This is a genomic window from Paracoccus beibuensis, assembly GCF_026162625.1.
Taxonomy (GTDB): domain Bacteria; phylum Pseudomonadota; class Alphaproteobacteria; order Rhodobacterales; family Rhodobacteraceae; genus Paracoccus; species Paracoccus beibuensis.
In genome coordinates this window covers 1-56,749 of sequence record NZ_JAOTBD010000012.1, presented here as the reverse complement: position 1 = coordinate 56,749, position 56,749 = coordinate 1, and the positions used below count along the sequence as shown (strand labels likewise).

Genomic DNA, 56,749 nt, shown 5'->3' with positions numbered 1-56,749 from the left:
CGCGATCACGAAATGGGCGGCGGAATGCGGCTATCTGGGGGTGCAGGTTCCTTCGGGCGCGACGCCGCTGATGGATCTCGATCTGGCGGCGACCTCAAGCGGCTATTGCGACGAACTGAGGGGGCAGGCTGATGACAACGGCGTCCGCATCACCGAGCTTTCGGCCCATGTGCAGGGCCAACTGGTCGCGGTCCATCCGGCCTTCGACGCGGCCTTCGACGGATTTGCACCACAGGCCATGCGCGGCAATCCGGTCGCGCGGCAGGCTTGGGCGGTCGATCAGGTCAGAAAGACCATCGACGCCTCGGCCAATCTCGGCCTAGACCGGATGGCGGCGTTTTCGGGCGCGCTGGCCTGGCCCTACTTCTACCCCTGGCCGCAGCGCCCCGAAGGTCTGGTCGAGGCGGCCTTCGACGAGCTTGCCGCCCGCTGGCGCCCGATCCTGGATCATGCCGACAGCCGCGGCGTCGACATCTGCTTCGAGATCCACCCCGGAGAGGACCTGCACGACGGCATCAGCTTCGAGATGTTTTTGGACCGCGTGGACCAGCATCCCCGGGCGAAGATGCTCTACGATCCTTCGCACTACCTGTTGCAGCAGCTGGACTACCTGCAGAACATCGACATCTATGCCGACCGGATCGGCATGTTCCACGTCAAGGATGCCGAGTTCAACCCGACCGGCCGGCAAGGCGTCTATGGCGGCTATCAGCCGTGGGTCGATCGCGCGGGGCGGTTCCGCAGCCCTGGCGACGGGCAGGTTGACTTCAAGGCCATCTTCTCCAAGCTGACGACGATCGGGTTCGACGGGTGGGCCGTGGTGGAATGGGAATGTGCCTTGAAGCACCCCGAGGATGGCGCACGCGAAGGTGCGGCCTTCGTGCGAGACCATATCATTCGCGTCACCGACCGCGCCTTTGACGATTTTGCGAACGGAGGGGCCGACATGGCCGCAAATCGCCGGATGCTGGGGCTGGACAGATGACCCGGCACGTTCCCATTCGCCTTGGCATGGTCGGCGGCGGGGCCGGGGCCATGATCGGCAACGTGCACCGGATCGCGTCGCGGCTGGACGGGCAGTTCGACCTGGTGGCAGGGGCGCTGTCATCGGACCCCGCTCGCGCGGCCGCCAGCGCGGCCGAGGTGGGCATCGCCCGCAGCTATGCCGATTTCGAGGAAATGGCCCGCGGGGAAGCCGGCCGCGACGACGGCATCCAGGCCGTGTCAGTCTGCACCCCGAACCATCTGCATTTCCCGGTTGCGCGCGCCTTCCTGGCACAAGGCATCCATGTCATCTGCGACAAGCCGATGACCGCGACGATGGAGGAGGCGCAAGAGCTTGCCGCCATCGCACGTTCGTCCGATGCGATGTTCGTCCTGACCCACAACTATTCGGCCTATCCAATGATCAGGCAGGCGCGGGCGATGATCGCGCGCGGCGATCTGGGCACCTTGCGCCTGGTGCAGGTGGAATATGCCCAGGACTGGCTGACCGAGGACAGCGACAGCAAGCAGGCATCGTGGCGTGGCGATCCGTCGAAGGCCGGAGCAGGCGGGGCGATTGGTGACATCGGCACCCACGCATTCCAACTGGCGCGCTTCGCGACCGGGATGCGGCCCGAACGGCTGGCGGCCGATCTGTCGAGCTTTGTTGTGGGCCGCCGGCTGGACGACAACGCGCATATCCTGATGCGTTATGCAGATGGCGCCAAGGGGATGCTCTGGGCCTCGCAGGTCGCACCGGGAACCGAGAACGGTATGAAGCTGCGCGTCTATGGCGACAAGGGCGGGCTGGAGTGGCAGCACGAGGCGCCCGAGACACTATGGTTCACCCCGTTCGGTCAGCCGACGCAGAAGCTGCGCCGCGGCGGCCCCGGCACGGTGGCCGGCAACAGCCGAGTGCCGCCGGGCCATCCCGAAGGTTATCTGGAAGGGTTCGCGAACCTTTATTCCGAAGCGGCCGAGGCAATCCGCACGGGGCGCATCCCAGACACCCTGCCGGGCATTGATGACGGCCTGGAAGGCCTGCACTTCATCGATGCCTGCATCCGCTCGAACGCCGCCGACGCCGGCTGGGTCGAGGTAATGGCATGACAAGCCCTGTCCTGGCGCTGGAAGGCGTCACGAAGTCCTTCGGTCCCATCGAAATCCTGCACGGCGTCGATTTCGCGCTGCATCCCGGAGAGGTGCATGCGCTGATCGGCGAGAACGGCGCAGGCAAGTCCACGACGATGAAGATCCTGGCGGGCTATCTGGATCCCACCGGCGGCCAGGTGACCTTTGACGGCAAGCCCATCCGATTTGCCGGCTCGGACGAGGCCGAGGATCGGGGGATCATCATGATCCACCAGGAATTCAACCTGGCCGAGCACCTGTCGGTCGACCAGAACGTCTTTTTGGGGCGCGAACTGAGACGCGGGCCGTTCCTGGACCACAAGTCGATGCGCGCCCGGACGGCGGAGCTTCTGTCGCAGCTGGAATGCCGTGTCGATCCTGCAACGCCCGTGAACCAGTTGTCGGTCCCCGACAAGCAGATGGTCGAGATCGCCAAGGCCCTGTCGCGCAAGGCGCGCGTCCTGATCATGGACGAGCCGACCGCGGTGCTGACCGGCCGGGAAACCGAGGTGCTGTTCCGCCAGATCGAGCGGCTGCGCGCCGAAGGCGTGGCGATCCTCTATACGTCGCACAAGCTGGGCGAGGTGAAGCGCATCGCCGACCGGGTGACGGTCCTGCGCGACGGCACGATGATCCGCTCCGACAGGACAACGGACGTGACCGAGGACGACATGGCCGCCGCCATGGTCGGGCGCGAGCTGTCCGACCTGTTCCCGGCGAAGGTCGGCGGGGGCGCCGACGCGATCCTTGAAGTCGGCGGCGTCTCGGTTCCCGGCGTCGTCGAGGGTGCCAGTCTGAGCCTGCGCAAAGGAGAGGTGCTGGGCATCGGCGGGCTGGTGGGGTCCGGCCGCACCGAACTGGCCGAGGCCATCGCGGGATTGCGCCCGCGCAGCGGCACGGTGCGCCTGAAGGGGCAGGAACTGCCGCCGAACCAGGTGGCCCATGCGATGCGCGCTGGCCTTGCCTACCTGACCGAGGACCGCAAGGGCGCAGGCCTGCTTCTGGACAAGACCCTGCGCGAGAACCTGACGCTGCCGCTGCTGGAGACATTCGGCCGCCCGCTGATCGACCGCGGGCGCGAGGAAGCGGCGCTGGACCGCGCCATCGACGACTTCGCCATCCGGGCACCGGAACGCGGCATGGCGGTGGGCGATCTGTCGGGGGGCAACCAGCAGAAGCTGCTTCTCGCAAAGACGCTTCTGTCGGACCCCGAGGTCGTCATCATCGACGAGCCGACGCGCGGCATCGACATCGGCACCAAGCAACAGATCTATACCCTCATCGCCAAGCTGGCCGCCGAAGGCCGCAGCATCATCGTGATCTCGTCCGAGATGCCGGAGCTTATCGGCCTCGCGGGGCGCGTCATCGTCATGCATGCCGGCCGCATCGCCGGAGAGCTGGCGGGTGACGCGGTCACCGAAGGCAATATCGTGCGACTGGCGATGGGGATGGACGACAACAAAGAGGACAGTGCGGCATGAGCACGGCAACCCTTCAACAGACGCGCCGGCCCAAGATAAACCTGGCCGTCATCGCGCCAATCGTGGCGCTGGTCGTGCTGGTGCTGATCGGCATCGCGATGAACCCGAACTTCCTCAGCTTTGCCAACATCACCAACGTGCTGGCGCGGTCCGCGTTCATCGGCATCATCGCCATCGGCATGACCTTCGTCATCACCGCGGGGGGGCTGGACCTCTCCGTGGGCTCGATGGCGGCCTTTGTCGCGGGTCTGATGATTCTGGTGATGAACCTGTTGACCGAGAACATGGGGGGCGGGCTGCCCGTCATCCTGATCGGCGTGGCGCTTGCGCTGTTCGCGGGGCTGGCGGCGGGGTTCATCAACGGCATCCTGATTACCCGCGCGGGCATCGAGGCGTTCATCCTGACCCTTGGCACCATGGGCATCTATCGCAGCCTGGTCACCTGGCTGGCCGACGGCGGCACGCTGTCGCTGGGTTACGAGATGCGGGAACTGTACCGCCCCGTCTATTACGGCGGCATCATGGGCATCAGCTGGCCGATCATCGTCTTCGCGGCCTTGGCCATCCTGGGCGAGATCGTGATGCGCCACACGGCCTTCGGCCGGCACTGCGCCGCCATCGGGTCCAATGAGAAGGTGGCCCGCTATTCGTCCGTGGCGGTACTGCGGGTGCGGCTGATGACCTATGTCATGCTGGGCCTTCTGGTCGGCATCGCGGTGGTCATGTACGTCCCGCGCCTCGGTTCGGCCTCGGCCACCACCGGCCTTCTGTGGGAGCTTGAGGCTATCGCGGCCGTCATCATCGGCGGCACGCTTTTGAAGGGCGGCTTCGGCCGGGTCTGGGGCACGGTCGTGGGGGTGCTGATCCTGTCGCTGATCGGCAACCTGCTGAACCTGACCGACTTCGTCAGCCCGTATCTGAACGGTGCCATCCAGGGCGTCGTCATCATCCTGGCCGTCGTGCTGCAACGGAATACCGGCACCGCGCGCTGATTTTCACCTGTGGGAGGAGTAACTACCATGAGAAAGACCCTGATCGCCACGACCGCGCTGCTTGGCCTGACGGCCGTACCGGCGCTGTCGGAAACCATCGGCATCTCGATCCCGGCCGCGACGCATGGCTGGGCGGGGGCGCTGAACTTTCACGCCGAACGCACTGTCGAACGGCTGTCCGAGGCAAATCCCGATCTGGAATTCGTGCTGACCACGACCTCGGACCCGGGCCAGCAGGTGTCCGACCTCGAGGACATGGTCGCCACGCGCGGCATCGACGCGCTGGTCGTTCTGCCCTTCGAATCCGAGCCGCTGACCGGTCCGATCCAGCGCATCGCCGACAGCGGTGTCTGGGTAACGGTCGTCGACCGCGGCCTGACGCAGGAAGGGATCGAGAACCTCTATGTCGCCGGCGACAACGACAGCTTCGGCCGCACGGCGGGGCAGTATTTTGCCGACACGCTGGACGAGGGCGCGAAGGTCGTGGTGATGCGCGGCATCGCCTCCACCGTCGACAATGAGCGCGTGGCGGGCTTCGAGTCGGCCATCGAAGGGGCGGGCATCGAAGTCCTGGCGATGGACCACGGCAATTGGAACCGCGACACGGCCTTCAACCTGATGCAGGACTGGCTGTCGCGCTTCCCCGAGATCGACGCGGTCTGGGCGGCCGACGACGACATGGCCGTGGGCGCCCTGGCAGCCATCGACCAAGCCGGCCGCACCGACGAAATGTTCGTCGTCGGCGGTGCCGGCATGAAGGAAATGGTCGACCGCATCAGAAACGACGACCCGACGGTTCCGGTGAACGTGACCTATCCGCCGGCGATGATCTCGACCGCGATAGAGATGACGGCCCTGGGCCTGACCTCGGGCGCGCCCATGTCGGGCGAGTTCATCATCGCGTCCGAGCTGATCACGCCGGAAAACGCCGACAACTTCTATTTCGAAGACAGCCCCTATTGATCTGATATCGCGGCGCGGGTCCATCCCGCGCCGCTTCGACCCGGAGGAGGGTCGTTCCGCCCCGCTGTGTAAACGGTTTCATTCTGGCGACCGGGGCCACCACACCAAGGGAGGAAGACCATGACCGATCTGTCGGACCGGATGCCTGTGGCCATGTCCCGCCGCGGCCTGTTCCAAGGGGCGGGTGCCCTCGCCCTAGGGGCGTCGTTGGGTGGCGCGGCCAGCGCCCAAGGCTCCGGGTTGCAGGGCAACATCAACCATTCGGTCGCGCGCTGGACATTCGGCGACATGTCCCTGCCGGACCTCTGCATCCTGGCGCGGCAGGTGGGGCTGGGGGCCATCGACCTCTGCGGGCGGGACGACTGGCCCACGCTGCGCGAGCACGGGCTGGAAAGCTCGATGTGCAACGGGGCCGAGATCAGCCTCGAGGATGGCTGGGCCGAACCGGACAATCATGCCGAGCTGGTCGAGCGGTACACCCGCCACATCGACCTTGTGGCCGAGGCGGGATACACGAACCTGATCCTCTTCAGCGGCAACCGCCGCGGCATGAGTGACCAGGAAGGGCTGGACAACTGCGTCCAGGGCTTGTCGCAGATCCTGCCGCGCGCCGAGGCTGCCGGGGTCGTGCTGCAGATGGAACTGCTGAACAGCCGGGTCAATCACCCCGACTACATGTGCGATCGCAGCGCCTGGGGGGTCGACCTCTGCCGGCGGCTGGACAGCGCGAATTTCAAGCTGCTCTACGACATCTATCACATGCAGATCATGGAAGGCGACGTGATCCGCACGATTGCCGACAACCATCAGTGGTTCGGTCACTACCACACCGCCGGCAACCCCGGCCGGAACGAGCCGGACGACAGCCAGGAACTGAACTACCCGGCGATCTGCCGGGCGATCCGGGACACGGGGTTCCAAGGCTGGCTCGCGCAGGAGTTCATCCCCTCGGACAAGTCCCCAGATGCCGCCGCGGCGGCGCTGCGGGATGCTGTCCTGACCTGCGACGTCTGAAGAAGCCGCTAGCAAAGCTGAAAGGAAAGCCAGATGGCAGAGAACATGCATTACGACGCGATCGTCGTCGGATCGGGCATCAGCGGCGGTTGGGCCGCCAAGGAACTGACCGAAAGGGGCCTGAAGGTCCTGATGCTCGAGCGCGGCCGCAACATCGAGCACCTGACCGACTATGTGAACGCCGACAAGGAAGCCTGGGACTATCCCCATCGCGGCACCGCGACGATCGAGATGAAGGACAACTATCCGGTCCTGCGCCGCGACTACCCTCTGAACGAGCAGACCTTCGGCATGTGGGCCAACGAGCAGGAGAACCCCTATACCGAGGCCAAACGCTTCGACTGGTTCCGCGGCTATCATGTCGGTGGCCGGTCGCTGATGTGGGGGCGCCAGTCCTATCGCCTGTCCGACACCGACTTCACCGCCAACGAGCGGGAGGGGATCGCGACCGACTGGCCTATCCGCTATGCCGATATCGCGCCGTGGTACGACCACGTGGAACGCTTTGCCGGGATCTCGGGGTCGCAGGAGGGGCTGGACATCCTGCCCGATGGACAATTCCTGCCGCCGATCCCGCTGAACATCGTGGAAAAGGACGTCGCCGCGCGCCTGCGCAAGGCCTTCGGCGGCAAGCGCTACCTGATCAACGCACGGGTGGCCAATATCACCGAGGCCAAGCCAGAGCAGAACCGCATCGCCTGCCAGTACCGGAACAAATGCTGGCTGGGCTGCCCCTATGGCGCCTATTTCAGCACGCAGTCGGCAACCCTTCCGGTGGCCATGGCAACCGGCAACCTGACGCTGCGGCCGTTTTCCATCGTGAAGGAGGTCCTCTACGACAAGGACCGCAAGCGCGCCCGCGGGGTCGAGATCATCGACGCCGAAACCAACATGACTTACGAATACACCGCCGATGTGGTGTTCCTGAACGCCTCCAGCTTCAACTCCACCTGGGTGCTGATGAATTCTGCGACCGATGTCTGGGAAGGCGGGCTGGGATCGTCGTCCGGTGAATTGGGTCACAACGTCATGGACCACCATTTCCGCGTGGGCGCCGAAGGCCGGGTCGAGGGCTATGACGACAAGTACTATTTCGGCCGCCGTCCCGCCGGCTTCTACATCCCGCGCTTTCGCAACACCGAGGGCGAGGAGCGCCCCTATACCCGTGGCTTCGGCTATCAGGGATCGGCCAGCCGGCAGGGCTGGCGGCGCGAGGTCGCCGAGCTGAACATCGGCGCCGACATGAAGGAGGCGCTGTCCAAGCCCGGCGACTGGACCATCGGCATGACCGGCTTTGGCGAGATGCTGCCCTATCATGACAACTTCATTGCGCTGGACCGGTCGAAGACCGACAAGTGGGGCCTGCCGGTCCTGTCGATCAGCGTGGACCTGCGCGAGAACGAGATGCGCATGCGCCAGGACATGAAGCAGGACGCGGTTGATATCCTCGAGGCCGCCGGCGTCGTCGACGTGAAGCCCACCGAAAGCGACTATGCCCCCGGCATGGGCATCCACGAGATGGGCACGGCGCGGATGGGCCGCGACCCGGCATCCTCGGTCCTGAACGGCAACAACCAGGTCTGGGACGCGCCGAACGTCTATGTGACGGACGGGGCCTGCATGACCTCGGCCAGCTGCGTGAACCCGTCGCTGACCTACATGGCGCTGACCGCGCGGGCGGCGGAGCACGCCGTCAACGCCCTGAAGAACGGAGATCTGTGATGAACCGCCGCCAACTTCTGTCGATGATCGCCGCCGTCACCGGCACGGCCATGCTGGGCGGACAGCGAGCCTTTGCCTATCTGCCGACGCCGGTGGGCGAGAACATCTTCTCGGACGCGGACGCCGCCTTCCTGGACGAGGTGGCCGAGACCATCATTCCCGCCACCGATACGCCGGGCGCCAAGGAGGCCGGGGTCGGCGCCTTCATGACGCGCTTTGTCAGCGACTGCTATACGGCCGAGGAGCAGGCGGCCTTCCGCGACGGGATGGAGACACTGAAGGTCAAGGCGCAGGAGGAGTATGGCAGGACCTTCGAGGAGATGACGGCCGAGGAACGCCGCGAGATGCTGCAGGCCGCATCCGTGGCCGCACGCGAGGAGTCGGCCCGCGCCCTCGCCGAGCTGGAAGAGCGGAGGGAGCAGTCGATCGACCAGCAGAGCTCGGCCGATACCGCCGCCGACGAGCAGCCCGAGGAGGCGGCCGAGCCGCGGATGCACTGGTTCACCCCGATCCAGCAGTTGACGCTGTTTGGCTTTTTCACGTCCGAGGTCGGGGCCACGCAGGTCCTCCGCTATGAACCAGTGCCGGGCGAATACATCGGCGATCTGGACTATGACGGAGAGCCTGCCTGGGCGACCTGATCTTCCTCCGGGCCCCGGCACCACGCCGGGGCCCGCTTTCTTCGCGAAAGGATCACGACATGAAGAAACTGACCCTGATGGCCGCTGGCCTGGTGCTGGCCGGGCCGGCCTTGGCGCAGGACATGGACCGCCAGGCACAGTCCCGCGTCACCGAAGTCGAGGGACCGGTGCCGGCGACCGTGCAGACGCCCGAAGACCAGCCGCCCTCCGACGCGGTGGTGCTGTTCGACGGGACGAACCTCGATGGTTGGGAGAGTGTGGATGGCGGTCCTGCCGAATGGACGGTCGAGGACGGGATCCTGCGGGTGAACCGCGGATCGGGCGACATCCGCACGACGCAGAGCTTTTGCGATGCACAGCTGCATGTCGAATGGCGCTCTCCTCCGAACGACGAGGGGCATGACGGCCAGGACCGCGGCAACAGCGGCATCTTGCTGCAGGGACGCTACGAGGTGCAGGTGCTGGACAGCTTCGAGAACCCAGCCTATCCGAACGGCCAGGCAGGGTCGATCTACAAGCAGCACATCCCTCTCGTGAACGCGTCGCGGGAGCCCGGCGAATGGCAGAGCTATGACATCATCTTTCAGGCGCCGGTCTTCTCGGATGACGGCGCGCTGCGTCGGCCGGCCCATGTGACGGTGTTGCAGAACGGGGTGGTGGTTCAGAACCATGCTCAGATCCAGGGCGCGACCGAGTGGATCGGCTATCCGACCTACGAGGCGCATGACTGTGCGCCGATCTCGCTTCAGGACCATGATGCCGATGTCAGCTATCGCAACATCTGGATCCGACCGATGTAACAACGGCAACCTGCCGGTGTCTTGGCCCGTCCCTTGTGGGGGCGGGTCTTTCTCGTGGCGGTCCGGCACTCCCGAACGCATGAAAAAGGGGCCGCGAAGGATCGCGGCCCCAGTCACCTGTTCGGCAGGGAGGTCAGCGCGTCGCGCTCTCCGGCAGGTGTTCGGTCAGGAAGGTCGCGCCGGTCATGACCACTTCGGCCGCATCGATCGGCTGGTCGTGTTCGATGATGTACCACTGCGCGCCAGCTTCCTCGGCGGCGGGCAGGATGGCGGACCAGTCCAGCGTGCCTTCACCCAGGGCCTTGAAGCCACGTTCGTCGGCAGCCTCGCCCTCGGGAGCGTTGTCCTTGGCGTGGATCGCGAAGACGCGGTCGTCGAAACGGCCGAGATACTCGACCGGATCCAAGCCACCGCGCGCCACCCAGGCCAGGTCCAGCTCGGCCATGACATCCTCGCCGGCGGCTTCCATCATGATCTCGAGCGCGGTGCGGCCGTCATACTCGGCCATCTCGAAATCGTGGTTGTGATAGGCCAGCGTCATGTCCTCGGCTTCGAGGGTCTCGGACAGCGCGGCCAGTTCCTCTCCCAGGGCGGTCCAGCCCGCGGCATCGGTGGGACGATCCTCTTCCGCCAGATAGGGAACGGTGATCACGTCGTTGCCAATGGCCTTGTTGAAGTCGACCACCGCCTGCGGGTCCGAGCGCAGATCGGCCAGCTGCGCATGGGTCGAGATGGCTTCGATCCCATATTCGTCCAGAAGCGCCTTCAGATCCTCGGCGCTGCTGTCCTGCATGCCAACGGTCTCGACGGCGGTCACCCCTGCAGCCTGCACGGCAGCCAGCTGTTCCTGCAGCGCGCCGTGATCGCGCAGCGTATACATCTGCACGGCGATGGGCAGGTCGCCGGTGCGCGCATCCTGGGCCATGGCCCCCAACGACATCACGGAAAGCGTCATCAATGACGCACCGGCGAACAGCGCGGATTTCGCGAAATTCATCAAGTCCTCCTGGTTCCGACCCCGCTCCTCAGGGGCTCTCTGAAATGTAATGGGTTTCATGAGGAATGAAAAGGATTACATCGCCAGAAGGTTGAAGACCGACCCAAGGAATTGTGCGTGGTGGGGCAGAACGAACAGGTTGATCCCGGCATTGTTTGGCCCTAGGCACCCGATCCACGACCCAGAGGAAAAGATGGCCCAAAACGATCTGGAAACCCGCCACCTCGAGACGCTGGACCGCGATCTCGGCCGTTACTCGCAGCTTGAGCTGGCGGGCACGGCGCTGTCGCGGGGGCTTGTCGCGCCCGGCGTCGCGCTGGCTTTCGTGCTGCTGGCGGGGCTGGGCGCGATGCTCTCCTTCGGCCAGACAAGCAACATGCTGGTCGTGGTCATGGGGGCGGTCATCGGGGCCTACATGGCGCTGAACATCGGCGCGAACGACGTCGCCAACAACATGGGCCCGGCGGTGGGCGCGAATGCGCTGAGCATGGGAGGCGCCATCGCCATCGCCGCCATCTTCGAGACAGGCGGCGCGCTGATCGCGGGTGGCGACGTGGTCGGAACGATCTCTCGTGGGATCGTGGCACCAGAGAGCATCGGTACGCAGGCGGTCTTCGTGTGGGCCATGATGGCGGCGCTGCTGTCGTCGGCGCTTTGGGTGAACCTCGCGACGTGGATCGGCGCGCCTGTCTCGACCACGCATTCGGTGGTCGGTGGCGTGATGGGGGCGGGCATCGCCGCTGCGGGCTTCGGCGCAGTCAGCTGGCCGACCATGGCGACGATCGCGGCAAGCTGGGTCGTCTCGCCGCTGCTGGGCGGCGTGATCGCGGCAGGGTTCCTCTGGTTCATCAAGGCGCGCATCATCTACCGGACCGACAAGATCGCGGCGGCGCGGGTCTGGGTGCCGGTCCTGATCGGCATCATGGCGGGGGCGTTCGCCGCGTACCTGGCGCTCAAGGGGCTTGGGAAGGTGATCGACGTCTCTTTCGGCGGTGCACTTGTTCTGGGCGCGGCGATTGGCTTGGCGACCTGGCTTGTCTGCATCCCGGTGATCCGCCGCCAGTCGCGGGGGCTGGAAAACCGCAACAAGTCGCTGAAGGTGCTGTTCGGCATTCCGCTGGTCGTCTCGGCAGCGCTGCTCAGCTTCGCGCATGGCGCCAACGATGTCGCCAACGCGGTCGGACCGCTGGCCGCCATCGTGCAGGCTTCGACCTCTGGCAGCGTGACCGAGGCGGTGTCGATCCCCCTCTGGGTCATGCTGATCGGCGCGTTCGGGCTGTCATTCGGCCTCTTCCTCTTCGGGCCGAAGCTGATCCGCATGGTCGGCAGCCAGATCACCAAGCTGAACCCGATGCGCGCCTATTGCGTGTCGCTGTCCGCGGCCCTGACGGTGATCGTGGCCAGCTGGCTGGGCCTGCCCGTCAGCTCGACCCATATCGCCGTCGGCGCGATCTTCGGTGTCGGCTTCTTTCGCGAATGGGATGCCGAGCGTCGCCTGCGCACTGCCGCCGGCGCCGCGCCAGAGCGTCCTCGCCTTGCGCCCGAAGAGCGCCGGCGCCGCAAGCTGGTGCGCCGGTCGCACGTGCTGACCATCGCGGCGGCCTGGGTGGTCACGGTGCCGGCGGCTGCGGCGCTGTCGGCGGCCCTCTTCTGGGTGCTCAGCAGCATCGGCGGCTGAGCGGCGCCTCAGCCCTGCGGGCGTTCGCTGCAGGCCTCCAGCCAGCGGGCCAGAACCTCCAGCGAGGCGGGCTCGTCCAGCCACGGCACATGGGCGCGGCCGGGAACGTCGGCCCTGATCAGGTCGGGGCGCATCTGCTGCATCCGCTCGGCCACGGCCGCCGACAGAAGGTCCGAGTTGCCGCCACGGATCAGCGCCACGGGCAGGTCGCGCGTCGCCTGCCACAGCGGCCACAGGTCTGCGGGATCGCCCTGAAAGGCGGCCAGGAACGCCTCGCGCAGTGCCGGGTCATAGTTGATGCGCAGGCCGTCGGCCGTTTCGTGATAATGGCGCCGCGCATCCTCCAGCCAGCGGCCATCCGGAACGTCGTCGAAGCCCGTCATCACCGCCGGCAGCCGGGCCGCCAGCGCGTCGTGCGTGGCCGAGGCGGGATTGCGGCCGACATAGTCGAAGATCCGCTCCAGCCCCGCGCGTTCGATCTCGGGGCCGACATCGTTCAGGCACAGACCCAGCAGCCGGTCATGCGCCGTCGCCGCCAGAAAAAGGCCGTTCAGCCCGCCGCGCGACGTCCCCAGGATGGCGGCCTTCGCCACGCCCAGGTGGTCCAGCAGCTCGACCGCATCCCGCGCTTCCCGCGGCACGGTATAGCTGTCGGGGCCGGTCCATTCGGACCCGCCGCGCCCGCGATAATCCATGCGGATCAGCCGGACGTCCGGAAGATGAGGCGCGACATAGTCGAAATCGGCCAGCGTCCGCGTCAGCCCGGCAAGGCACAGCACAGGCAGCCCCGCACCCTCGTCAGAAAATGCGATCCGCGCTCCGTCGCTGGCCTCGAATTCACCCATGCGCAGCCCCTTTGCCGTTACGTCCGGAAACTCCGTCGCAAGCCGATGATGCAGACCTGCCGCTAGAGGTTCTCGCTCTGCGGCATGCCCAGCACGTGGTACCCGCCGTCGACGGTCACGATTTCGCCGGTGGTGCAGGCGCCCCAGTCGGACATCAGCCAGACAGCCGTGCCGCCAATCGCCTCGAGCGTGGCATTCGCACGGAGCGGCGCGTTAGCCTCGGTATGGCGGAAGGTGCGGCGCGCGCCGCCGATGGCCGCGCCGGCCAGCGTCTTCATCGGGCCGGGGCTGATCGCGTTGACGCGGATACCATCAGGGCCAAGATCGTTGGCCAGGTAGCGCACGCTGCTTTCCAGCGCCGCCTTGGCCACCCCCATGACGTTGTAGAACGGCGTGACCCGGTTCGAGCCGCCATAGGTCAGCGTGATGATCGACCCGCCTTCGGCCATCAGCGGATGGGCGCGGCGCGCAACCTCGATCAGCGAATAGCACGAGATTTCAAGGCTGCGCTTGAAGTTGGCGCGGCTGGTGTTCATGAATCGGCCGGTCAGCTCGTCCTTGTTCGAAAAGGCGACGGCATGGACCAGGAAGTCCAGCTTGCCCCAGCGCTGGCCGATGGCGCCGAAGGCCGCGTCCAGCGACGCGTCGTCGGTGACATCCACGTCGACAAGGAAATCCGACCCCACGCTTGCTGCCAGCGGTTCGACCCGCTTGCCGAACGCCTCGCCCTGATAGCTGAAGGCAAGCTCTGCCCCCTCGGTCGCGACCGCCTTCGCGATGCCCCACGCGATGGAGCGGTCATTGGCGACCCCCATCACAAGCCCACGCTTGCCCTTCAGAAGATCGCCCATGACTGCCCCTTTGGTTCTTATGTCATTCGTTGAAGCGGGACATCACCAGTGTCGCGTTGGTGCCGCCAAAACCGAAGCTGTTCGACAGCACCGAATCCAACCCCGCATTGTCCACGCGGCTAGTGGCAATTTCGCCCGATTGTATCTCGGGGTCCAGCGTCGTCACATTTGCGGATGCTGCAATGAAGTCATTTTGCAACATCAGCAGGCTGTAGATCGCCTCGTGCACGCCGGTCGCCCCCAGCGAATGTCCGGTCAACGACTTGGTCGAGCTGACGGGAGGCGTGCTGCCTTCCCCGAAGATACGGCGGATCGCCCTGATCTCGCCCATGTCGCCGACGGGGGTCGAGGTGCCATGTGCGTTGATATAGCTGACCTTGCGGCCCTCGGGCAGGGTCTCCAGCGCGACGCGCATGGCGCGTTCGCCGCCTTCGCCCGAAGGCGCGACCATGTCGTATCCGTCGCTGGTGGCGCCGTAGCCGGTGACCTCCGCATAGATCTTGGCGCCGCGGGCCTTTGCGTGCTCCAGCTCCTCCAGCACGACGACGCCGCCGCCGCCGGCGATCACGAACCCGTCACGGGTTGCGTCATAGGGGCGGGACGCGGTCTGGGGCGTGTCGTTGTATTTCGACGACATCGCACCCATCGCGTCGAACAGGCAGGACAGCGTCCAGTCCAGCTCTTCGCCACCGCCCGCGAAGACGATGTCCTGCTTGCCCATCTGGATCTGCTCGACCCCGTTGCCGATGCAATGCGCGGACGTTGCGCAGGCCGAGGTGATCGAGTAGTTCACGCCCTTGATCTTGAAGGGCGTGGCCAGGCAGGCGGAATTCGTGGAGGACATGCAGCGCGTCACCATGAACGGGCCCATCCGCTTGGGGCTGCCCTTTTCGATGACGGTCTGGTGCGCCTGAAAGAAGTTGCTGGTCGACGGCCCCCCCGATCCCATGATCAGGCCGGTGCGCGGGTTCGAGACGTCGTCCTCTTCCAGCCCGCTGTCCTTGATCGCCTGTTCCATGGCGATGAAGTTGTAGGCCGCGCCGGGTCCCATGAAGCGCAGGTTGCGCTTGTCGACATGGTCCTCCAGCACGATCTGCGGCATGCCGTGGACCTGGCTGCGAAAGCCGTGTTCGGCATATTCGGGCGCAAAGACAATGCCCGACCGGCTCGTGCGCAGGCTTTCCGTGACCTCGTCGGCGTTGTTGCCGATGGGCGATACGATCCCGAGCCCGGTGATGACGACGCGTCGCATTAGGGGGCCTCCTTGAAATTGATTGATGTCAGCTGGCCGACAGGGCCACCTTCATGTCCTTGACCTGATAGATCAGTTCGCCGTCCGCCTCGACCCGGCCGTCGGCGACGCCCATCGTCAGGCGGCGGGTCTGCACGGCCTTGGTGAAATCGACGGTATAGCGCAGCATCTTGCGGTCGGGCCGGACCATGCCGGTCAGCTTGACCTCTCCGACACCAAGCGCATAGCCGCGGCCTTCCCAGCCCCGCCAGCCCAGGTTGAAGCCGGTCAGCTGCCACAGACCGTCGAGGCCAAGGCAGCCGGGCATGATCGGGTTGCCGGGAAAGTGGCATTTGAAGAACCAGGCCTCGGGGTCGATGTCGAATTCGGCGACGACGTGGCCCTTGCCGTGTTCGCCGCGATCTTCCGAGATGTCGGTAATGCGGTCCATCATCAGCATGGGCGGTTCGGGCAGCTGCGCATTGCCGGGGCCGAACAGTTCTCCGCGCGCGCAGGCAAGCAGGTCGTCGCGGTCGAAGCTGGTCTGGGTCATCGCCATGCGGATCGTGCCTTCCGTGTTCGGCCGCAAGCGGCCGGTCCTGTTGTCAAGTTGCCGCACGGTCTATCATCTGGGGTCAGCGCGACGCAAGGGCAAGCCCCTCCGAGGTCGATCGCCTAGAACCACTGCCCCGGCTCCATCAGCCCCAGGTCCATCAGCTGCTGCCCGCTCCACTCGAAGCGGCAGGAATTGCGCCAGGCGAGGTCGCCGACCTCGTCGCGCGACCCCGGGTTGGTGACAAGCGCCTTGGCCACCCGGAACGATGCGACAACCGCCGTCAGGTTGTGGTGCCATGGACAGGAATAGGTGTTGTATTCCTCGACCGAGAAGCGGTGGTCGGGCGTCAGGCGAAGGTTCGGCGCGCTGCGGAAGATCGAGATGCGGTCGATGCGGCGGCGGTCCGACGCCAGGAATTCCTCGAACCGCCAGCGCAGGCCGCCATGGAAGTCCAGCTGCCGCTCGCAAGGCGAGCCGTCGGGCGCCCGGCGGCCAAGCGCGTAGTATCCCGTACGGTCGAACAGCGGCGCGTCTAGGTCGACGGCGTTCGCGTGTTGCCCAAGATCGCCTGCGTAGAGGTCGATGACATAGGTCAGCATCGCCGCGCGCCGTTCCTCGGTGTGGAAGGCCAGCATCTCGCCGACGGTGCGCGTCTCGCAGAAGGGATGGAACAGGAACTCGGCGTTGAAGCAGTAGAAGATCCACGTTCCAGCGGGGACTGCGGCGGCCACGGCATTGACGGCGTCAACATGCGCATCGGGACGCCGCGTGTCATAGTGAAGCTGGGTGACCCGGGGCGTCATCTCCTCGGGCAGGTGCTGGGGCCGGTCCGAGAGCAGCAGGATGTGGCGGAAGCCGCGCTGCAGGTGGTGCGCCACCGTCTGCGGAACGGCGACGTCGTCCTCGACCAGTATGATCGCCAGGGGACCCTTGGCCAAGGCGGTCGGCTGCTGGGCGAGGGTCTGGCGGAAGTCCAGGATCGGCAGCGCCGGCATCAGCGCATGACTGCCTTGACCTGCTCGAGCGCGGCGGACAGCAGTTCGGGATTGCCTTCGGCCGTAGCGACAAGACGCTTCAGCGTGGCCTTCTGGGGGTCTGTGATGGCCGCGTCGTCGATGATGCGGTCGACCTCTGCCCGGTCGAAGCCTTCGGGCGTCAGAAGCGCCTCGATCCGCGCGGCGACCGAAGTTGCGTCGGCGGTGGCGGTGGCCGCCTCGGCGGCATCCTGTGCGGCGGTGGCGGCTTCCTCGGCCGCGGCCGTGGGGGCCGTCGCACCAGCGGCCGCGGCGGCGGCTGCGCGGTCGGCGGCGTCCAGGGCGGCTTCGGCCGCGGCCTCGGCGGCTTCGGCGGCGGCGCTTGCGGGCGCAGCGCCGGTCTCCTCGGATGCGCGGGCAGCTTCGGCTGCGGCATCGGCGGCAATGGCTGCGGCATCCGCTGCGGCGTCGGCCGCGGCGTCTGCGGCCTCGGATTCGTCGGTCACGTCGGGGGTGGCGGCGACGTCCTCGGCCGTTTCGGCAGCTTCCTCGGCCAGTCGCGCGGCATCTCCGGCGGCCGTGTCGGGCGCGGTCAGCTCGGCGGTCTCCACCGCCGCCGGCGCGGCGTCCCCGTCGGGCTGGCGGTCCATCCAGATCCACCCGCCTGCAAGCGCCAGCACCAGAATCACGACGATCGGCAGAACTCTCGACATGCGGCACCCTTCGCGCTGACCTTATCTGCACCCTCTATGGCACAGGCCCCGTCGCTGGAAAAGGCGGCGAAGGCCGCCCGAAACGCGGAAATCCTGTCCGGGACGCGGCCTCGGGCATCAATTCCGGTTGAAAGACGCGGTCCGTGGCCTTATTTTCCCGTCACTTCCGAATTGGCTATCAAAGGAGCAACGCCATAGCCCGTCGACCGCATAATGCACCGCCCACCCGTGATACCGGACCCCGCGTCAACGAACGCATCCGCGTGGCCGAAATTCGCCTGATCGGCCCCGAGGGCGAAAATGTCGGCGTCGTGCCGCCGTCGGTCGGGCTTCAGATGGCGCAGGACGCCGGGCTGGACCTGGTCGAGATTTCGCCGAACGCGGCCCCGCCGGTCTGCAAGGTCATGGACCTCGGCAAGTTCAAGTACGAACAGCAGAAACGCGAGGCCGAGGCGCGCAAGAAGCAGAAGATCATCGAGGTCAAGGAAATCAAGTTCCGTCCCGGGACCGACAGCCACGACTATGACGTGAAGATGCGCAGCGTGCTGAAGTTCCTGGAAGGCGGCGACAAGGTCAAGGTGACCCTGCGCTTCCGCGGCCGCGAGATGGCCCACCAGGACCTGGGGCTGGAATTGCTGAACCGCGTTCGCGACGATGTCGGAGAGACGGGCAAGGTCGAATCCATGCCCAAGCTGGAAGGCCGGCAGATGGTCATGATGATCGCTCCGCGCTGATCGGTCGGGACTGCGACGACATGGGGCCGCGTGGGCATTGCCGCGCGGCCTTTTGCGCTGCAAGGATGCGCCATGACAGAAGCTTCCCTGATCCGCGTGATGCGCCTTCCCGATGCCGACCCGGCACTGCCGCTGCCCACCTATCGCACGGCAGGCGCGGCGGGGGCTGATCTTTGCGCCAACCTGCCGCCGGACCGGCGTGACGGTGGTATCACCCTGCCGCCGCTGGGTCGCGCGCTGATCCCGACGGGGCTGGCGCTGGCGATACCGCCGGGATGGGAGGTTCAGGTCCGCCCCCGGTCGGGCCTGGCGCTGAAGCATGGCGTGACGCTGTTGAACGCGCCCGGCACGATCGACAGCGACTATCGCGGGCCGGTGGGCGTGATCCTGGTCAACCTGGGATCGCAGCCCTTCGTCGTCGCCCATGGCGACCGCATCGCGCAGATGATCCTTGCGCCCGCACCCCAAGCCCGCTTCGCCGAGGTCGAGGCACTGGACGAGACCGTGCGGGGCAGTGGCGGCTTCGGCTCGACCGGGACGGATTCGGGCGGCTGGGGCGCGGCAGGTCGAAAGGAAGGATGATGCTGGGCCTGTGGCTGATCGTGATGCTGCTGATCCTGGGGCGCGTGCTGCGCATGCCGGGGCGGGTCACGCTGACGATGATCGCCGTGCTGTGGGCGGGGATGCTGATCCTGCAGCTGACCTTGCCGGGCAGCTCCGCCGCACGGGCCGTGGGCGGCAATGCGGCGGGCTGGCTGGTGCTGGGTGCGGTCGTCGCGCTGGTCGTCGCCTATCGCAGGCTGCTGGCGATGCTGCGCCGTCGCGCCGCGCCGCCGCCTGCGGACCCGGTCCAGGACGCGGGCCTATCGGACGCCGAGCTTGACCGCTACGCCCGCCACCTGGTGCTGCGCCAGATCGGCGGGTCGGGGCAGACGCGCCTCAAGTCGGCGCGGGTTCTGGTCGTGGGGGCAGGGGGGCTGGGCTCGCCCGTCTGCCTTTATCTTGCGGCGGCGGGCGTGGGGCATGTCACTCTGGCCGATGACGACACGGTCAGCCTGTCGAACCTGCAGCGGCAGGTGATCTTTCGCGACGAGCTGCGGGGGGAGCCCAAGACCTATGCCGCCGCCGAGGCGATGCTGAAGCTGAACCCGCACATCGACGTCACGCCCCTGGTCCGCCGCATCTCCGAGGATGATCGCGACCTGATCGCGGACTACGACCTTGTCATCGACGGCACCGACAGCTTCAAGGGGCGCGCGTCGATCAACCGCGCCTGCGTCGCGGCGGGCGTCCCGCTGATCTGGGGCTCGATCGCGCAGTGGGAAGGGCAGGTGACCCTGTTTCATCCGGCGCTCGGCGGACCCTGCATGGCCTGCCTGTTCCGCAATCCCCCGGTCCATGACGCCCCTTGCGCCGAGGCCGGAGTCGTTGGCGCATTGCCGGGCGTCATTGGCAGCATGATGGCGTTGGAGGCGATCAAGCACCTGACCGGCGCGGGCCAAGGGCTGCGCGGGCGAATGATGCTCTTCGACGGCCTTTACGGCGAAAGCCGGATGATCGAGGTGGCGCGGGACCCGGCCTGCCCGGTCTGCGGCACGCAGCCTCTGGCACCCGGCGCGGCGTGACCCTAGGCTGACCTCCGATGAAGGAGGTCCCGATGAACCGACAGCTGACCCGATGGACCGGCCCCGAGGGGCTGCCCCGCTTCGACCAGATCGCGGACAGGGATTTCGCCCCGGCTTTCGACCGCGAACTGGCCGCGGCCGAGGCTGCGCACGAGGCGATTGCCGCCAATCCCGACGCGCCGACGTTCGAGAACACGATCGCCGCAATGGAGGTGGCCGACGAAGGGCTGAACCGCGTCCTGTCGATCTTCTACACGTTGGCGGGCGTCGATTCGAACGAGGCGCGGCAGGCGCTGCAGCGCGACTTCGCGCCGCGGTTGGCCGAATACGGCAGTCGGATCAGCATGGACCCGCGGCTTTATGCGCGGGTGAAGGCCGTGGCCGAGGGGGCCGGGGCGCTGGCGCCAGAAGGCCGGCGGATCACGGAACTGGCGCTGCGGGACCTGACGCGGGCGGGCGCGGGGCTTGAGCCTGCGGGGCGCGAGCGGATGGCCGAAATCCGGGCGCGGCTGGCGGTCCTGACCACGCAGTTCACCCAGAATGTGCTGGCGGATGAGCGCGACTATGTCCTGCCCGTCGCGGACGGCAGGCTGACAGGGCTGCCCGGCTGGCTGGTCCGCGCCATGCGCGCCGCCGCCCGCGAACGGGGTCACGAGGGCCAGATCGTGACGCTGAACCGGTCGCTGATCGTGCCGTTCCTGGAACATGCGGAGGACCGGGCGCTGCGCGAGACGGCCTTCCGCGCCTGGACCGCGCGCGGGTCGGGGCAGGGCGCCGGCGGCGACGCGACCGACAACCTGCCGCTGGTCCACGAAATCCTGGCCCTGCGCCACGAACGGGCGCGGCTTCTGGGACATGCCGACTTCGCCAGCTGGAAGCTGGAGACGCAGATGGCCGCGACCCCCGACCGGGTTCAGGACCTGCTGTCGCAGGTCTGGGCCGCCGCCCGCGCCCGCGCGGCCGAGGACCAGGAGAAGCTGACGGCGATGCTGCATGCCGACGGCCTCAATGGCGCGCTGGAGGCCTGGGACTGGCGGCTTTATGCAGAGCGCCTGCGCCAGCGCGACCACCAGTTCGATGCGGACCAGATCGCGCCCTATCTGACGCTGGAGGCGATGCTGGGCGCGGTCTTCGACGTGGCGCACCGGCTGTTCGGGCTGGAGTTCCAGCCGCTGGACGCGCCGCTCTGGGCGCCGGACGTGCGGGCTTGGCGGGTCACGCGCGGCGGACGGCTGATGGCGATCTTCGTGGGCGACTTTTTCGCGCGGCCGTCCAAGCGGTCGGGGGCGTGGTGCTCGGCCCTGCAGATGCAGCACAAGATCGGCGACGAGCAGCGCGCCATCGTCGTGAACGTCTGCAACTTCACCCCGCCCGAGAAAGACGGGGAGCCCGCCTTCCTGTCGTGGGACGACGCACGGACGCTGTTCCACGAGTTCGGCCACGCGACGCATCACATTCTGTCCGACGTGACCTGGCCGTCGATCTCGGGAACCTCGGTCGCGCAGGATTTCGTGGAGCTGCCGAGCCAGCTTTATGAGCACTGGCTGGAGCAGCCTTCGGTTCTGGACGCTCATGCGCGACATCACGAGACGGGGGCGCCGCTGCCGGCGGACCTGCGCGACCGTCTGCTGGCGGCCGGAACGGCGGATGCCGGATTCTCGACCGTCGAATACCTGGAGAGCGCGCTGGTGGACCTGGCCTTCCACCGGGGCGCACCGCCGGCGGACGCGATGGCGCAGCAGGCCGAGGTCCTGGCGGGGCTGGGGGCACCGGATGCCATCCCGATGCGCCACGCGACGCCGCATTTCGCCCATGTCTTTGCGGGCGACGGCTATGCGGCTGGCTACTACAGCTACATGTGGTCCGAGGTGATGGACGCCGACGCCTTTGCGGCCTTCGAGGAGGCGGGCGACATCTTCGACCCGGCGACGGCGAAGCGGCTGGAGGAGACGATCCTGTCGCGTGGTGGATCGGCACCTGCGGACGCGCTGTGGATGGAGTTCCGCGGGCGCATGCCGGGCGTGGACGCGTTGCTGAAGGGGCGCGGCCTGAGCTGAAACCGGAGGAGCCGACCGTCGGTCGGCGCCCTGCCGGGCAGGCCGGGGGGCGCGCCGCTGTCGCAGCGCGCGGGCGGTATGGAACCTGCGCCCGTGGCTCTGGCCGATGCGGCCGAAGGTCAATCGCGGATCTCGTCCGGGTCGACCCCCCAGATCGCGGGCTTGGGCACCCAGCCGCGCTGGCCCCCGCCCGAAACGCGGCACCAGTCGGGCTCGCATTCGTTCAGGCGCAGGATCGCCCCGGCCTCGGCCCGGGCGACGATGTCGGCGTCCCGGTGCGGGCGCGAGCGCAGTTCCAGCATGTCCTGGGTCACCAGCGCCGTTCGGACGCCCGACAGCAGCGCATAATGCACCCAGCCGCCGGCGCCGTCCTTGTCCTCGACCCGGCGCCAGTGGCCGAACTCGGCCACGACGCGGAGCGGCATGCCGGCGTGGCGGAACACCCAGTCGATGCGATGCGAGAGGCTGGGGCCGCGCCGGGCATTGCCCTCGTTGCCCTTGAGGCTGACATAGCGGGGCAGGGGCAGGTTCGTCACCGGTCCGCGCTGTTCGGCCTGCGCCTCCGGCGCAGGCTGGGCCGTCACCGGTCCGGGCACCGCCACCATCAAGGCGGCGGCCAGCGCAAGGGCCCCCGATGCGCCGCGTGTCCTGCCTGTCGCTGATCTCATCCGCTGTCCGTTCCTGTCCTCTGCGTCGCGCCCGCCGCGCCCATGGGGGGCTGGCGGGTCGACCTTCTGGGGTCTTGTGCCGGCCCCTCAACGCGGGCAGTTTGCCAAAAGCGCCGGGCCATTGGAAGGGCACCGCGACACGAGACCGACACAGTGAGGTGACCATGCCAGCCGCCACCCCCTCGTCCCGCCAGAAGCTGCGCGTGGCAGTGACCCGCCGCCTGCCGGAAGCGGTCGAGACCCGCATGTCGGAGCTTTTCGACGTGGTCCTGCGCGACGACGACCGCAAGCTGAGCCAGGACGAGATCGTGGCGCTGATGCACGGGGTCGACGTGCTGGTGCCGACGGTGACGGATCAGATCAGCGCCAACATGCTGGCCCGCGCCGGAGAGCGGCTGAAGCTGATCGCCAACTTTGGGGCGGGGGTGGACCATATCGACGTGATGTCCGCGCGCCAGCGGGGGGTCCTGGTCAGCAACACGCCCGGCGTGGTGACCGAGGACACGGCCGACATGACGCTGGCGCTGATCCTGGCCGTGACGCGTCGCATCCCCGAAGGGCTGGCCGAGATGCAGGCCGGGCGCTGGCAGGGCTGGTCGCCCACGGCGCATCTGGGCGGCCGCGTCGGCGGGCGGCGGCTTGGCATCCTGGGCATGGGGCGCATCGGTCAGGCGGTCGCGCGCCGTGCCAACGCCTTCGGGATGCAGGTCCACTATCACAACCGCAAGCGCCTGCGCCCCGAGATCGAGGACGAATTGCAGGCCACCTGGTGGGAGAGCCTGGATCAGATGCTGGCGCGCATGGACATCGTCAGCGTGAATGCGCCGCACACGCCCTCGACCTTTCACCTGCTGAACGCGCGGCGGCTGAAGCTGATGAAGCCTACCGCGGTGATCGTGAACACGTCCCGCGGCGAGGTCATCGACGAGAACGCCCTGACGCGGATGCTGCGCGCCGGAGAGATCGCGGGCGCGGGTCTGGACGTCTTCGAGCACGGCCACGAGATCAACCCGCGCCTGCGCGAATTGCCCAACGTCGTGTTGCTGCCCCACATGGGTTCGGCGACCGTCGAAGGCCGTGCCGAGATGGGCGAAAAAGTCATCATCAACATCAAGACCTTCGCCGACGGGCACCGGCCGCCGGACCTCGTCGTGCCGTCGATGCTGTGACCGTGCCGGGCGTGACCGTCCGTTGGGCGGTATCGATGCTGTTCTTCGTGAACGGGCTGATCGTCGGCAGCTGGGCGCCGAAGCTGCCGGTGCTGATGTCGCGGCTGGACATCACCGAGGCAACGCTGGGGCTGATCGTCCTGGGGCTGGGGATCGGGTCGCTGTGCATGATGCCGGTCTTCGGTGCGATGGTCGCACGGGCTGGTTCCAGGCGCGCCGTCACGCTCAGCGCATGGCTGGCCGCGCCGTCGCTGATCTGGATCTCGGCCGCGCCGAACCTGTGGACGGTGGCGGCGGCGGTGTTCCTGTTCGGCGGCCTGATCGGCGGGATGGATGTCGCCATGAACGCCAACGCGGTAGCGGTCGAACGTGCGCGCGCGCGGGCGATCATGTCGTCCTGCCACGGGTTCTGGAGCCTCGGGGCTTTTACCGGCGCTGGCGTGGGCGGCGCGATCATTCAGGCAGGCGGCGACACCCTGCATGCGGTGGTCGTCAGCGCCGTGGCTTTTGCCGCACTGGCCTGGGCGCTGCCGCGCCTGCTGGCGGATGCCCCGGCACCCGGTGAAGCGAAGGCCCCCCTGCGCCTGCCGCGAACGGCGCTGCCCTATCTGCTGGGGCTGATGGCGCTGACCTCGATGATCCCCGAGGGCGCGATCCTCGATTGGGCCGCCGTCTATCTGGAGCGCGAGATGGGCGCATCGCTGACGGTCTCGGGCTGGGGGTTCGCTGCCTGCGCCGGGACGATGGCCATGATGCGCTTCCTGGGCGACGGGTTGCGGCTGCGCTTCGGCGCGGTCCGGACGCTGCAGGTCAGCGCTGGCATCGCGATGTCCGGCCTGGCGTTGGCGGGTCTGGCGGGCGGTCCGATGCTGGCCATCGCGGGCTTTGCGCTGGCGGGGATCGGCATCGCCAACATGATGCCCATCGCCCTGTCGGCGGCGGGCAACGTGCCGGGGCTGGCATCCGGCGTGGGCCTGTCGGTCGTCACGATCATGGGCTATTCCGGCATCCTTCTGGCGCCAAGCAGCATCGGCTGGCTGGCCGAAAGGCTGAGCCTCGGGACGATCTACCTGGGGCTGGCCGTCCTGCTGCTGATCCCGCTGGCGCTGTCGCGTCTGGCCGCCACCGCCGATTTCGAGAGCCGCTGACGGGCAGCGGTCGTAACAGTCTGCATGCGAATCAAGATCGCCGCAGTCGGTCTTGTAGAATGCGCCGACGCTTGTCCGGTCGCCCTGCGCATGACCGGTCTCCAAGGCGTCGCCGCCCCTTGGGCGCGCATCAGCTTCACAATTTTTCGTCGCTCGGACGTCCCTATGCTTCGGGTGCCGCCGACTTCATTGGTTTGATCCGAATGGCGACGGATTTCTGCTGCGCAGAGAGACCGAGCACGCTTAGCGCGGTGATCCGCAAGATGCAGAACGGCGGCCAGGCGCCGGGACGGGTGCGCAGTCAGGTTGGTCTGACATGTCCGGCTTGTCCAGCGGAACCGAACCGGCTGGAAAATTTCAGCCGTCAGGGTCTAGCGATAGACCTGCGCCTCGGCGGGAAAGCTGCGGTCGCGGACGGCGGCGGCGTAGTCGGCGATGGCCTCATCCGCGCGGCTGCCAAGGTCGCCGAACTTGCGAACGAAGCGCGGCACCCGGCCCGACAGGCCCAGCATGTCGTCCAGCACCAGGATCTGCCCGTCGCAGCGGGCCGAGGCGCCGATGCCGATGGTCGGGATCACCACTGTTTCGGTCATGCGGTCTGCCAAGGCTTCCATCACGCCCTCGACGACAACCGAGAACGCCCCGGCCTCGGCCACGGCCCGGGCGTCGGTCAGGTGGGCGGGCCAGCTGGACTGGTCGCGGCCTTGGGTCTTGAACCCGCCCATGACGTTCGTCGACTGCGGGGTCAGCCCGACATGCGCCATCACCGGGATGCCGCGATCCACCAGGAAGCGGATGGTGGGGGCCATGCGGCTGCCACCTTCCAGCTTGACCGCCCCGCAGCCGGTTTCGGCCATGACGCGGGCGGCGTTGCGGAAGGCCTGTTCCGGGCTTTCCTCGTAGCTGCCGAAGGGCATGTCGATGACGACCATCGCGCGCTGGCTGCCGCGCATCACGGCCTTGCCATGCAGGATCATCATTTCGAGCGTTACGCCGACCGTCGAGGTCATGCCATGGACCACCATCCCCAGCGAATCGCCCACCAGGATGATGTCGGCATGCGCATCGACCAGCGCCGCCATCGGCGCGGTATACGCTGTCAGCGCAACCAGGGGCGTCGCGCCCTTCGCCTGCATGATCTGCGGGACGGTGACGCGCTTTACGGGGGCTTGTGCGGACATGGGGCGAACCTTTCAGGGATGTGCGACGCGCTGGTCGATCAGCAGCACGTCGCCGAAGCGGACGGCCAGCAGGATGACCACCGAACCCGACGGAGCGGCGATGCGCGTCAGGGTGCGGGCGTCGCGGATGTCGACGGACTGCACCTCGGCCTGGGACTCGAGCCGCAGGATGTCGCGGATCTGGCGGCGGACCTGCGACAGGGGCTGGCCTTGGGCCACCATCGCCTGTGCATGGTCCAGGGCGCGGTTCAGGACTGGCGCGGCGGCGCGGTCGGCGGGCGCCAGGCGCGCGTTCCGCGACGACATGGCCAGCCCGTCGGCTTCGCGCACGGTCGGAACCGGCAGGATCTGCACCGGCACGTCAAGGTCGGCGACCATCTGCCGGATCAGGGTCAGCTGCTGGTAGTCCTTTTCGCCGAAGGCGGCGGCATCCGGCCCGACGATGTTGAAAAGCTTGGTCACCACCGTCGCCACGCCGCGAAAATGGCCCGGGCGCAGACGGCCGATCAGCATTCGGCCAAGGCCCGCGACCTCCACATGGGTCTGGGCGCCGGGACGATAGATGTCGGGTACGGTGGGCAGGAACACCCCGTCGCAGCCCGCCCGGCGCAGCAGCGCCAGATCGCCCGCCTCGTCGCGCGGATACTTGTCCAGGTCCTCGTTCGGGCCGAACTGCGTCGGGTTCACGAAGATCGAGGTGACGACGCGGCCGCCGCCTTCGGCTTCGACCCAATCCCGTGCGCGGGCCACCAGCGCCAGATGGCCGTCATGCAGCGCGCCCATCGTCGGCACCAGCGCCACGCGGGCACCGGCGGCGCGCCAGTCGCGCGTGCAGGCGCGCATGTCTTGCGTGCTGCGGCAAATCTGCATGATCGTCCCCCAAAGCGTGCGCCGCAACCTAGCCGCCAGACCTCCCCCGGGCAAGGGCGGCGACGCGGCGCATGGCTTTCCGCCACAGGGAATCACCACGTGAATGACGCGCTGCATCAGATCGGGATAAAGTTGCATGGGTGGCGGCGCGGGGGGCTGTGGGACGGCCCGTCATTTGGCCGAGGCGGAACGGGAGCCGCTGCTGATCGAGAGGTACGAGTTGTCTGCCGGGTCGCCCTGTTACGCGGCGGGCTTGTTGCCGCTGTTCAACGGGCTACGCGATCTGCATAGCTCTCTGCCGGACTGGAGGCCGAGGAGCCGAAATCCGGCTTCACCCGATGCGTCAAACTGCGCATGGTGCAGACCGACGAGCGGATGGGCGAAGACATCCTCAACCGCCAAGACGGCTGATCAGGTGACCGGCTGCTGGTCGTCCTGGACCAGCAGCCGCAGCAGCGTTGCGAGTTCTACTTGGGGCAGCGGAGAATCAGGGGGTCGCGGCTGGCCGAGGCCCATCATCGCATAGCCATGAACCATGCTCAGGATGGCCACTTCCGAGGCTGGGGAACCCCTAGAGGGGTGCAGTTGCGCCCGCGCCTCGTGCAGAAGCTGATAGGCGCTTGCCGCGCTGCAGCGGAGCGACGCTTCGCCTTTCGAAAGTTCCTGGAACATCAGCCGGAACAGCGCCGAATGTGCATCGGCGAAGCGGATATAGGCGTGGCATAACGCCAGCAGCCGCTCAAAGGCGTCCTGGATGTCCCGAGTTGCCCCCGACAGATCCCGTCGAAGCCAAGTAAAGCCTTGGTTCGCCACGGCATTTCTAAGCCCCGGCAGGCCCCTGAAATGGTGCGCGGGCGCGGCATGGGACACCCCGGCTCGCGCAGCCACAGCCCTGAGGCTCAGGTCCGTGCCGGCTGCTTCATCAAGCATCTCGATCGTCGTATCGACAAGTTGCTTAGCCAGCTGCGACGAACTCTGATTCATCAATTTATGCTGCGATGCAGCGAACGCTTGACAGTGTCAAGCAGGCTGCGCAAGGTTCTGGTGCGCGGTCCTGTGCGGGCGGTCAACAATGGTCTGGAAACGGACGCAGTTGTCTCGCGTTGCGTGTCGGGTGACCCGCAGGCGGCCTTGGTTGGCTTGTGCATGGTTGAAATTTCGAGATTGACGCCGCCAGGGCCGTCTTCATCCCCTGTCGAACAAAGTTCCGTCCGGACGATTCAAGACTGCAAGCAAAAGGCCGGACCCTGAGGTCCGGCCTTTTTGTTTTGGAGCGGGCGATGAGATTCGAACTCACGACCCTAACCTTGGCAAGGTTATGCTCTACCCCTGAGCTACGCCCGCGCTCCGTTCCGTCTGCAATCCGTTTCCGTTTCCGGTCACCGTCTCGCCTTCGGTGAGCGGTGATTTACGGGAGGCGGCGGGGGTCTGCAAGAGGAAAAACCACCATGGTCCGAACTTTTTTGCGGCGCCTTCAGACCACCGGTCATTCGGCCGCGCGTAGCCGTGCCGGCTTGAGCATCGGCCCAAGATAGCGGCCTGTGTGGCTGGCTTCGACCTTCGCGACGGCCTCGGGAGTGCCCGTGGCGACCACCTGTCCGCCGCCGTCGCCGCCCTCGGGGCCGATGTCGATGATCCAGTCGGCGGTCTTGATGACGTCGAGATTGTGTTCAATCACCACGACCGTGTTGCCCTGGTCCACCAGCGAATGCAGCACCTCTAAAAGCTTCCTCACATCCTCGAAATGCAGGCCGGTCGTCGGCTCGTCCAGGATGTACAGGGTCCGGCCCGTGGACCGGCGCGACAACTCCTTCGAGAGCTTCACGCGCTGCGCCTCGCCGCCCGACAGGGTGGTCGCCTGCTGGCCGACCTTGATATAGCCAAGGCCAACCTGCATCAGCGCATCCATCTTTTCGCGAATCGACGGGACGGCGTTGAAGAAGGTCTGCGCATCCTCGACCGTCATGTCCAGCACGTCCGCGATGGACTTGCCCTTGAACTGCACCTCCAGCGTCTCGCGGTTATAGCGCTTGCCCTTGCAGGTCTCGCACTCGACATAGACGTCGGGGAGGAAGTGCATCTCGATCTTGATGACGCCGTCGCCCTGGCAGGCTTCGCAGCGGCCGCCCTTGACGTTGAAGCTGAAGCGGCCGGGCTTGTAGCCGCGCGCCTTCGATTCGGGCAGGTTCGCGAACCAGTCGCGGATGGGCGTGAAGGCGCCGGTGTAGGTTGCGGGGTTCGACCGCGGCGTGCGGCCGATGGGGCGCTGGTCGATGTCGATGACCTTGTCCAGATGCTCCAGCCCCTTGATCGTCTCGCAGGGGGCAGGGGTCTGGCGCGCACCGTTGAGGCGCAGCGACGCGGTCTTGAACAGCGTCTCGATGGTTAGGGTGGACTTGCCGCCGCCCGACACGCCGCTGACGCAGACGAACTTGCCCAACGGGAAGTCCGCCGTGACGTTCTTGAGGTTGTTGCCCGTCGCCCTGACCACCGTGATCTTCTTGCCGTTGCCCTTCCGACGCTCGGACGGCACATCGATGGCGCGGGTGCCCGACAGATACTGCCCTGTCAGGCTGTCGGGGTCCGCCGCGATCTGGTCCGGGGTGCCGTGGCTGACCACCGTGCCGCCATGAACGCCCGCGCCGGGGCCCATGTCGAAGACATAGTCGGCATGGCGAATCGCGTCCTCGTCATGCTCGACCACCAGGACCGAATTTCCTTGGTCGCGCAGGTTCATCAGCGTGGTCAGCAGCCGGTCGTTGTCGCGCTGGTGCAGGCCGATGGACGGCTCGTCCAGCACATAGAGCACGCCCGTCAACCCGCTGCCGATCTGGCTGGCCAGGCGGATGCGCTGGCTTTCGCCGCCCGACAGCGTGCCCGCCGCGCGCGACAGGGTCAGGTAATCGAGGCCCACGTTGACCAGGAACCCCAGCCGTTCGCGGATCTCCTTCAGGATCGCCACTGCGATCTCGTTCTTCTGCTTAGAGAGGTGCTCCGGCGCCGCCTCGATCCAGGCCAGCGCCTCCTTGATGGACAGTTCGACCAACTGGCCGATATGGGCGCCGCCGATCTTGACGGCCAGCGCCTCGGGCTTGAGGCGATAGCCCGCGCAGGCGCCGCAGGGGCGGTTGTTCTGGTAACGCTCGAACTCCTCCCGGACCCACTGGCTGTCCGATTCGCGCAGCCGGCGTTCCATGTTCGGGATCACGCCTTCGAAGGTGCGGGCGATTTCATAGACGCGGCCGGCATCGTCGAAGCGGAACTTGACCTCCTCCGTGCCAGAGCCACGCAGGAACATCCCGCGGATGTCGTCGGTAAGGTCCTTCCAGGCGGTCTTCTTGTCAAAGCCGTAATGCTTGGCCAATGCGTTGACGGTCTGCGTCAGGTAGGCCGATTTGGACTTGGCCCAGGGGGCGATGGCGCCCTTGTCCACGGACAGGGCGGCGTCGGGCACGATGAGGCGTTCGTCGAAGAACAGCTCGACCCCCAGGCCGTCGCAGACCGGGCAGGCGCCGAAGGGCGCGTTGAAGCTGAACAGGCGCGGCTCGATCTCGGGGATGGTGAAGCCGCTGACGGGGCAGGCGAACTTCTCGCTGAAGGTCAGGCGCTGCGGTTCGTCCTCGGCAGTTTCCAGGTGCGCGATACCGTCGGCCAGGTCCAGCGCCGTGCGCAAGCTGTCGGCCAGCCGCGTCTCCAGCCCCTCGCGCACGACGATGCGGTCGACGACGATGTCGATGTTGTGGCGGAACTTCTTGTCCAGCGTGGGCGCGTCTTCCAGGTCGTGGAAGGTGCCGTTGATCTTGACGCGCTGGAAGCCCTGGCGGCGCAGCTCCAGCAGCTCTTTCTTGTACTCGCCCTTGCGGTCGCGGACGATGGGCGCCAGCAGATAGGCGCGCGTGCCCTCGGGCAGGGCCATGACGCGATCGACCATGTCCTGCACCTGCTGCGCCTCGATCGGCAGGCCGGTCGCGGGGGAATAGGGCGTGCCGGCGCGGGCGAACAGCAGGCGCAGGTAGTCGTAGATCTCGGTGACCGTGCCGACCGTCGACCGGGGGTTCTTCGAGGTCGTCTTCTGCTCGATGCTGATGGCGGGGGACAGGCCGCTGATGTGGTCGACGTCCGGCTTGCCCATCATGTCCAGGAACTGGCGCGCATAGGCCGACAGGCTTTCGACATAGCGCCGCTGCCCTTCGGCATAGACCGTGTCGAAGGCCAGGGACGACTTTCCGCTGCCCGACAGGCCGGTGATCACCACCAGCTGGTCGCGCGGGATGTCCATGTCCACGCCCTTGAGATTGTGTTCGCGCGCGCCGCGCACCTCGATGAACTTCTGTTCCATCACGTGCCCCTCTGCCAAGTCGCATCACATAGGGACGCATGCCTGAAAAGCAAGTTCCAAATATGAACGGAGAGTGAACATCAAACGCGTCTCCGCCTTTCGTCGCCCTTGCCTCATGACGATGGCGGTGCTTGCGCTGCAACGCAGCACGGCTAGGATGCGGCCGACGAGGACAAGGGGGACGGCATGTTCAAGAAGATTCTGATCGCGAACCGTGGCGAGATCGCGATCCGCGTGATGCGGGCGGCGAACGAGCTGGGCAAGAAGACGGTCGCGGTCTATGCCGAGGAAGACAAGCTGGGCCTGCACCGTTTCAAGGCGGACGAGGCCTATCGCATCGGCGAAGGCTTGGGCCCCGTCGCGGCCTATCTGTCGATCCCCGAGATCATCCGCGTGGCCAGGCTGTCGGGCGCCGACGCGATCCACCCGGGATACGGCCTGCTGTCGGAAAACCCCGACTTCGTGGATGCCTGCGCGGCGGCGGGCATCACCTTCATCGGCCCGCGCGCTGACACGATGCGCGCCCTTGGCGACAAGGCCAGCGCCCGGCGCGTGGCCATTCAGGCGGGTGTTCCGGTCATTCCGGCGACCGAGGTTCTGGGCGAGGATTTCGACGCCATCAGCCGCGAGGCAGCCGAGGTCGGCTATCCGCTGATGCTGAAGGCCAGCTGGGGCGGCGGCGGGCGCGGCATGCGGCCCATAAACAAGCCCGAGGAACTGGTCGAGAAGGTCCGCGAGGGCCGGCGCGAGGCCGAGGCGGCCTTTGGCAACGGCGAGGGCTATCTGGAAAAGATGATCCTGCGCGCCCGCCACGTCGAGGTGCAGCTTCTGGGCGACACGCATGGCGGCCTCTATCACCTCTATGAGCGCGACTGCACCGTGCAGCGCCGCAACCAGAAGGTCGTCGAACGCGCGCCCGCGCCCTATCTGACCGAGGCGCAGCGCGAGGAAGTCTGCGCGCTGGCGCTGAAGATCGGCCAGGCGGTCGGTTACCAGAACGCCGGCACGGTCGAGTTCCTGATGGATATGGACAGCCAGCAGTTCTACTTCATCGAGGTGAACCCGCGTGTTCAGGTCGAACACACCGTGACCGAGGAGGTCACCGGCATCGACATCGTCCAGTCCCAGATCAAGATCGCCGAAGGCGCGACACTGGCCGAGGCCACCGGCCATCCCCGGCAAGAGGACGTGACCCTGTCAGGCCACGCGCTGCAGTGCCGCGTGACGACGGAAGACCCGCAGAACAACTTCATCCCCGATTATGGCCGCATCACGGCCTATCGGTCGGCCACCGGCATGGGCATCCGCCTGGACGGCGGCACGGCCTATTCCGGCGGCGTCATCACCCGGTATTACGATTCGCTGCTGGTCAAGGTGACGGCCTGGGCGCAGACGCCCGACCAGGCGATCAAGCGCATGGACCGCGCGCTGCGCGAGTTCCGGGTGCGCGGCGTGTCGACGAACATCGACTTCGTGATCAACCTGCTGAAGCACCCGACCTTCCTGAACGACACCTACACGACCAAGTTCATCGACACGACCGACGACCTGTTCGACTTCAAGAAGCGGCAGGACCGGGCGACCAAAATCCTGACCTACCTGGCCGACATCAGCGTGAACGGTCATCCGGAAACGGCGGGCCGCCCGCTGCCGCCGGCGCAGGCGCGGCCCCCGGTGCCGCCCGCGCCCGTGGCGGGCCCCGCGCCGGGCACCCGCCAGCTGCTGGAGGAGAAGGGCGCGCAGGCCGTGGCCGACTGGATGGCGGCGCAGAAGCAGCTGTTGATCACCGACACGACCATGCGCGACGGGCACCAGTCGCTGCTGGCGACCCGGATGCGGTCGATCGACATGATCCGTGTGGCGCCCTCCTATGCCGCGAACCTGCCGCAGCTGTTCAGCGTGGAATGCTGGGGCGGGGCGACCTTCGACGTGGCCTATCGGTTCCTGCAGGAATGCCCCTGGCAGCGGCTGCGCGACATCCGGGCGGGCATGCCGAACCTGATGACGCAGATGCTGCTGCGCGCGTCGAACGGGGTGGGGTACACCAACTATCCCGACAACGTGGTGCAGTCCTTCGTGGCGCAGGCCGCAAGGACCGGCATCGACGTCTTCCGCGTCTTCGACAGCCTCAACTGGGTCGAGAACATGCGCGTCGCCATGGACGCCGTGATCGAGTCCGGCAAGATCTGCGAAGGCACCGTCTGCTATACCGGCAACATGTTGGACCCCGAGCGGTCGAAGTATGACCTGCAGTACTATGTCCGCACCGCGCAGGACCTGAAGGCGGCCGGCGCGCATGTGCTGGGGCTGAAGGACATGGCGGGGCTTCTGAAGCCCGCCGCCGCCCGCATCCTGATCAAGGCCCTGAAGGAGGAGGTCGGCTTGCCGATCCACTTCCACACCCATGACACCAGCGGCATGGGCGGCGCGACCATCCTGGCCGCGGCCGAGGCGGGCGTGGACGCCGTCGACTGCGCGATGGATGCGCTGTCGGGAAATACCAGCCAGCCGACGCTGGGGTCCGTGGTCGAGGCGCTGGCCCAGACCGATCGCGACACGGGCCTGGACATCGGCGCGATCCGCTCGATCAGCAACTATTGGGAGCGGGTCCGCGAAAGTTATGCCGCCTTTGAGTCGGGCCTGCAGTCGCCCGCGTCAGAGGTCTATCTGCACGAGATGCCGGGCGGACAGTTCACCAACCTCAAATCGCAGGCGCGGTCGATGGGGCTGGAGGATCGCTGGCACGAGGTCGCCCAAGCCTATGCCGACGTGAACCGGATGTTCGGCGACATCGTGAAGGTCACGCCCAGTTCCAAGGTCGTGGGGGACATGGCGCTGATGATGGTGTCTCAGAACCTGACACCGGCCGACGTGGCGGACCCCGACCGCGACATGTCCTTCCCCGACAGTGTCGTGGACATGATGCGCGGCAACCTGGGCCAGCCTCCCGGCGGCTGGCCCGAGGCCATCCAGAAGAAGGTCCTGAAGGGTGAAGCGCCCATCACCGACCGCCCCGGCGCGCATCTGGAACCGGTCGATATCGAGGCCGTGCGCCAAAAGCTGATCGAGGATCTGGATGTCGAGATCGACGACGAGGATCTGAACGGGTACCTGATGTATCCCAAGGTCTTCACCGATTACATGCAGCGCCACCAGACCTATGGCCCGGTGCGCACCCTGCCGACGCGGACCTTCTTTTACGGCATGGAGCCGGGGCAGGAGATCAGCGTCGAGATCGACCCCGGCAAGACGCTGGAGATTCGCCTGCTGACCCTGGGCGAGACCGACGACAAGGGCGAGATGAAGGTCTTCTTCGAACTGAACGGCCAGCCGCGCCAGGTGCGGGTCCCGAACCGCAAGGCGGTCGGCGCCTCGGCCGCGCGGCCCAAGGCCGATCCCACCAACGACGGTCATGTCGGCGCGCCCATGCCGGGGGTCATCGCCTCGGTCGGCGTGACGGCGGGGCAGGCGGTCACGCAGGGCGATCTGCTGCTGACCATCGAGGCGATGAAGATGGAAACCGGCCTTCACGCCGACCGCGACGGCACCATCAAGGCCCTCCACGTCAGCCCCGGCCAGCAGATCGACGCAAAGGACCTGCTGGTCGAGATCGAGTGACATTCTGCCGCGGCCCCCGGGGCAATCATGCCCTTGCGGGGTCGCGGCAGCGCCCCCACCTGTCGGAACAAGTCGCCCGCGCTTCGTTGCGGCGCCGGCCTTGGATTCTGCACGATTGCGTCCAATGCCCCGCTTTTCGCCGTTTCGGAGCCGTTGACCCCGCAGCCTGCCGGGTCTAAACGGCACTCAGCCAACCCGTCGCGAGGTGAGCCGTGATCCCCGCGACCGACAAGGGGATCAACGCCCGTGGAAAACCTTCTGCAGGATTATCTGCCCATCCTCGTCTTTCTGGGGATGGCGTCGGCACTTGCACTGATCTTGCTGCTGTCCGCCATCGTCATCGCCGTGCGCAACCCGGACCCCGAAAAGGTCAGCGCCTATGAAAGCGGGTTCAACCCGTTCGACGACGCAAGGATGAAATTCGACGTGCGATTCTACCTTGTGTCGATCCTGTTCATCATCTTCGACCTCGAGGTGGCCTTCCTGTTTCCCTGGGCGACGACGTTTCAGTTCCTCAGCGACGGGGCGTTCTGGTCGATGATGGTGTTCCTGGGCGTGCTGACCGTGGGCTTCGCCTACGAATGGAAGAAAGGGGCCTTGGAATGGGCGTGATGACCGGAGCGAACACTGCCGGTCCCGACCGCGAGGTCGCGACCGCCACCCTGAACCGCGAGCTGCAGGACAAGGGTTTCCTGCTGACCACGACCGAGGACATCATCAACTGGGCCCGCAACGGGTCGCTGCACTGGATGACCTTCGGCCTGGCCTGCTGCGCGGTGGAGATGATGCACACCTCGATGCCGCGCTATGACCTCGAACGCTTTGGAACGGCGCCGCGGGCATCCCCGCGCCAGTCGGACCTGATGATCATCGCAGGGACGCTGACCAACAAGATGGCCCCGGCACTTCGCAAGGTCTATGACCAGATGCCGGAACCCCGCTATGTCATCAGCATGGGCAGCTGCGCCAATGGCGGCGGCTATTACCACTACAGCTACTCTGTGGTGCGCGGCGCCGACCGCGTGGTGCCGGTGGACATCTATGTCCCCGGCTGCCCGCCCACGGCCGAGGCGCTGCTTTACGGCATCCTGCAACTCCAGCGCCGCATCCGGCGCACCGGCACCCTGGTGAGGTAACGATGGCCGTCTATCCCGACCTCGACGCGCTGGACCAACTGGCCGAACATATCCGCACCCGCCGCCCGGCCGAGGTGGTCGGCGCGGCCGTCGCGAACGGCGACCTGACGGTGACCGCGACCGCCGCGGGCATCCTTGACCTGATCGAGTTCCTGCGCAGCGACAGCAGCTGCCGGTTCTCGACGCTCGTGGACATCACCGCCGTCGACTATCCGTCGCGCCAGCAGCGCTTCGACGTGGTCTGGCACTTCCTGTCGATGTACCAGAACCAGCGCATCCGCGTGAAGGTCGCGATTCGCGAAGACGAGATGCTGCCGTCGCTGACGCGCATCCACCCGTCGGCCAACTGGTTCGAGCGCGAGGTCTTCGACATGTTCGGCATCCTCTTCACGGGGCATCCGGACATGCGGCGCATCCTGACCGACTATGGCTTTGCTGGCCACCCGCTGCGCAAGGACTTCCCGACCACGGGCTATGTCGAGGTCCGCTATGACGAGGCCGAGAAGCGGGTGATCTACGAACCGGTCAACCTGGTGCAGGAATACCGCCAGTTCGACTTCCTCTCGCCGTGGGAGGGGACCCAATACGTCCTGCCCGGCGACGAAAAGAGCAAGGGGTAAGGCCATGGACGGCGATATCCGCGACAACCAGTATGGCGACGGGTCGAAGGACGCCCTGACCGGCGAACAGCGCATCCGCAACTTCAATATCAACTTCGGTCCCCAGCACCCGGCAGCCCACGGCGTGCTGCGCATGGTGCTGGAATTGGACGGCGAGATCGTCGAGCGCGCCGATCCGCATATCGGCCTGCTGCACCGCGGCACCGAGAAGCTGATGGAAAGTCGCACCTACCTGCAGAACCTGCCCTATTTCGACCGGCTGGATTACGTCTCGCCGATGAACCAGGAGCATGCCTGGTGCCTGGCGATCGAGCGTCTGACTGGCACCGTCGTGCCGCGCCGCGCCAGCCTGATCCGGGTTCTCTATTGCGAGATCGGCCGCATCCTGAACCACCTGCTGGGCCTGACCACCGGCGCGTTGGACGTGGGCGCGCTGACACCGCCGCTCTGGGGGTTCGAGGCGCGCGAAGACCTGATGATCTTCTATGAACGCGCCAGCGGCGCGCGCCTGCATGCGGCCTACTTCCGGCCCGGCGGCGTCCACCAGGACCTGCCGCCCGATCTTCTGGACGATATAGAGGCCTGGTGCGACCAGTTCCCCAAGGTGCTGGACGACCTGGATACGCTGCTGACCGAGAACCGGATCTTCAAGCAGCGCCTGGTCGGCATCGGCGTGGTCAGCGAACAGGACGCGCTGGACTGGGGCTTTTCGGGCGTGATGGTGCGCGGTTCGGGCATGGCCTGGGACCTGCGCCGCTCGCAGCCCTACGAGTGCTATGACGAGTTTGACTTCAAGATCCCGGTCGGCACCAATGGCGACTGCTATGACCGCTTCCTCTGCCGGATGCAGGAGATGCGGGAATCGACCAGCATCATGCGCCAGGCGATCCACAAGCTGCGGGCCGAGCCGATGGGCGACATCCTGGCGCGCGGCAAGCTGACGCCGCCCAAGCGCGGCGACATGAAGCGCGACATGGAGAGCCTGATCCACCACTTCAAGCTTTACACCGAGGGCTTCCACGTCCCGGCGGGCGAGATCTATGCCGCCGTCGAGGCCCCCAAGGGCGAGTTCGGCGTCTATCTGGTCAGCGACGGCACCAACAAGCCCTATCGCGCCAAGCTGCGGGCGCCGGGCTTCCTGCACCTGCAATCCATGGACTGGATGGCCAAGGGTCACCTGCTGGCGGACGTGCCGGCGCTGATCGCCACCCAGGATATCGTCTTCGGAGAGGTTGACCGCTGATGCTGCGCCGCCTTCACCCCGTCCAGCCGGACAGCTTCGAATTCACGCCCGCGAACCTTGAATGGGCGCGGGCGCAGATGACGAAGTATCCCGAGGGTCGCCAGCAGTCGGCGATCATTCCGCTTCTGTGGCGCGCGCAGGAACAGGAGGGCTGGCTTTCGCGGCCCGCGATCGAAACCTGCGCCGAGATGCTGGGCATGGCCTATATCCGTGCGCTGGAAGTGGCGACGTTCTACTTCATGTTTCAGCTGCAACCGGTTGGCACCGTGGCGAATATTCAGATCTGCGGCACCACCACCTGCATGATCTGCGGTGCCGAGGCGCTGATCGAGGTCTGCAAGCGCAAGATCGCGCCGACGCCCCACACGCTGTCGGCGGACGGCAAGTTCAGCTGGGAAGAGGTCGAGTGCCTGGGCGCCTGCGCCAACGCACCAATGGCCCAGATCGGCAAGGACTATTACGAGGACCTGACGCCCGAGAGCCTCGAGGCGCTGATCGACCGGATGTCCGCAGGCGAAGTGCCGCAGCCGGGATCTCAGGTCGGGCGCTTCGCGTCCGAACCCGCGACCGGCCGGACCAGTCTGACCGAGATCGAGGGCAGCGAAATGAATGCCAGCGTCCAGTTGGCTACGGATCTGGGCGAGACGCTGAAGCGCATCGACGGGACAGAGGTGCCGATCCTGACCAAGTGGCGCAGGACGCCCGACGCGGCGGTTGACGACCGCACCGGCCGCGACACCGCGCCCGAAATCGAGCCGCGTCCGTCGAAGGGCATGCCCGTCGATGAAACCGGCGTAACCGAGCAGGAGGCCGAGGCGGCATCCGCTGCGCGGCCACGGTCGAAGCGCGAACCCCAGGGCGTGCGCGCCGAGGAAGCACGCGACGGCAACAAGGACTGAGGATCGCGGCCAGGCCGCCCGAGCGGAGCAAGGAATGCCAGCCAGGACGACTTCCCCCAGCAGCATGACCAGCGCCGCGACGACGGTGCTGATCATGCTTGCGATTGGACTGTCCGGCACCGTGGGCTGGCTGGCCGTGCTTGTTCTGGCGGTCATCGCTGGCTTGCTTCTGGCGACCGTGGTGCACTGGATGATCGAGGCCGGGTCGGTGGCCATGGACGGTGACGAGCGGGCGCCCGGGGCGCTGGTGCTGCCGGATCCGATGGTCGCGGCGGGCTCAGACAACGGTCGCGGCATCGGAGGCAAGATCGAGGCGGCGCTGCGGGCTGCGGGCGTGACGCGCTTTGCGCAGTGGGACGACGCGCAAGTCGACCAGGTCGCCGCGCGCATCGGTCGGCAGGCGGCCCTGATCCGCCGCGACGATCGGGTGGGCCAGGCGCGTGCGCTGGCCGCCGAAGGGCGCGCCTGATGGCGGGCCGGGATGAACAGGACGCACGCCAGATGCGGCTGGTCGCGATCGTCATCGCGGTGACCATGCTGATCTGGATCGCCATTCAGGCGGTCGGGAAGGAATATGACTGGGCGGGACGGTGGGCCTATCTGGCCGACCTCGCCGCCATCGGCGCTTTTGTCTGGTCGCTGATCGTGACCTGGCGTATCTGGCGGCGCAGGAATGCGTGACGCCGGAATGAGAGGATCGAACGGATGCTGAAAGACCAGGATCGCATTTTCACCAACCTCTACGGGATGGGCGACCGCAGCTTGGCCGGCGCGCAGAAACGCGGGCACTGGGACGGCACCGCCGAGATCCTGGGCCGAGGCCGCGACAAGATCATCGAGCAGATGAAGGCATCCGGCCTGCGCGGACGCGGGGGCGCGGGCTTTCCCACCGGGCTGAAGTGGTCGTTCATGCCCAAGGAATCGGACGGGCGCCCGGCCTATCTGGTCATCAATGCCGACGAATCCGAACCCGCAACGTGCAAGGACCGCGAGATCATGCGTCATGATCCGCACACGCTGATCGAAGGCGCGCTGATCGCCAGCTTCGCGATGAACGCTCATGCCTGCTACATCTACCTGCGCGGCGAATACATCCGAGAGCGCGAGGCCCTGCAGTCCGCAATCGACGAATGCTATGACGCGGGTCTGCTGGGGGCGAATGCCGCCGGCTCGGGCTGGGATTTCGACCTCTACCTGCACCACGGCGCAGGCGCCTATATCTGCGGCGAGGAGACGGCGCTTCTGGAGAGCCTGGAAGGCAAGAAGGGCATGCCCCGGATGAAGCCGCCCTTCCCGGCGGGCGCGGGGCTTTATGGCTGCCCGACCACGGTGAACAACGTCGAATCGATCGCGGTCGTGCCGACGATCCTGCGGCGCGGGCCGGAATGGTTCGCGGGCTTCGGCCGTCCGAACAACGCGGGCGTCAAGCTGTTCGGCCTGACCGGTCACCTGAACGCGCCCTGCGTGGTCGAGGAGGCCATGTCGATCCCCATGCGCGAGCTGATCGAGAAGCATGGCGGCGGCGTGCGCGGCGGCTGGAAGAACCTCAAGGCGGTGATCCCCGGCGGCGCCTCTTGCCCGATCCTGACGGCCGAGCAGTGCGAGAACGCCATCATGGACTATGACGGCATGCGCGAATTGCGGTCGTCCTTCGGCACCGCTTGCATGATCGTGATGGACCAGGACACCGACGTCATCAAGGCCGTCTGGCGGCTGTCCAAGTTCTTCAAGCACGAAAGCTGCGGCCAGTGCACGCCCTGCCGCGAAGGCACCGGCTGGATGATGCGCGTGATGGAGCGTCTGGTCACCGGCGAGGCCGAGGTCGAGGAAATCGACATGCTGCTGGACGTGACCAAGCAGGTCGAGGGCCACACCATCTGTGCGCTTGGCGACGCGGCCGCCTGGCCGATCCAGGGCCTGATCCGCAACTTCCGCGGAGAGATCGAGGATCGGCTGAAGGCGAAGAAGACCGGGCGCATGGGCGCACTGGCGGCGGAATGATGACGCGGGGGGCATATCACGGCGGCCGCACGGCCTCGTGTCGGGCAGATGGCCTGCCGGGTAGTTATGTGGGGACACATCATCACCGGAAGGATCGTGCCATGCTGCGCCCCCTGATCGCTGCCGCCCTGCTGGCGGCCACCCCCGCCGTCGCGCTGGAGCCGCTGAGCCAGAACGCCTACGTGAACGACCGCCTCGTGCAGGCCCGCGTCGCGGATCTGGTCCGCCGCGGTTGCCCCAGCATAGACGCGCGGATCATCCGGGCCTTCTCGGAGGCGCGGAAGCTCAAGCGGTACGCGCTGGACCAGGGCTACAGCGAAGCGCAGATCGACGCCTTCCTCGACAGCCGCGACGATCGCAGGCGCATCTACGCGACCGCCGACCGCTACATGGTCGAGCGTGGCGTCGTGAACGGGCAGCCGGAAACCTTTTGCCGCCTCGGGCGGGACGAAATCGCACGGCAGACGGTCGCGGGATCGTTGCTGAGTGCCAGGTAAGGAACACATCATGGCCGATTTGCGGACAATCAAGATCGATGGCATGGAAATCGAGGTCGATCCCAACCTGACCCTGATCCAGGCATGCGAGCTGGCCGGGATCGAGATCCCGCGCTTCTGCTATCACGAGCGCCTGTCTATCGCCGGCAACTGCCGCATGTGCCTGGTCGAGGTCGTGGGCGGCCCGCCCAAGCCCGCCGCCAGCTGCGCCATGCAGGTCAAGGACCTGCGCCCCGGCCCCGAAGGCGCGCCGTCCGAGATCCGCACCAACAGCCCCATGGTCAAGAAGGCCCGCGAGGGAGTGATGGAGTTCCTGCTCATCAACCATCCGCTGGACTGCCCGATCTGCGACCAAGGCGGCGAATGCGACCTGCAGGACCAGGCGATGGCCTACGGCGTCGATTTCAGCCGCTATCGCGAGCCCAAGCGCGCCGCCGAGGAGTTGAACCTGGGCCCGTTGGTCGAGACCCACATGACCCGCTGCATCAGCTGCACCCGCTGCGTGCGCTTCACCAGCGAGGTCGCGGGCATCAGCCAGATGGGCCAGACCGGGCGCGGCGAGGACAGCGAGATCACCAGCTATCTGAACCAGACGCTGGCATCGAACCTGCAGGGCAACATCATCGACCTCTGCCCGGTGGGCGCATTGGTGTCGAAGCCCTATGCCTTCACCGCCCGCCCGTGGGAGCTGTCGAAGACCGAAACGATCGACGTCATGGACGCGCTTGGCAGCAGCATTCGCGTGGATACCAAGGGGCGCGAAGTGATGCGCATCCTGCCGCGCAACCATGACGGCGTGAACGAGGAGTGGATCAGCGACAAGACCCGCTTCGTCTGGGACGGCCTGCGCCGGCAGCGGCTGGACAAGCCCTATCTGCGCGAGAACGGCAAGCTGCGTCCGGCCACCTGGCCCGAGGCACTGACCGCCGCCGCTCTTGCGATGCAGGGCCGGAAGGTCGCAGGCCTGGTCGGCGACCTGGCCTCGGTCGAGGCGGCCTTCAGCCTGAAGACGCTGGTCGAGGCGCTGGGTGGTTCGGTCGAATGCCGGACCGACGGCACGAGGCTGCCGGCGGGGAACCGGTCGGGCTATGTCGGCAACGCGACCATTGCGGACATCGACGGCGCGGTTAGCATCGTGCTGATCGGCACCAACCCGCGCGACGAGGCGCCGGTCCTGAACGCCCGCATCCGGAAGGCCTGGGTGCATGGGGCGCAGGTGACGGTGATCGGCCAGGCGGTCGACCTGACCTATGACTATGACCACGCCGGCACCGACCGTGCGGCGCTGTCCACGCTGCTCGAGAAGGCCGAGGCGTCGGACAAGCCGGGCGTGGTGATCGTGGGGCAGGGCGCCCTGCGCGAGGCCGACGGCGAGGGCGTCCTGGCCCATGCACAGGCCTTGGCCGAGACGACGGGCGCCCGCCTGTTGGTGCTGCACAGCGCGGCGTCGCGCGTCGGCGCGATGGATGTGGGTGCGGTGACCGAAGGCGGTCTGAACGCCGCCATCGACGGGGCCGAGGTGATCTTCAACCTTGGCGCCGACGAGGTCGAGATCGCGCCGGGCGCGACCGTGATCTATCAGGGCAGCCATGGCGACAGGGGCGCGCACCGCGCCGACATCATCCTGCCCGCCGCCTGCTATACCGAGGAGATGGGCCTCTTCGTGAACACCGAAGGCCGGCCCCAGCTGGCGCTGCGTGCGAACTTCGCGCCCGGCGAGGCCAAGGAGAACTGGGCGATCCTGCGCGCGTTGTCGGCCGAACTGGGGCACACGCTGCCCTGGGACAGCCTGGCGCAACTGCGCCGCAAGCTGGTCGAGGCCGTTCCGCATCTGGGCCGCATCGACCAGGTCGTCGAAAGCGACTGGCAGCGCCTGCCGATGCGCGACCTGGGTCGCGCCAGCTTCGTGAACCCGATCAGGGACTTCTACCTGACGAACCCGATCGCGCGCTGCTCCCCTCTGATGGGGGAACTATCGCGCATGGCGGCGGCGCGCGGCCTGCCTGCGCTGGCGGCGGAGTAGCCGGATGAGGATGCGCATCATCCTAACGGGCATCACGGTCCTGACGCTCGGCGGTTGCTTCTCCGATACCGGTGAAGACACCGACCGGCCCCGGTCCAAGCCCGCGCAACTGTCCGCGCTGGTCGCGGCGCCCGGCGACACGGCCGGTTTGGGCCGCGCGCGGATCTCGACCAAGTCCGGAGAGATCCTGATCCTCGAGGAGGACGGCAGCGTGACCACGATGGACCTCGACAGCCCGGCCGGGCGCGATGCCTTCCAGGTGACCGAGGCCGATCTTGTGGCGCTGAACGCCAACCTGGACCTCGATCTCTCGGGCATGGTCGCGCCGAACCTGCCGCGCGAGAAGACCGCGCAGGAAAAGGCGCTGGAGGCGTTCGCCGCCCGGAGCGGCCCGGCCCTGCCGGCGATGCGCGAAGGGATCGAAATCGACTCCGCGCAGTTCATCGCCGCCAGGGTCGAGGTCCTGGGGTCCGGCGACGGCAACGACTTGGTCGAGGTGACCGCCAATCTGCAGCAGGGGGTGGACGCGGATATCGCGTTCTCGTATGCCACCTGCGCGCTGGCCGGTTGGGCCGAAGCGAACGGCGCCCCCTATGGACGCCACATCCGGACATTGCAGGCAGAGCGGGACGGCAAGCTGCTGATCGGTTCCGCCTTCACCCTGTCGCAGGACAAGCCGATGGGGCTCCGGGTAATGGAAACGAAAAACACCCTGCGCGAATGCAGGGCACGCGGCATTCCTGCGGCGTAAGGAAGAGGAACAGGCATCATGGCTGATTTTTGGGCATCTTCCTGGGGCATCGCGATCATCCTGCTGGCGCAGGGTCTGGCGATCATCGCCTTCGTGATGCTGTCGCTGGTCTACATGGTCTATGGCGACCGCAAGATCTGGGCCGCCGTGCAGATGCGCCGCGGACCGAATGTCGTGGGCCCCTGGGGGATCCTGCAGACATTCGCGGATGCGCTGAAGTTCGTGGTCAAGGAAGTGGTCGTGCCGGCGGGCGCGGACAAGTTCGTCTTCTTCCTGGCGCCCTTCCTGTCGATGATGCTGGCGCTGCTGGCTTTCGTGGCGATTCCGTTCGCCCCAGGCTGGGTGATGGCCGACATCAATGTCGGAATCCTCTTCATCTTTGCGGTCTCCTCGCTGGAGGTGTACGGCGTGATCATGGGGGGCTGGGCCTCGAACTCGAAGTTCCCGTTCCTCGGCTCGCTGCGGTCGGCGGCGCAGATGATCTCCTACGAGGTCAGCCTGGGCCTGATCATCATCGGCGTCATCATCTCAAGTGGGTCCATGAACCTGTCGCTGATCGTCGAGGCGCAGCGCGGGGCGGGGATCCTCTCCTGGTACTGGCTGCCGCACCTGCCGATGGTCGTGCTGTTCTTTGTCTCGGCCCTGGCCGAGACAAACCGCCCGCCCTTCGACCTGCCCGAGGCGGAATCGGAACTGGTCGCGGGCTTCATGACCGAATATTCCTCGACCCCCTACCTGCTGTTCATGGCGGGCGAATACATCGCGATGTGGCTGATGTGCGCGCTGATCAGCATCCTCTTCTTCGGCGGCTGGCTGTCGCCCATCCCGGGCCTGCCGGACGGCGCGATCTGGATGTTCCTGAAGATGGTCTTCTGGTTCTTCATGTTCGCGATGGTGAAGGCGATCGTGCCGCGGTACCGCTATGACCAGCTGATGCGGATCGGCTGGAAGGTGTTCCTGCCGCTGTCCCTGGGCTGGGTGGTGATCGTCGCGTTCCTTGCGAAATTCGAAGTCTTCGGTGGGTTCTGGGCCCGTTGGGCAGGAGTGTAAGTCATGGCTTATTCGAACAAGATCGCCGAGGCGCTGGCCCGTGCCAGCGAATCCGACAAGGCCGAGTTCGCGCATTTCCTGTCGAACAACCTCGACCGCGAAAAGGCCGACGATGCCAGGTTGCGCGACTATGTGGCGGCCTTCGACCGCTTCGCCGCGCCCAAGCAAGGAGAGCAGTTCTGATGGCTTTCGACATCGCGCGCGCCACCAAGTACTTCCTGATGGTGGACTTCATCAAAGGCTTTGGCTTGGGCCTGCGGTACTTCTTCGCGCCCAAGGCGACGATCAACTATCCGCACGAAAAGGGCCCGCTGTCGCCGCGCTTCCGCGGCGAACACGCCCTGCGCCGCTATCCCAACGGCGAGGAACGCTGCATCGCCTGCAAGCTGTGCGAGGCAATCTGCCCCGCGCAGGCCATCACCATCGATGCCGAGCCGCGCGACGACGGCTCGCGGCGCACGACGCGCTATGACATCGACATGACCAAGTGCATCTATTGCGGCTTCTGCCAAGAGGCCTGCCCGGTCGACGCCATCGTCGAAGGGCCGAATTTCGAGTTCGCGACCGAGACCCGCGAGGAGCTGTTCTACGACAAGGAACGCCTGCTGGACAACGGGCTGCGCTGGGAAGCCGAGATTGCTCGCAATCTGGCCACGGACGCGCCGTACAGATGACCGATCCGTTCACCAAGATGTTCCAGCAGATGCTGACGCAGGGCCAGGAGATGGCGCGGACCTTCAATCCCGCGCTGGAGCATTTCGACCCCAAGGCCTTCGAGAAGATGTTCCCGACCATGCCGGCCGACATGCTGGAGATGTGGTTCGGCCGGACCTTCAACCGCGACGGGCTGGACGCCAAGACGCGCCTGCTTGTGACCATCGCCGCGATGACGGTGCAGGGCGCCATGGCCGAGCCGCAGCTGCGCCTGACCATCCGCCATGCCATCGAGGCCGGCGCCACCCCGCGCGAGATCGCCGAGGTGATCTACCAGATGGGGATGTTCGGCGGCATCCCGGCGATGCAGAAGGCGCTGGAGATCGCGCGGTCGGTCTTTACCGAAACGGAAGGAAGCTCCGAATGATCACCTTTGCCTTCTACCTGTTCGCGATCACCGTCTGCGTGGCGGGCTTCATGGTCGTCCTGGCCCGCAACCCGGTCCATTCGGTGCTGTGGCTGATCCTGTCCTTCCTGTCTGCCGCCGGCCTCTTCGTGCTGCTGGGGGCCGAGTTCGTGGCGATGCTGCTGGTCATCGTCTATGTCGGCGCTGTCGCGGTTCTGTTCCTTTTCGTGGTCATGATGCTCGACGTCGACTTCAAGGAGCTGAAGGGCGAATTCGCGCAGTACCTGCCGCTGGCGGGCCTGATCGCGATCATCCTGCTTGCGCAGCTGGCCATCGCCTTCGGCGCCTGGGAATCCTCGGACCGGTCAGCGACGCTGCGGTCGGTGCCGATGCCGGTGCCGGCACTGAACACCAACGCCATTGGCCTGGTTCTCTATGACCGCTACATCCTGCCGTTCCAGGTCGCCGGCCTGATCCTGCTGGTCGCGATGATCGGAGCCATCACGCTGACCATGCGGCATCGCACCAACGTCAAGCGCCAGGACGTGATCGCGCAGATGCACCGCGACCCGGCCAAGGCCATGCAGCTGCGTGACGTGAGGCCCGGCCAGGGCCTGTGAACGCGGCGGGCTGGACGGCGGTGGCGATCGGCATCGCCACGGCCGTTCTTGTCGCGAACGGATATTTCAACGGGTGACAGACCCGGAGGGACTGAAAAGATGATCGGATTGACACATTACCTTGTCGTGGGGGCGGTCCTCTTCGTTGCCGGGATCTTCGGCATCTTCGTGAATCGCAAGAACGTCATCGTCATCCTGATGTCGATCGAGCTGATGCTTCTGGCGGTCAACATCAACTTCGTCGCCTTTTCTGCCCATCTGGGCGATCTGGGAGGGCAGATCTTCACGATGTTCATCCTGACAGTCGCCGCCGCCGAGGCGGCCATCGGCCTGGCCATTCTGGTCGTCTTCTTCCGGAACCGCGGCACGATCGCGGTGGAAGACATCAACGTGATGAAGGGGTAAGGAACCCATGGCGCAATTCATCCTCTTTGCCCCGCTGCTGGGCGCGCTGATCGCCGGCTTCGGCTGGCGCCTGATCGGCGAGCGTGGGGCGCAGGTCCTGACGACGGCCATTCTGTTCGCCGCCGCGGCCTTGTCCTGGATCGTCTTCCTGACGCTGGACGGCGAACTGCGGCAGATCCCCGTCTTCGACTGGATCGTGTCGGGCGACTTCGCCGCGGAATGGGCGATACGGCTGGACCGGCTGACGGCCATCATGCTGATCGTCATCACCACGGTCTCGGCGCTCGTGCACCTGTATTCCTTCGGCTACATGGCGCATGACGAGAATTTCTCGGACGCCGAGCCCTACCGGGCGAGGTTCTTCGCCTACCTGTCCTTCTTCACCTTCGCCATGCTGATGCTGGTGACGGCCGACAACCTGCTGCAGATGTTCTTCGGCTGGGAGGGCGTGGGCGTCGCGTCCTATCTGCTGATCGGCTTCTACTATAAGAAGCAGTCGGCGGGCGCCGCCGCGATGAAGGCCTTCATCGTCAACCGCGTCGGCGATTTCGGCTTCCTCCTGGGGATCTTCGGGCTGTGGTGGCTGACCGGCTCGATCCAGTTCGACCAGATCTTCGCCCAGCTTCCGATGCTGGCCGACACGCAGATGACCTTCCTGTGGCGCGACTGGAACGCGGCAAACGTGCTGGCGGTGCTGCTGTTCATCGGCGCGATGGGCAAGTCCGCGCAGCTGTTCCTGCACACCTGGCTGCCCGACGCCATGGAGGGTCCGACGCCCGTGTCGGCGCTGATCCACGCGGCGACGATGGTGACGGCGGGCGTGTTCCTGGTCTGCCGGATGTCGCCGCTTTACGAGTTCGCGCCCGAGGCCAAGCTGTTCATCGTCATCATCGGCGCTTCGACCGCCTTCTTCGCGGCAACGGTCGGTCTGGTGCAGAACGACATCAAACGCGTCATCGCCTATTCCACCTGTTCGCAGCTGGGCTACATGTTCGTGGCCGCGGGCGTCGGCGTCTATTCGGTGGCGATGTTTCACCTGTTCACGCATGCCTTCTTCAAGGCGATGCTGTTCCTGGGTGCCGGTTCTGTCATCCACGCGATGCACCACGAACAGGACATGCGGAACTATGGCGGGCTGCGGAAGAAGATCCCGCTGACCTTCTGGGCGATGGTGATCGGCACGATGGCCATCACCGGCGTCGGTATTCCCCTGACCCATATCGGTTTCGCGGGCTTCCTGTCCAAGGACGCCGTGATCGAGAGCGCCTATGCCTCCGGCAACGGCTATGCCTTCTGGATGCTGGTGATCGCCGCGGCCATGACCAGCTTCTACAGCTGGCGGCTGATCTTCATGACCTTCTTCGGCAAGCCGCGCGGCGATCATCATGCGCATGACCATGCCCATGAGAGCCCGCGCGTGATGACCATTCCGCTTGGCATTCTGGCGCTCGGGGCGATCTTCTCGGGGATGGTCTGGTACGGCAGCTTCTTCGGCGACAACGTCGAGCGGTTCTTCGGCCTGCCGCCCGCTGCGCATCACGATGCCGGTGCCGACCACGCCAACGAGGACGCGACCGCGCTGGAAGGCAGCGTGGCCGAGGGCGCGCATGACAACCCGGAGGGAGCGGCGACACATGCCGCGGCAGGCGCCGCCGAAGATCCCGCCGAAGCCCATGCACCCGTCGCCGGCTACGAACGCGGGGCGATCTTCATGGGCACCGAGAACCAGGTCATGCACGACGCGCACTCGGTCCCGGCGTGGGTCAAGCTGTCGCCCTTCGTCGCGATGATCCTGGGGCTCGGCCTTGCCTGGCTGATGTACATCCGTCAGCCGGAAGCGCCGGCGAAGCTCGCCCGTCAGCAACACGGTCTCTACCAGTTCCTGCTGAACAAGTGGTATTTCGACGAGGCATATGACGCGATGTTCGTGCGTCCGACCCGCTGGATCGGCCGCAAGCTGTGGACGGCCGGTGACGGAGCCGTTATCGACGGCGCCATCAACGGGATCGCCTTGGGAATCATCCCGCGCCTGACACGGTTCGCCGGTCGGGTGCAGTCGGGCTATCTGTTCCATTATGCCTTCGCGATGGTTCTGGGCATCGTGGGCTTGCTGATCTGGGTGATGATGCGGGGCACGTACTGATCATGACGAACCTTCTTTCGATCATCACCTTCCTGCCGATCGTTGCGGCGGGGATACTGGCGCTGTTCCTGCGTGGCGACGACGCCGCCTCGCAGAAGAACGCCAAGTACCTTGCGCTGATCGCGACCACCGCGACCTTCCTGATCTCGCTGTTCCTGCTGGCAGGGTTCGATCCGTCGAACACCGGCTTCCAGTTCGTCGAGGATCATGCCTGGATCATGGGCCTGCGCTACAAGATGGGCGTCGACGGCATCTCGATCCTGTTCGTGCTGCTGACGACCTTCCTGATGCCGCTGACGATCCTGTCCACCTGGGACGTCAAGACGCGGGTCAAGGAATACATGATCGCCTTCCTGGTGCTGGAAGGGTTGATGATCGGCGTCTTCGCGGCGCTGGACCTGATCCTGTTCTACCTGTTCTTCGAGGCCGGCCTGATCCCGATGTTCCTGATCATCGGCATCTGGGGCGGGGCGAACCGCATCTACGCGACGTTCAAGTTCTTCCTCTATACCTTCATCGGCTCGGTCCTGATGCTGGTCGCGATGATCGCCATGGCCCGCACGGCAGGCACGACCGACATCGCGCAGCTGCTGGCCTTCGACTTCCCGTCGCAGACCATGCAGGTGCTGGGCTTCACCGTGGTGGGCGGCATGCAGACGCTGCTGTTCCTGGCCTTCTTCGCCAGCTTCGCGGTCAAGATGCCGATGTGGCCGGTCCATACCTGGCTGCCCGACGCGCACGTCCAGGCGCCGACGGCCGGATCGGTGGTGCTGGCGGCGGTGCTGCTGAAGATGGGCGGCTACGGCTTCCTGCGCTTCAGCCTTCCAATGTTCCCCGTGGCGGCGGACCTGCTGCAGGGGCTGGTGCTGTGGATGTCGGCGATCGCCATTGTCTACACCTCGCTGGTGGCGCTGGCGCAGTCCGACATGAAGAAGCTGATCGCCTATTCCTCGGTCGCGCACATGGGCTACGTGACCATGGGCATCTTCGCCGCGAACCAGCAGGGCCTGGACGGCGCGATCTTCCAGATGCTGTCGCACGGCTTCATCTCGGGGGCGCTGTTCCTCTGCGTGGGTGTCATCTACGACCGCATGCATACGCGTGAAATCGACGCCTATGGCGGCCTGGTGAACCGGATGCCGGTCTATGCGCTGATCTTCATGTTCTTCACCATGTCGAACGTGGGCCTGCCGGGCACCTCGGGCTTCGTGGGCGAATTCCTGACGCTGCTGGGCGCGTTCCGCGCGAACACCTGGGTGGCCTTCGTGGCCTGCACGGGCGTCATCTTCTCGGCCGCCTATGCGCTCTGGCTCTATCGCCGCGTGACGATGGGCGCGCTGATCAAGGAAAGCCTGCGCACCATTACCGACATGACCCCGCGCGAAAAGTGGATCTTCGTTCCGCTGATTGCCATGACCCTGATCCTGGGCGTCTATCCGCGCCTGGTGACCGACATCACCGGCCCCTCGGTCCAGGCGCTGCTGGTGAACATTCACGACGCGCTGCCCGAAGACGCAGCGACGGACGACCTGGCCGCGGCCACCGTCAGCCATTGAGGAACGCAAGATGACCGGACTGGATCTTTCCACCATTCTGCCCGAGCTGCTGCTTGCGATCTATGCGCTGGCGGCGCTGCTGGCGGGGGCCTATTTCGGCAAGGACCAGATCGCGCGGCCGATCCTCTGGGCCAGCGTGCTGGCGCTGCTGGTGGCCGGCATGTATGTAGGCGTCACCGACCGGCCTCAGCAGCCCGCGTTCTTCGGCATGTTCATGGACGACGCCTTCGCGCGCTTTGCCAAGGTCACGATCCTGCTGTCCGCCGCCGCCGTCCTCGCGATGAGCGCGGACTACATGAGCCGCCACGGGCTGATGAAGTTCGAATACCCGATCCTGATGGTTCTTTCGACGGTCGGCATGATGCTCATGGTGTCGGCCGGCGACCTGCTGACCCTCTACATGGGCTTGGAGCTTCAGTCGCTGTCGATCTATGTCCTGGCCGCCTCGAGGCGCGAAAGCGCCAAGTCGTCCGAAGCCGGCTTGAAGTACTTCATCCTCGGCTCGCTCAGCTCTGGCCTGCTGCTCTATGGTGCGTCGCTGGTCTACGGCTTTGCCGGCACTACCAGCTTCGCGGGCATCATCACCGCCGTGACCCTTGGCGCGCTGCCCCTTGGGCTGCTGTTCGGCCTGGTATTCCTGCTGGTCGGTCTGGCCTTCAAGGTCTCGGCCGTGCCGTTCCACATGTGGACGCCCGACGTCTACGAGGGTGCGCCTTCGCCGGTGACGGCCTTCATGGCGACCGCGCCCAAGGTCGCGGCGACAGCGCTGATCGCACGGCTGATGTTCGACGCCTTCGGGAACGTTCCCGCCGACTGGACGCAGATCATCGCGGTCCTGGCCGTGCTGTCGATGTTCCTGGGGTCCATCGCCGGCATCGGTCAGCGCAACGTCAAGCGCCTGATGGCCTATTCCTCGATCGCCCACATGGGCTTTGCACTGGTGGGTCTGGCGGCCGGCACGGCCGTCGGCGTGCAGGCGATGCTGATGTACATGGCGATCTATGCCGTCATGAACGTCGGCACCTTCGCCTTCATCCTGTCGCTGGAGCGTGAGGGGCGTCCCGTCACCGACCTCGCCAGCCTGCACCGCTTCGCGCAGGGCGAGCCGCTGAAGAGCTTTGCCGTCCTGTTCCTGATGTTCAGCCTGGCCGGTGTGCCGCCCTTCCTGGGCTTCTTCGCCAAGTACGGCGTACTGACGGCGGCGGTCGATGCCGGCATGTCCTGGCTGGCCGTCCTGGGCGTCATCGCGTCGGTCATCGGGGCGTTCTATTACCTCCGCATCGTCTACTACATGTTCTTCGGCGAAGAGGCCGAGCCGGTCGTCAGCCGCATGGGCGCGGTCCAGTACGCCGCCCTGATGGTCCCGGCGGCCGCGCTGCTGCTGGGCGCCGTCACCATGGTCGGCGTCGACGACGCGGCTGCCACGGCAGCGCTGTCGCTGGTCGAGCCGCTGGTGGTCGTCGACCCGGCCACCGCCGTCGATCCGGCCGTGGTCATCGTTGAATAACGCCGCGCCCGTTGTCTGGCCCGAGGGTGTGGCGCGCCACGTCCTCGACCGGGTGGACAGCACAAATGCGGAGGCCATGCGGCTGGCGCCGTCTCTTGCGGGACCGGCATGGATCATGGCGCGGCGGCAAGAAGCCGGGCGCGGTCGTCGGGGCCGGGCCTGGACCGACCCGCCGGGAAACCTTGCGGCAAGCTTGGTGATGCGCCCGACGGGCGGTCCGGCTGATGCGGCGCGATTGTCCTTCGTGGCCGCCTTGGCGGTCTACGACGCGCTGCGGATGCTCTGCGGCCCCAGCCTGAACCTGGCGCTGAAGTGGCCGAACGACGTGCTGCTGAACGGCGGCAAGCTGTCCGGGATCCTGCTGGAAAGCGCCGGGGCAGGCGGACAGGTGGCAACGCTGGTGATCGGCATCGGCGTGAACCTGGCAGCGGCCCCCGATCTTTCAGAGGTCGAGGAGGGCGCGCTGCGTCCCGTCAGCCTGGCCGGAGAGACGGGGCTGCAAGTCAGCCCCGACGACCTGCTGGACGCCCTCGCCGCCAGCTTCGACGGCTGGCAGCGCCAGGTGGCCGCCTACGGATTCGGCCCGATCCGCAACGCCTGGATGGCCCGCGCTGCAAGACTGGGCGAGACGATCACCGCCCGCACCGGCAAGACCCTGATGCAGGGCCGGTTCGAGGGCATCGACGACAGCGGCGCGCTGCTTCTTGTGACGGCACAGGGGCGGCAGGCGATTTCGGCTGCAGATATTCATTTTGACGGGTAGGCCCATGCTGCTTTGCATCGACACCGGCAACACCAACACGGTCTTCTCGATCTGGGACGGCAGCCGCTTCCTGGCGCATTGGCGCATTCGGACGGATCATCGCCGGACCGCCGACGAATATTATGTCTGGCTGTCCACGCTGATCGCCGTCCAGAAGTTCGAGCTGCAGATCGACGCCTGCATCATCAGCGCAACGGCCCCGCGGGTGGTCTTCAACCTGCGTGTCCTGTGCAACCGCTACTTCGAGACGCGTCCACTTGTCGTGGGCAAGCCGGATTGCCTGCTGCCGGTGCCGCCGCGGGTCGATCCAGGAACCACCGTCGGCCCGGATCGGCTGGTCAACACCGTTGGCGCCTATGACCGGCATGGGCCGGATCTGATTGTGGTGGATTTCGGCACGGCCACGACCTTCGACGTGGTGGACGTCGACGGGGCCTATATCGGCGGGGCAATCGCGCCGGGCGTCAACCTGTCGCTCGAGGCGCTGCACATGGGCGCGGCGTCGCTTCCTCATGTCGATGTGACGATGCCGCAGAGGGTGATCGGCACGAATACGGTTGCATGTATCCAGTCAGGCGTGTTCTGGGGATATGTCGGTCTGGTCGACGGTATCGTGGACAAGATCCGCGCCGAGCGCGACCGTCCGATGAAAGTGATAGCCACCGGCGGGCTTGCGCCGTTGTTCGATCAGGGGTTTGACCTGTTCGACGCCATAGAAGACGATTTGACGATGCACGGGCTGCGTCTGATTCACGATTACAACAAGGAGATGGGCAATGGCTGACCGCCTGATCTATCTGCCGCTTGGCGGCGCGGGCGAAATCGGCATGAACGCCTATGTCTATGGATATGGCGCGCCGGGGAAGGAGAGGCTGATCCTGGTGGATCTGGGCGTCACCTTCGGGGATATGGATGCCAGCCCCGGCATCGACCTGATCATGCCGGACCTGACCTGGCTGGAGCAGAACCGCCATCGGCTGGAGGCGATCTTCATCACCCACGGCCACGAGGACCATATCGGCGCCATCGGGCATCTGTGGGGGCGTCTTGACGTGCCGATCTATGCGCGCCGCTTTACCGGGACGCTGGTGCGACTGAAGATGGAGGAGATGGGTCTGCCGGTCGAGGCGGTGAACATCACCGAGGCGCGGCCCGCCGTGACGCAGGTGGGACCGTTCACGGTGCAGTTCCTGCCGATCAGCCACTCGATCCCCGAAAGCTCGGCTCTGGTGATCGACACGCCGGCGGGGCGGATCGTGCACACGGGCGATTTCAAGACGGACGTGACTCCGATTGTCGGCGACGCCTTCGACCCCATCGGCCTGGCCGAGATCGCCGCCGAGGGCGAGGGCGTGAAGGTGCTGGCCTGCGACAGCACCAACATCTTCTCGACCCATCCCGGCCGGTCCGAGGCGCTTTTGGCGACGCCGATCCTGGAATGGGTCATGGCGCAGCCGAACCTGGTGGTGGCAACGACATTTGCCAGCAACATCGCGCGGCTGAAGACGCTGGCCGATGCGGCCAGGGCGTCAGGGCGCAAGGTCTGTCTGCTGGGACGGGCGATGCGGCGCATGGTCAGCGTCGGGCTGGACAGCGGCGTCCTGCGCGACTTTCCGGACACGATCGGCCCCGATGAGGCCGCCAAGCTGCCGCGCAGCGAGGTGCTGCTGCTGGTGACCGGCAGCCAGGGCGAGCGCAGGGCCGCCAGCGCACAGCTGTCGCGAGGCCGCTATCTTGGCCTGTCGCTGAAGGAAGGGGACAGCTTCCTCTTCAGTTCAAAGACGATCCCGGGGAACGAGCGCTCGGTCGGGAGGATCATGAACGCGCTGAGCGAGAACGGCATCGAGGTCTATGACGCCGATGACGGGCTTTATCACGTCTCGGGGCACGCGAACCGGCCCGACATCGAGGCGATGCACGACATCCTCAAGCCGCGGATCGTGGTCCCCATGCACGGGGAGCACCTGCACCTGCGAGAGCACGTGATGCTGGCCCGCAGCAAGGGCATGGCCGCCGAGATCGTCGTCAACGGTGCCATGCTGGACCTGACGGGGACGACGCCGAAGGTGGTCGACCATGTCGAGACCGGCAGGCTCTACCTCGACGGCAACGTCCTGATCGGGTCGATGGACGGCGTTGTCCGCGACCGGATCCGGATGGCGCTGAATGGCCACGCGACCGTCAGCGTCATCGTCGACGAAGACGACAACGTCCTGCCGGATGCCTGGGTCGAGGTCATGGGCCTGTCCGAGCGCGGTCGAGGCGGCGCCGATCTGGTTCGTCAGATCGAGGGCGAGCTGTCCGAGTTCCTGGACCGTGCGGATGCCCGAACGGTTCGTGACGACGGCAAGCTGGACGAGGCGATCCGAAAGATCACGCGTCAGGTCGCCATGGAAGAGATCGGCAAGAAGCCCGAGGTCACGGTAATCATCAGCCGGCTGATGGCCGACTGAGCGGCGGCGCCATTGCGTCCCGCGGCGGCCGGGGGGGGCCGGCCCCCCGGACCCCCCGCTGTGGTCCTGAAGCTGGCGGCTTGGCTCTCTGTGCCTGTGCGACGGCGTGATGGGGCTTGAAACCGACTGCGGCTTGCGGCAATGCCGCCGCATGAGCGATACATCCAAGTCCAGCTTCGATCCCGATCCGCCGCGCCGCAACTTCTACGGCCGCAGGCACGGAAAGACCCTGCGCCAGAGCCAGAAGGGGTATCTTTCAGAGGATCTGGGCGAGCTTCGGCCCCGCGGCATCTCGTTAGATGAGAACCCGGGGCGGCGACAGATCGACCCACGGGCGATCTTCGGTGACCAGCGCCCGGTTTGGCTTGAGGTCGGCTTCGGCGGCGGCGAGCATATGGTGCACATGGCGAAGACCTATCCCGGGATCGGTATCATCGGCTGCGAACCGTTCATCAACGGCGTCGCGATGCTTCTGGGCAAGATCCGGGCGGCGGAGGTCGCGAATGTCAGCGTTCATCCGGGCGATGCACGCGACCTGATGGACGTGCTGCCGGACGCCAGCATCGAGCGGTCGTTCCTGATGTACCCTGACCCATGGCCGAAGGCGCGGCACCATCGCCGTCGTTTCGTGACGCCCGAGCACCTGCTGCCGCTGGCGCGGGTGATGGCGCCCGGCGGGATCTTTCGGGTGGCCAGCGACATTCCCGACTATATCCGCCAAGCCCGGGAGGAGGTTCCGCCGGTCGGGTTCGAGATGATCCTGGACACCGACCGGGCCTGGGACGACTGGATCCGCACGAGGTACGAGCAGAAGGCGCTGCGCGCGGGGCGAGCGCCCCACTACCTCACCTTCCGCCGCACCTGACGCGCGGGTCCGTCTGCCCCCGCGACGCGAGGAGCAAGCGATCCTACGATCTATTCCACGGTTACGGATTTTGCGAGGTTTCTGGGCTGGTCGACGTCTGTGCCTTTTGCGACGGCGGTGTGGTAGGCGAGGTACTGCATTGGGACGGCGTAGAGGATGGGGCGGAAGATGCCGC

53 protein-coding genes and 1 tRNA gene (1 of these 54 cut by a window edge) are annotated in these 56,749 nt (G+C 66.4%); 41 read left to right on the top strand and 13 right to left on the bottom strand.

From position 1 onward, the window contains the following. The 9 genes from OC159_RS09930 to OC159_RS09890 form a co-directional block, all read left to right on the top strand. Window positions 1-985, top strand: partial view of a sugar phosphate isomerase/epimerase family protein gene (locus OC159_RS09930; RefSeq protein ID WP_265500994.1) — the 3' portion only. 74 nt of this gene lie to the left of the window's left edge; the window shows 985 of its 1,059 coding nt (coding positions 75-1,059); its start codon lies beyond the left edge, outside the window; it ends in the stop codon at window positions 983-985. Beyond that, window positions 982-2,094, top strand: a complete 1,113-nt coding sequence (locus OC159_RS09925; RefSeq protein WP_265500993.1) for a Gfo/Idh/MocA family protein — start codon at window positions 982-984, stop codon at window positions 2,092-2,094. The genes OC159_RS09930 and OC159_RS09925 overlap by 4 nt, the downstream gene beginning before the upstream one ends. Next, a complete protein-coding gene (locus OC159_RS09920) occupies window positions 2,091-3,596 on the top strand; it encodes a sugar ABC transporter ATP-binding protein (protein WP_265500992.1) in 1,506 nt (501 codons plus the stop codon). The genes OC159_RS09925 and OC159_RS09920 overlap by 4 nt, the downstream gene beginning before the upstream one ends. Next, complete coding sequence (locus OC159_RS09915; RefSeq protein WP_265500991.1) at window positions 3,593-4,588, top strand: ABC transporter permease; 996 nt, start codon at window positions 3,593-3,595, stop codon at window positions 4,586-4,588. The genes OC159_RS09920 and OC159_RS09915 overlap by 4 nt, the downstream gene beginning before the upstream one ends. A gap of 27 nt (window positions 4,589-4,615) precedes the next feature. After that, on the top strand, window positions 4,616-5,551 hold the full coding sequence (locus tag OC159_RS09910; RefSeq protein ID WP_265500990.1) for an ABC transporter substrate-binding protein: 936 nt from the start codon (window positions 4,616-4,618) through the stop codon (window positions 5,549-5,551). A gap of 120 nt (window positions 5,552-5,671) precedes the next feature. Beyond that, complete coding sequence (locus OC159_RS09905; RefSeq protein WP_265500989.1) at window positions 5,672-6,565, top strand: hydroxypyruvate isomerase family protein; 894 nt, start codon at window positions 5,672-5,674, stop codon at window positions 6,563-6,565. Between the two features lie 33 nt (window positions 6,566-6,598). Further along, window positions 6,599-8,287 (top strand): GMC oxidoreductase, encoded by a 1,689-nt coding sequence (locus OC159_RS09900; protein WP_265500988.1) that lies wholly within the window; start codon window positions 6,599-6,601, stop codon window positions 8,285-8,287. Beyond that, on the top strand, window positions 8,287-8,928 hold the full coding sequence (locus OC159_RS09895) for a gluconate 2-dehydrogenase subunit 3 family protein (RefSeq protein ID WP_265500987.1): 642 nt from the start codon (window positions 8,287-8,289) through the stop codon (window positions 8,926-8,928). The genes OC159_RS09900 and OC159_RS09895 overlap by 1 nt, the downstream gene beginning before the upstream one ends. Window positions 8,929-8,987: 59 nt before the next feature. After that, window positions 8,988-9,728, top strand: a complete 741-nt coding sequence (locus tag OC159_RS09890; protein ID WP_265500986.1) for a 3-keto-disaccharide hydrolase — start codon at window positions 8,988-8,990, stop codon at window positions 9,726-9,728. 133 nt (window positions 9,729-9,861) lie between these two features. Here the strand turns inward: OC159_RS09890 and OC159_RS09885 are convergent, their stop codons facing one another. Beyond that, on the bottom strand, window positions 9,862-10,725 hold the full coding sequence (locus OC159_RS09885; protein WP_265500985.1) for a sugar phosphate isomerase/epimerase family protein: 864 nt from the start codon (window positions 10,723-10,725) through the stop codon (window positions 9,862-9,864). 193 nt (window positions 10,726-10,918) lie between these two features. Here OC159_RS09885 and OC159_RS09880 point away from each other — a divergent pair, with 193 nt between their 5' ends. After that, window positions 10,919-12,403 (top strand): inorganic phosphate transporter, encoded by a 1,485-nt coding sequence (locus tag OC159_RS09880; protein ID WP_265500984.1) that lies wholly within the window; start codon window positions 10,919-10,921, stop codon window positions 12,401-12,403. An 8-nt stretch (window positions 12,404-12,411) separates the two neighbouring features. Here the strand turns inward: OC159_RS09880 and OC159_RS09875 are convergent, their stop codons facing one another. From OC159_RS09875 to OC159_RS09850, 6 genes are all read right to left on the bottom strand, one after another. Then, complete coding sequence (locus OC159_RS09875) at window positions 12,412-13,248, bottom strand: alpha/beta fold hydrolase (protein WP_265500983.1); 837 nt, start codon at window positions 13,246-13,248, stop codon at window positions 12,412-12,414. 62 nt (window positions 13,249-13,310) lie between these two features. Next, window positions 13,311-14,099, bottom strand: a complete 789-nt coding sequence (locus OC159_RS09870; RefSeq protein WP_265500982.1) for an enoyl-ACP reductase FabI — start codon at window positions 14,097-14,099, stop codon at window positions 13,311-13,313. Window positions 14,100-14,121: 22 nt separating this feature from the next. Next, window positions 14,122-15,351: a beta-ketoacyl-ACP synthase I gene (gene fabB / locus OC159_RS09865; RefSeq protein WP_265500981.1), complete on the bottom strand. Its 1,230-nt coding sequence runs from the start codon at window positions 15,349-15,351 to the stop codon at window positions 14,122-14,124. A gap of 28 nt (window positions 15,352-15,379) precedes the next feature. After that, window positions 15,380-15,889 carry a bifunctional 3-hydroxydecanoyl-ACP dehydratase/trans-2-decenoyl-ACP isomerase gene (gene fabA / locus OC159_RS09860; protein WP_265501019.1) on the bottom strand — a complete coding sequence of 170 codons (510 nt, stop codon included), beginning with the start codon at window positions 15,887-15,889 and terminating at the stop codon, window positions 15,380-15,382. A 116-nt stretch (window positions 15,890-16,005) separates the two neighbouring features. Further along, complete coding sequence (locus OC159_RS09855) at window positions 16,006-16,881, bottom strand: glycosyltransferase family 2 protein (protein WP_265500980.1); 876 nt, start codon at window positions 16,879-16,881, stop codon at window positions 16,006-16,008. Continuing rightward, complete coding sequence (locus tag OC159_RS09850) at window positions 16,881-17,573, bottom strand: hypothetical protein (RefSeq protein ID WP_265500979.1); 693 nt, start codon at window positions 17,571-17,573, stop codon at window positions 16,881-16,883. Before OC159_RS09850 ends, OC159_RS09855 begins: the two co-directional genes overlap by 1 nt. A gap of 143 nt (window positions 17,574-17,716) precedes the next feature. On the opposite strand from OC159_RS09850, the gene infC reads away from it, so the two are divergent. From infC to OC159_RS09830, 4 genes are all read left to right on the top strand, one after another. Next, the gene (gene infC, locus OC159_RS09845) at window positions 17,717-18,307 is read left to right on the top strand and encodes a translation initiation factor IF-3 (RefSeq protein ID WP_456095337.1); all 591 of its coding nucleotides are present in this window, start codon (window positions 17,717-17,719) and stop codon (window positions 18,305-18,307) included. A gap of 72 nt (window positions 18,308-18,379) precedes the next feature. Further along, window positions 18,380-18,889 (top strand): dUTP diphosphatase, encoded by a 510-nt coding sequence (gene dut / locus OC159_RS09840; protein WP_265500977.1) that lies wholly within the window; start codon window positions 18,380-18,382, stop codon window positions 18,887-18,889. After that, window positions 18,889-19,932, top strand: a complete 1,044-nt coding sequence (locus OC159_RS09835; protein ID WP_265501018.1) for a HesA/MoeB/ThiF family protein — start codon at window positions 18,889-18,891, stop codon at window positions 19,930-19,932. Before dut ends, OC159_RS09835 begins: the two co-directional genes overlap by 1 nt. A gap of 32 nt (window positions 19,933-19,964) precedes the next feature. Next, a complete protein-coding gene (locus tag OC159_RS09830; RefSeq protein WP_265500976.1) occupies window positions 19,965-21,989 on the top strand; it encodes a M3 family metallopeptidase in 2,025 nt (674 codons plus the stop codon). A 119-nt stretch (window positions 21,990-22,108) separates the two neighbouring features. On the opposite strand, the gene OC159_RS09825 is transcribed toward OC159_RS09830, so the two are convergent. Beyond that, complete coding sequence (locus OC159_RS09825) at window positions 22,109-22,657, bottom strand: SH3 domain-containing protein (protein ID WP_265500975.1); 549 nt, start codon at window positions 22,655-22,657, stop codon at window positions 22,109-22,111. 164 nt (window positions 22,658-22,821) lie between these two features. Between OC159_RS09825 and OC159_RS09820 the strand changes: the two genes are divergently transcribed. Both OC159_RS09820 and OC159_RS09815 read left to right on the top strand, forming a co-directional pair. Beyond that, the gene (locus OC159_RS09820; RefSeq protein ID WP_265500974.1) at window positions 22,822-23,826 is read left to right on the top strand and encodes a 2-hydroxyacid dehydrogenase; all 1,005 of its coding nucleotides are present in this window, start codon (window positions 22,822-22,824) and stop codon (window positions 23,824-23,826) included. Between the two features lie 11 nt (window positions 23,827-23,837). Beyond that, window positions 23,838-24,974, top strand: coding sequence for an MFS transporter (locus tag OC159_RS09815; protein WP_265500973.1), 1,137 nt, complete (start codon window positions 23,838-23,840; stop codon window positions 24,972-24,974). A gap of 371 nt (window positions 24,975-25,345) precedes the next feature. On the opposite strand, the gene panB is transcribed toward OC159_RS09815, so the two are convergent. From panB to uvrA, 5 genes are all read right to left on the bottom strand, one after another. Further along, window positions 25,346-26,155 carry a 3-methyl-2-oxobutanoate hydroxymethyltransferase gene (gene panB, locus OC159_RS09810; RefSeq protein ID WP_265500972.1) on the bottom strand — a complete coding sequence of 270 codons (810 nt, stop codon included), beginning with the start codon at window positions 26,153-26,155 and terminating at the stop codon, window positions 25,346-25,348. Window positions 26,156-26,167: 12 nt separating this feature from the next. Beyond that, complete coding sequence (panC, locus tag OC159_RS09805; RefSeq protein ID WP_265500971.1) at window positions 26,168-27,025, bottom strand: pantoate--beta-alanine ligase; 858 nt, start codon at window positions 27,023-27,025, stop codon at window positions 26,168-26,170. Between the two features lie 411 nt (window positions 27,026-27,436). Beyond that, complete coding sequence (locus OC159_RS09800) at window positions 27,437-27,913, bottom strand: TetR/AcrR family transcriptional regulator (protein WP_265500970.1); 477 nt, start codon at window positions 27,911-27,913, stop codon at window positions 27,437-27,439. A gap of 381 nt (window positions 27,914-28,294) precedes the next feature. Next, a tRNA-Gly gene (locus tag OC159_RS09795) sits at window positions 28,295-28,369 on the bottom strand. A 142-nt stretch (window positions 28,370-28,511) separates the two neighbouring features. Beyond that, window positions 28,512-31,367: an excinuclease ABC subunit UvrA gene (gene uvrA / locus OC159_RS09790; protein ID WP_265500969.1), complete on the bottom strand. Its 2,856-nt coding sequence runs from the start codon at window positions 31,365-31,367 to the stop codon at window positions 28,512-28,514. Window positions 31,368-31,550: 183 nt separating this feature from the next. Here uvrA and pyc point away from each other — a divergent pair, with 183 nt between their 5' ends. The 25 genes from pyc to trmB all read left to right on the top strand — a co-directional run bounded on the left by pyc (window position 31,551) and on the right by trmB (window position 56,574). After that, window positions 31,551-34,982: a pyruvate carboxylase gene (pyc, locus tag OC159_RS09785; protein ID WP_265500968.1), complete on the top strand. Its 3,432-nt coding sequence runs from the start codon at window positions 31,551-31,553 to the stop codon at window positions 34,980-34,982. A 294-nt stretch (window positions 34,983-35,276) separates the two neighbouring features. Beyond that, complete coding sequence (ndhC, locus tag OC159_RS09780) at window positions 35,277-35,594, top strand: NADH-quinone oxidoreductase subunit A (RefSeq protein ID WP_407674089.1); 318 nt, start codon at window positions 35,277-35,279, stop codon at window positions 35,592-35,594. Then, complete coding sequence (locus tag OC159_RS09775; protein WP_265500966.1) at window positions 35,594-36,118, top strand: NuoB/complex I 20 kDa subunit family protein; 525 nt, start codon at window positions 35,594-35,596, stop codon at window positions 36,116-36,118. Before ndhC ends, OC159_RS09775 begins: the two co-directional genes overlap by 1 nt. 2 nt (window positions 36,119-36,120) lie before the next feature. Further along, window positions 36,121-36,738, top strand: coding sequence for an NADH-quinone oxidoreductase subunit C (locus tag OC159_RS09770; RefSeq protein ID WP_265500965.1), 618 nt, complete (start codon window positions 36,121-36,123; stop codon window positions 36,736-36,738). A 4-nt stretch (window positions 36,739-36,742) separates the two neighbouring features. Then, a complete protein-coding gene (locus tag OC159_RS09765; RefSeq protein WP_265500964.1) occupies window positions 36,743-37,981 on the top strand; it encodes an NADH-quinone oxidoreductase subunit D in 1,239 nt (412 codons plus the stop codon). After that, window positions 37,981-38,880 carry an NADH-quinone oxidoreductase subunit NuoE gene (nuoE, locus tag OC159_RS09760; RefSeq protein WP_265500963.1) on the top strand — a complete coding sequence of 300 codons (900 nt, stop codon included), beginning with the start codon at window positions 37,981-37,983 and terminating at the stop codon, window positions 38,878-38,880. The genes OC159_RS09765 and nuoE overlap by 1 nt, the downstream gene beginning before the upstream one ends. A gap of 64 nt (window positions 38,881-38,944) precedes the next feature. Next, on the top strand, window positions 38,945-39,349 hold the full coding sequence (locus tag OC159_RS09755; protein WP_265500962.1) for a hypothetical protein: 405 nt from the start codon (window positions 38,945-38,947) through the stop codon (window positions 39,347-39,349). Beyond that, window positions 39,349-39,561, top strand: coding sequence for a DUF5337 domain-containing protein (locus OC159_RS09750; protein ID WP_265500961.1), 213 nt, complete (start codon window positions 39,349-39,351; stop codon window positions 39,559-39,561). The genes OC159_RS09755 and OC159_RS09750 overlap by 1 nt, the downstream gene beginning before the upstream one ends. A 24-nt stretch (window positions 39,562-39,585) precedes the next feature. Further along, on the top strand, window positions 39,586-40,881 hold the full coding sequence (gene nuoF, locus OC159_RS09745) for an NADH-quinone oxidoreductase subunit NuoF (RefSeq protein ID WP_265500960.1): 1,296 nt from the start codon (window positions 39,586-39,588) through the stop codon (window positions 40,879-40,881). Window positions 40,882-40,982: 101 nt separating this feature from the next. Further along, window positions 40,983-41,378 carry a DUF5333 domain-containing protein gene (locus OC159_RS09740; protein ID WP_265500959.1) on the top strand — a complete coding sequence of 132 codons (396 nt, stop codon included), beginning with the start codon at window positions 40,983-40,985 and terminating at the stop codon, window positions 41,376-41,378. A gap of 10 nt (window positions 41,379-41,388) precedes the next feature. Continuing rightward, on the top strand, window positions 41,389-43,401 hold the full coding sequence (gene nuoG, locus OC159_RS09735; protein WP_265500958.1) for an NADH-quinone oxidoreductase subunit NuoG: 2,013 nt from the start codon (window positions 41,389-41,391) through the stop codon (window positions 43,399-43,401). Between the two features lie 4 nt (window positions 43,402-43,405). Next, window positions 43,406-44,152 carry a hypothetical protein gene (locus tag OC159_RS09730; protein ID WP_265500957.1) on the top strand — a complete coding sequence of 249 codons (747 nt, stop codon included), beginning with the start codon at window positions 43,406-43,408 and terminating at the stop codon, window positions 44,150-44,152. 18 nt (window positions 44,153-44,170) lie between these two features. Continuing rightward, window positions 44,171-45,202: an NADH-quinone oxidoreductase subunit NuoH gene (nuoH, locus tag OC159_RS09725; protein WP_265500956.1), complete on the top strand. Its 1,032-nt coding sequence runs from the start codon at window positions 44,171-44,173 to the stop codon at window positions 45,200-45,202. 3 nt (window positions 45,203-45,205) lie between these two features. Then, window positions 45,206-45,385, top strand: coding sequence for a hypothetical protein (locus OC159_RS09720; RefSeq protein WP_265500955.1), 180 nt, complete (start codon window positions 45,206-45,208; stop codon window positions 45,383-45,385). Then, complete coding sequence (gene nuoI / locus OC159_RS09715; protein WP_265500954.1) at window positions 45,385-45,876, top strand: NADH-quinone oxidoreductase subunit NuoI; 492 nt, start codon at window positions 45,385-45,387, stop codon at window positions 45,874-45,876. Before OC159_RS09720 ends, nuoI begins: the two co-directional genes overlap by 1 nt. Beyond that, window positions 45,873-46,283 (top strand): carboxymuconolactone decarboxylase family protein, encoded by a 411-nt coding sequence (locus OC159_RS09710; RefSeq protein ID WP_265500953.1) that lies wholly within the window; start codon window positions 45,873-45,875, stop codon window positions 46,281-46,283. The genes nuoI and OC159_RS09710 overlap by 4 nt, the downstream gene beginning before the upstream one ends. Continuing rightward, window positions 46,280-46,882 carry an NADH-quinone oxidoreductase subunit J gene (locus tag OC159_RS09705; RefSeq protein ID WP_265500952.1) on the top strand — a complete coding sequence of 201 codons (603 nt, stop codon included), beginning with the start codon at window positions 46,280-46,282 and terminating at the stop codon, window positions 46,880-46,882. The genes OC159_RS09710 and OC159_RS09705 overlap by 4 nt, the downstream gene beginning before the upstream one ends. A gap of 99 nt (window positions 46,883-46,981) precedes the next feature. Next, window positions 46,982-47,287 carry an NADH-quinone oxidoreductase subunit NuoK gene (gene nuoK, locus OC159_RS09700; RefSeq protein WP_265500951.1) on the top strand — a complete coding sequence of 102 codons (306 nt, stop codon included), beginning with the start codon at window positions 46,982-46,984 and terminating at the stop codon, window positions 47,285-47,287. A gap of 7 nt (window positions 47,288-47,294) precedes the next feature. After that, on the top strand, window positions 47,295-49,430 hold the full coding sequence (gene nuoL, locus OC159_RS09695) for an NADH-quinone oxidoreductase subunit L (protein WP_265500950.1): 2,136 nt from the start codon (window positions 47,295-47,297) through the stop codon (window positions 49,428-49,430). Window positions 49,431-49,432: 2 nt separating this feature from the next. Continuing rightward, complete coding sequence (locus OC159_RS09690; RefSeq protein WP_265500949.1) at window positions 49,433-50,986, top strand: NADH-quinone oxidoreductase subunit M; 1,554 nt, start codon at window positions 49,433-49,435, stop codon at window positions 50,984-50,986. 10 nt (window positions 50,987-50,996) lie between these two features. Beyond that, the gene (gene nuoN, locus OC159_RS09685) at window positions 50,997-52,493 is read left to right on the top strand and encodes an NADH-quinone oxidoreductase subunit NuoN (protein WP_265500948.1); all 1,497 of its coding nucleotides are present in this window, start codon (window positions 50,997-50,999) and stop codon (window positions 52,491-52,493) included. Then, window positions 52,486-53,256 (top strand): biotin--[acetyl-CoA-carboxylase] ligase, encoded by a 771-nt coding sequence (locus OC159_RS09680; protein ID WP_265500947.1) that lies wholly within the window; start codon window positions 52,486-52,488, stop codon window positions 53,254-53,256. The genes nuoN and OC159_RS09680 overlap by 8 nt, the downstream gene beginning before the upstream one ends. 4 nt (window positions 53,257-53,260) lie before the next feature. Continuing rightward, entirely contained in the window at window positions 53,261-54,040 is a 780-nt protein-coding gene (locus OC159_RS09675) for a type III pantothenate kinase (RefSeq protein ID WP_265500946.1), read from the top strand. Continuing rightward, the gene (locus OC159_RS09670; protein WP_265500945.1) at window positions 54,033-55,709 is read left to right on the top strand and encodes a ribonuclease J; all 1,677 of its coding nucleotides are present in this window, start codon (window positions 54,033-54,035) and stop codon (window positions 55,707-55,709) included. The genes OC159_RS09675 and OC159_RS09670 overlap by 8 nt, the downstream gene beginning before the upstream one ends. 151 nt (window positions 55,710-55,860) lie before the next feature. After that, the gene (gene trmB / locus OC159_RS09665; RefSeq protein ID WP_265500944.1) at window positions 55,861-56,574 is read left to right on the top strand and encodes a tRNA (guanine(46)-N(7))-methyltransferase TrmB; all 714 of its coding nucleotides are present in this window, start codon (window positions 55,861-55,863) and stop codon (window positions 56,572-56,574) included. Window positions 56,575-56,749 lie beyond the last annotated feature (175 nt).

Bases quoted from the DNA above. Each gene is read 5' to 3' on its own strand.
- OC159_RS09890 (WP_265500986.1), top strand. From the start codon at position 8,988: ATGAAGAAACTGACCCTGATGGCCGCTGGCCTGGTGCTGGCCGGGCCG.
- panC (WP_265500971.1), bottom strand. From the start codon at position 27,025: ATGCAGATTTGCCGCAGCACGCAAGACATGCGCGCCTGCACGCGCGAC.
- nuoF (WP_265500960.1), top strand. From the start codon at position 39,586: ATGCTGAAAGACCAGGATCGCATTTTCACCAACCTCTACGGGATGGGC.
- OC159_RS09730 (WP_265500957.1), top strand. From the start codon at position 43,406: ATGAGGATGCGCATCATCCTAACGGGCATCACGGTCCTGACGCTCGGC.
- dut (WP_265500977.1), top strand. From the start codon at position 18,380: ATGACAGAAGCTTCCCTGATCCGCGTGATGCGCCTTCCCGATGCCGAC.
- OC159_RS09900 (WP_265500988.1), top strand. From the start codon at position 6,599: ATGGCAGAGAACATGCATTACGACGCGATCGTCGTCGGATCGGGCATC.
- nuoG (WP_265500958.1), top strand. From the start codon at position 41,389: ATGGCCGATTTGCGGACAATCAAGATCGATGGCATGGAAATCGAGGTC.
- nuoH (WP_265500956.1), top strand. From the start codon at position 44,171: ATGGCTGATTTTTGGGCATCTTCCTGGGGCATCGCGATCATCCTGCTG.
- OC159_RS09825 (WP_265500975.1), bottom strand. From the start codon at position 22,657: ATGAGATCAGCGACAGGCAGGACACGCGGCGCATCGGGGGCCCTTGCG.
- nuoN (WP_265500948.1), top strand. From the start codon at position 50,997: ATGACCGGACTGGATCTTTCCACCATTCTGCCCGAGCTGCTGCTTGCG.
- OC159_RS09670 (WP_265500945.1), top strand. From the start codon at position 54,033: ATGGCTGACCGCCTGATCTATCTGCCGCTTGGCGGCGCGGGCGAAATC.
- OC159_RS09875 (WP_265500983.1), bottom strand. From the start codon at position 13,248: ATGGGTGAATTCGAGGCCAGCGACGGAGCGCGGATCGCATTTTCTGAC.
- OC159_RS09740 (WP_265500959.1), top strand. From the start codon at position 40,983: ATGCTGCGCCCCCTGATCGCTGCCGCCCTGCTGGCGGCCACCCCCGCC.
- OC159_RS09770 (WP_265500965.1), top strand. From the start codon at position 36,121: ATGGCCGTCTATCCCGACCTCGACGCGCTGGACCAACTGGCCGAACAT.
- OC159_RS09750 (WP_265500961.1), top strand. From the start codon at position 39,349: ATGGCGGGCCGGGATGAACAGGACGCACGCCAGATGCGGCTGGTCGCG.
- OC159_RS09925 (WP_265500993.1), top strand. From the start codon at position 982: ATGACCCGGCACGTTCCCATTCGCCTTGGCATGGTCGGCGGCGGGGCC.
- OC159_RS09720 (WP_265500955.1), top strand. From the start codon at position 45,206: ATGGCTTATTCGAACAAGATCGCCGAGGCGCTGGCCCGTGCCAGCGAA.
- fabA (WP_265501019.1), bottom strand. From the start codon at position 15,889: ATGGCGATGACCCAGACCAGCTTCGACCGCGACGACCTGCTTGCCTGC.
- nuoL (WP_265500950.1), top strand. From the start codon at position 47,295: ATGGCGCAATTCATCCTCTTTGCCCCGCTGCTGGGCGCGCTGATCGCC.
- pyc (WP_265500968.1), top strand. From the start codon at position 31,551: ATGTTCAAGAAGATTCTGATCGCGAACCGTGGCGAGATCGCGATCCGC.
- fabB (WP_265500981.1), bottom strand. From the start codon at position 15,351: ATGCGACGCGTCGTCATCACCGGGCTCGGGATCGTATCGCCCATCGGC.
- ndhC (WP_407674089.1), top strand. From the start codon at position 35,277: ATGGCGTCGGCACTTGCACTGATCTTGCTGCTGTCCGCCATCGTCATC.
- OC159_RS09765 (WP_265500964.1), top strand. From the start codon at position 36,743: ATGGACGGCGATATCCGCGACAACCAGTATGGCGACGGGTCGAAGGAC.
- nuoK (WP_265500951.1), top strand. From the start codon at position 46,982: ATGATCGGATTGACACATTACCTTGTCGTGGGGGCGGTCCTCTTCGTT.
- OC159_RS09920 (WP_265500992.1), top strand. From the start codon at position 2,091: ATGACAAGCCCTGTCCTGGCGCTGGAAGGCGTCACGAAGTCCTTCGGT.
- panB (WP_265500972.1), bottom strand. From the start codon at position 26,155: ATGTCCGCACAAGCCCCCGTAAAGCGCGTCACCGTCCCGCAGATCATG.
- OC159_RS09775 (WP_265500966.1), top strand. From the start codon at position 35,594: ATGACCGGAGCGAACACTGCCGGTCCCGACCGCGAGGTCGCGACCGCC.
- OC159_RS09835 (WP_265501018.1), top strand. From the start codon at position 18,889: ATGCTGGGCCTGTGGCTGATCGTGATGCTGCTGATCCTGGGGCGCGTG.
- OC159_RS09855 (WP_265500980.1), bottom strand. From the start codon at position 16,881: ATGCCGGCGCTGCCGATCCTGGACTTCCGCCAGACCCTCGCCCAGCAG.
- OC159_RS09880 (WP_265500984.1), top strand. From the start codon at position 10,919: ATGGCCCAAAACGATCTGGAAACCCGCCACCTCGAGACGCTGGACCGC.
- OC159_RS09910 (WP_265500990.1), top strand. From the start codon at position 4,616: ATGAGAAAGACCCTGATCGCCACGACCGCGCTGCTTGGCCTGACGGCC.
- OC159_RS09905 (WP_265500989.1), top strand. From the start codon at position 5,672: ATGACCGATCTGTCGGACCGGATGCCTGTGGCCATGTCCCGCCGCGGC.
- OC159_RS09820 (WP_265500974.1), top strand. From the start codon at position 22,822: ATGCCAGCCGCCACCCCCTCGTCCCGCCAGAAGCTGCGCGTGGCAGTG.
- OC159_RS09885 (WP_265500985.1), bottom strand. From the start codon at position 10,725: ATGAATTTCGCGAAATCCGCGCTGTTCGCCGGTGCGTCATTGATGACG.
- OC159_RS09850 (WP_265500979.1), bottom strand. From the start codon at position 17,573: ATGTCGAGAGTTCTGCCGATCGTCGTGATTCTGGTGCTGGCGCTTGCA.
- nuoE (WP_265500963.1), top strand. From the start codon at position 37,981: ATGCTGCGCCGCCTTCACCCCGTCCAGCCGGACAGCTTCGAATTCACG.
- OC159_RS09915 (WP_265500991.1), top strand. From the start codon at position 3,593: ATGAGCACGGCAACCCTTCAACAGACGCGCCGGCCCAAGATAAACCTG.
- OC159_RS09690 (WP_265500949.1), top strand. From the start codon at position 49,433: ATGACGAACCTTCTTTCGATCATCACCTTCCTGCCGATCGTTGCGGCG.
- OC159_RS09830 (WP_265500976.1), top strand. From the start codon at position 19,965: ATGAACCGACAGCTGACCCGATGGACCGGCCCCGAGGGGCTGCCCCGC.
- OC159_RS09755 (WP_265500962.1), top strand. From the start codon at position 38,945: ATGACCAGCGCCGCGACGACGGTGCTGATCATGCTTGCGATTGGACTG.
- OC159_RS09705 (WP_265500952.1), top strand. From the start codon at position 46,280: ATGATCACCTTTGCCTTCTACCTGTTCGCGATCACCGTCTGCGTGGCG.
- OC159_RS09895 (WP_265500987.1), top strand. From the start codon at position 8,287: ATGAACCGCCGCCAACTTCTGTCGATGATCGCCGCCGTCACCGGCACG.
- trmB (WP_265500944.1), top strand. From the start codon at position 55,861: ATGAGCGATACATCCAAGTCCAGCTTCGATCCCGATCCGCCGCGCCGC.
- OC159_RS09710 (WP_265500953.1), top strand. From the start codon at position 45,873: ATGACCGATCCGTTCACCAAGATGTTCCAGCAGATGCTGACGCAGGGC.
- OC159_RS09870 (WP_265500982.1), bottom strand. From the start codon at position 14,099: ATGGGCGATCTTCTGAAGGGCAAGCGTGGGCTTGTGATGGGGGTCGCC.
- OC159_RS09675 (WP_265500946.1), top strand. From the start codon at position 53,261: ATGCTGCTTTGCATCGACACCGGCAACACCAACACGGTCTTCTCGATC.
- nuoI (WP_265500954.1), top strand. From the start codon at position 45,385: ATGGCTTTCGACATCGCGCGCGCCACCAAGTACTTCCTGATGGTGGAC.